Raw genomic sequence first — 57350 nt, 5'->3', positions numbered from 1 at the left:
GGAACGGCGGGCATCGGACGTTATGGGGGAGCATCGTGGCCGACAACGACAAGACGGAAGCCAGCAGCGGATCGACACCCGCAGGCTCTGCACCCGCCACCTCTCGATCCACCACCTCGACTCCCGAGCCGCCCGCCGGCTGGGTCCCGACTCCGGAAGCCAAGGCGAAGGCCACGCGGTTCCGTTGGATCGCCGGCATCCTCTGGGCGGTCGCGATCATCGGCGAAGGCGTCGGCATCTTCTGGCTCCTGCGTCAGCGGGTCTTCGTCGGCGAGGACGGCACTCTGGTGCGCGACCCCGACACCGGACTGCTGGAGGAGCAGGGCGTCACGGCGACCTTCCCGCAGTGGGCGTTCATCACACTCCTCGTGCTGCTCGTGATCATCGCTGCTCTGTCCATCACCGGTTCCGTGCTCTGGAAGAAGGCCAACCGCCTCGACCCGGCCCGCAGAGCGGACAAGACACGATTCTTCGTACAGAACCAGCTCGGGGCCATCATCGCCGTGGTCGCCTTCCTCCCGCTCGTCATCCTGATCTTCCTCAACAAGGACATGGACAAGGGCCAGAAGGCCACAGCCGGGATCGTCGGCGTCGTGCTCGCCGCCCTCGCGGTGTTCATCGGCGCCGACTTCAACCCGCCGTCCGTCGAGCAGTACACGGCCGACCAGTCGGCCGTGATCCAGCTCCTCGGAAAGGACGAGGTCGTCTGGGTCGACGGTGGCAAGGTCTACCACGTCTGCGACGAGGTGCCCGCGATCCAGACGGGGAGCGAGATCCGCACCGGTACGACCGCACAGGCCGTCGAGGCCGGGAAGATCCGCCTCACCCTGCAGTTCGGCTCCGAGCTGCGAGCCTGCAGTCTCCCGGTGCCGGAGAACGATGAGGAGATCACCGAGGCTCTGCGCGCGATCCAGGCGGGCCAGGTCGACACGGTCCTCCCCGCACCGGTGTGGGCCGACCCCGCAGAGGCACCCATCGTGGTCGAGGAGGCATCGGCGCCGTGACGCCCGCTCGACGCTAGTCCGCGTCGAGCGCTTCCACGAGCCGATCCTCCGCTGACGACAGATGGGCTTCGAGGAGGGCGGCCGCCCGCTCCCCGTCCCCTGACGCCACGGCATCGAGGATGTCGGCGTGCTGCGCGGCGATGTCCGCGGCATCGAGAAGACGGCGGCCCTGCACCTGCGCCATGCACAGCCGCACCTCGTCGAGGACGCTGCGGTACATGCGGCCCGTACGCTCGCTGTCGAGCGCGTCGATGAGGGCCGTGTGGAAGCGCAGGTCGGGAGCGACGGTCGCAGGGTCGGGGCCCCCGGGCATCGCCATGATCTCCGCGTTCGCCGCGAGGGCCGCGGCAGGAACGTTCTTCGACGCGGCGAGTTCGCGAAGCGCCGCACTCTCCAGGCGGGTTCTGGTGCGATACACGTCGCGCACGGTCACGGAGTCGATGTCGACGACGCGCGCGCTCCGGTGCGCGGTGCGCACGAGCAGGCCGCTGGCGACGAGCTGCTCGATCGCCGCCTTCGCGCTCGGACGTGCGACTCCGAAGCTCTGCGACACCGCGGCCTCGGTGATCGGGGAGCCGGAGCGGATCGCACCGCTCAGGATGCGACCGCGCAGCTGCGCTGTTACGGCATCGACGACGCCGACGACTCCGAGCGGCGCTTCCGAGGTGGTGCTCATCCGGTCAGCCTATCGAAGAGCCGCGCAGTCGGTACACTTGTCTGACAATCTCATGACGGAGCAGAGGAGCACCGTGAAGACCACCCTCGCCGAGCCGCTGGATCCTGCCCTGCTGGGGCCGACGACGCAGGTGCACGCACGCTCGATCGACCGTTTCGCCCGCGCGCACGACGCGTCCCACTACCTGCTGATCCCCGATGCCGTGCTCTCCCCCGCTGACGCGGAGGGTGTCGCTCGTGTCTTCGGAGCGGTCAGAGCTGCCGGGCGCACGATGACGTTCCGCTCCGGAGGCACCAGCCTGTCCGGTCAGAGCGTCAGCGGAGACATCCTGGTGGACACGCGCAGCGGCTTCCGCGACATCCGTGTCGAGGACGACGGCGCTGCGGTCCGGGTGGGTCCGGGTGCGACGGTGCGCCAGGTGAACACCAGGCTCGCGAGGTACCGCCGCAAGCTCGGCCCCGATCCGGCGAGTGAGATCGCGTGCACGATCGGCGGCGTCGTCGCCAACAACTCCAGCGGCATGGCGTGCGGTATCACCGAGAACTCGTACCGGACGATCGAGTCGATGACGATCGTGCTTCCCAGCGGCACGATCCTCGACACCGGCCACCCGGATGCGAACGAGATGCTCCGCGCGGCGGAACCCGCCATCGCCGAGGGCCTGCTCTCCCTGCGGGAGCGTCTGCTGGCATCCCCCGAGCACGTCGCCTTCCTCCGTCAGCAGTTCTCGATGAAGAACACGATGGGCTACGGGCTCAATGCACTGCTCGACTTCGATGATCCGGTGCGCATCCTGGAGCATCTCGTCATCGGATCCGAGGGCACGCTCGCCTTCGTGGCGGAAGCCCGCTTCCGCACGATCGAGGTGCTCCCCTCGATCGCGACCGGCCTCCTGGTCTTCGACACGCTGTCCGCCGCGATGACGGCTCTGCCTGATCTCACGCGACTCGGTCTCGCCACGATCGAGCTGATGGACGCCGCCTCGTTGCGTGTCGCGCAGGGGTTAAGCGACGTGCCGGACGCCATCGCCGAGATCGAGGTGCAGGGACACGCCGCTCTGCTGGTCGAAGTCCATGCTCAGGACGCAGACACCCTCGTCGCGTCGAGCTCCGCCGCCCAGACGCACTTCGAAGCCCTCCCGCTCGCCGTCGCCCCGCGCCTCACCACGGATGCGGCCGAACGCGCCGCGCTGTGGCACGTGCGCAAGGGGCTCTACACGGCGGTCGCGGGCGCCCGACCGTCCGGAACGACCGCCCTGCTGGAGGACATCGTGGTCCCGGTGCCGCGTCTCCTCCACACCTGCGAGCGCCTCATCGAGCTCTTCTCCGAGCACGGCTACGAGGGCTCGGTCATCTTCGGACACGCCAAGGACGGCAACATCCACTTCCTCCTCAACGAGCGGTTCGACGATGCGGAAAGCGTCGCGCGCTATCGGCGCTTCACCGACGACCTCGTCGAGCTCGTGCTCTCGCAGCAGGGGTCGCTGAAGGCGGAGCACGGCACCGGTCGGATCATGGCGCCGTTCGTCCGCCGACAGTACGGCGACCAGCTCACCGACATGATGTGGGAGATCAAGAACCTCCTCGACCCGCACGGCATCCTGAACCCGGGCGTTGTGCTCTCCGACGACCCCGACTCCTACCTGCACGACCTCAAACGGGTGCCGACGGTGGAGAAGGAAGTCGACCGCTGCGTCGAGTGCGGGTACTGCGAGCCGACCTGTCCCAGCAAGGGCATCACGCTCACGCCTCGACAGCGCATCGTGATCCGTCGCGATATGGCGTGGGCCGAGGAACAAGGCGACACCGAGCTGCTGCGCGATCTGCAGAAGGACTACGACTACGACGGCGTTCAGACCTGCGCGGTCGACGGCATGTGCGGTGTGGCCTGCCCGGTCGACATCAACACGGGCGACCTGGTGCGTCGACTTCGCGCGGAGCAGTCGAACGCGATCGAGGGGGCCGTGTGGGGCACGGCGGCCAAGCACTGGGGTACGGTCACCCGCGCCGGCGGCGTCGCGCTCACCGTCGCGGACGCCCTCCCCGCCCCTCTGGTGCGCGGGGTCACGCACCTCGGCCGCGCGGTGCTGGGGGCCGACACCGTACCGCTGTACGACGGAGGACTCCCCCACGGCGGCTCGAAGCCACCGCGTCCGGAGGCGCCGACCGATGCGCAGGCCGTCTTCTTCGGCGCGTGCATCGGCACCATGTTCGGCGCGGAGGGCGACGGCGAGGGGTCACGGAATGCGCTGCGAGCGCTCCTGGACCGCGCGGGTATCCCCGTCGTGATCCCGGAGGAGAACGGCGGCCTCTGCTGCGGGACACCCTGGAAGTCGAAGGGTCATCTCGACGGCTATGCCCTGATGTCGGACCGGGTGCTCGATTCGCTGTGGGAGGCCAGTCGCGCGGGCGAGCTTCCCGTGGTGTGCGACGCGGCCTCCTGCACCGAGGGTCTGGACGTCATGCTCGCACAGGCCGTCGCGAAGAGCCCTCGATATGCCGGGCTGCGGATCGAGGATGCGACCACCTTCGTGGCACGCGAAGTCCTGCCGAAGCTGACCGTGCCCGCGAAGCTGCCCACCGTCGCCGTGCATCCGACATGCTCCACGACGGCGCTCGGAGCGACGGGAGCGTTGACCGCGATCGCCGCCGCCGTCGCGGATGACGTGTTCGTTCCCGAGGGGTGGGGCTGCTGCGCATTCGCGGGCGACCGCGGCATGCTGCATCCGGAGCTCACCGCCAGCGCGACGGCACAGGAGTCCGCGGAGATCGCAGCGGCCGAGCGCGCCCAGGGCGGCTACGACGCCTTCGTCTCGGCGAACCGCACCTGCGAGATCGGAATGTCCCGCGCCACCGGCCGGCCGTACCGTCACGTGATCGAGGTGCTCGAGGAGCTCACGCGGGGCTGACTCCGCGCGAAGACACCGAGGGCCCTTCCGACACCATCGGAGGGGCCCTCGTCTCGTCGCGAACCGTCCGTCTCAGCCTGCGGACAGCACCGCGACGGCCTCTCCACGCAGACGCGCGGGGATCACCACGACCGCACGATCACCGTCGGACTTCTCGACCGCACTGCCGTCGGTCCACCGCAGGTCGGACTGCGCGAGCTCGTCCGGCAGGTCGAGCGTCCCGATGCTCGGGTCGAGAGCATGCACGTGCACGGTCGACCCGGTGGTGGTGTAGCGACGCGGGGCACCGCTGCGCTCCCCCATCCGGATCCACGGGCGCGTGCCGTAGACCGTGTCGCCGTTCGTCTGCAGCCATGCACCCAGCTCGCGCATCGCACGACGCTGGAGCTCGGGGATGGAGCCGTCCGCTGCGGGGCCGACGTTGATCAGCAGGTTGCCGTTCTTCGCCACGACGTCGACGAGCAGACGGATCAGCGCCGCGCCGGACAGCGAGTGGCGTTCGTCCTCTGCCTGATTGAAGCCGAAGGAGTAGCCGAGTCCACGCGTCGACTCCCACGGATCCGGGATGATCTCGGGGATGTCCGTGTATTCGCGTGTGAGGAAGCCGTGGTACGGGACGCCCCAACGGTCGTTGACGACACCGTCGGGCACCGCGTCGAAGTACCGCTGCAGGAGGGCGGCGACCGCATACTCGTCGTGCCCCTTGCCACCGTCGGGCCACTCGATGTCGTTCCACAGCACGTCCGGCGAGAAGCGGGACACGAGCTCTTCGAGCTGGGCAGCCGAGTAGCGGGCGAAGTGCGCATCGTTGCGACGGAAGCGGAACAGATCGGTGTCGGACTCGATCGGCGGGAAGTCGCTCACGTGCCAGTCGAGCGCACCGGAGTAGTACACCCCGAACTTCGCCCCCGCGCGACGGGTGGCGTCGTGGAACTCGGAGATCAGGTCGCGGCGCGGACCACGAGCGACCGAGTTGAAACCGGTGGACGCCGTGTCCCAGAGGCAGAAACCCTCGTGGTGCTTGGTCGTGGGGACGATGTACTTGGCCCCGGCACCGACCAACTCGCCCACGAAGGCATCCGCGTCGAACGCCGAGGCGTCCCACCGATCGGCCAGGTCCTCGTACGAGGTGCCGGGGCCGAACAACTGCTGGTGGCGCTCCCAGGTGGGGCTGCCCGCGATCCGCACCGTGTTGCCGTACCACTCGGCGTACTGATGCCAGGCGTACGCATCCTCGGTCGGGATGTTCACGCCGTCGCCGTGCTGCACCGCCCACGCCGGCACCGAGTACAGCCCCCAGTGGACGAAGAACCCGAGCTTCGCGTCCCGATACCAGTCGGGCACACCCTGAGTCGGGTACACCGGGGCGTCAACGCCGAAGTCGGGGCCTGTCCGCTTCTCGAAGTTCATCATGCGTTCTGCTCCTCTGCGGTTCCGCGGCGGACGACGGTGGCGGTCAGGTCCGGATCGCCGTCGGCGTCGAACGGGTAGACACCCGGCTGTAGATGGTGGTGGCCCAGCCGCAGCAGGTCCTGGTCGACGCCACCAGGGGTCAGCGCGAGAGTCCACCCCGCGGCGAGTTCGTAGAGCTCGGGTTCGAGATAGCCGATCTTCACGACGACGATGTCCGCGGTGGTGGGCTCGAGGCCCAGCATCCGGAAGTCAGAGAGGTGGTGGAAAGGCTTGCGGCGCTCGGTGATGATCGCGTGCAGACCGCCCACGGCGATGACGACCTGCGTACCCGCATCCGGGTCGCCATCGCTGATGGAGAACACGGTCCCGGTGATCGTGACAGGTCCGTGTGGACCGGGATCCACCCGGGCTCCGGCATCGAGCGACACCGTGGCTCCGACGCCGGCCGCGACAGCCCGTGCGACGGCTTCGCGGTCGAAGATCGAGGCCACGAGTGTGGTGCGGCTGGAGTCCGTGAGCTCGGCGCGTTCCAGCAGGTGCGCGAGCGTCCAGGTCACGTCGCCGGCGCCACCGGCCGTCGGGTTGTCCCCCGAGTCCGAGATCAGGTAGGGCCGCGGTGCTCCCGGAGCGAGGGCCTTGTCGAGGGCGTCGTCGAGCGAGCCGGTCTCGGCCACGAAGACGAAGTCCTCGCGCGCGTCCCAGAACATCCGCGCGACACGCTCGGCTTCCCGTGCGATCACCTGCTCGTCGTCCCCGGTGACGACCACGTAGGCCTGGCACCGCGGCTCGTCCGCCCAGGCGTAGCCGATCCAGACGGAGGCGTCGACCACCCCGGGGAGGGCTTCGATCTCGGGCAGCTGGGCGTAGATGCTGCGCGCCGGCTCCAGCCGCGTGCTGGTCTTCTCCCCCGGCAGCAGCACGGGCACGGGTACCCAGGCGGAGAAGGGGCGCCGCCGCAGTGGGTCGGAGCCGTGCGGTCCCCTCAGCCGGGCGAGCAGGTTCCACACCGCACGCTCCTTGGTGTTCATCCAATCCTCGTGCGGAGCCATGCGGTAACACGTCAGCAGGTCTACCGCGTCACGCAGCACCTCCGAGACGTTGCCGTGCAGATCCATCGAGGTCGAGACCAGCGTGTGGGGACCGAGGGCGGCGCGCACCGCGAGCGCGAGATCGCCCTCGGCGTCGTCCATGCCGACCACGCTCATGGCGCCGTGGATGTCGAAGAAGAACCCGTCGAAGGGACCGTGCTCCCGGATGCCGGCGACGATCGCATCCTTCATCCGGCGATAGGTCTCCGGCGCGACGGCTCCGCCAGGAAGAGAGCGTCCGTGGGTCAGCGGCACCCAGTCCGCGGCGGAGGCGAGTTCGCGTCCATCGTCCAGGAACGGGTAGTACCCCCGCAACGTCGGGCCGGTACGAACCGTGAACGCCTCGTCACCGGAGATGTGAGGCGAGAAGGTGCTCGACTCGATGGAGATCCCGGCGATGCCGATGCGTGGCAGGGCGAGACCGCCGTCGGCGACGGTGGGAAGCGGGCCCATCCAGATCTCGTGGGCTTCAGGACGTGCGGTCACGTGAGGTGCTCCTTGTGGTGCGAGGGTCGTGCGTGGGGTCGGTCGTCTCTCAGCGTGCGCCTGCCGGCACGAGCGCACGGCGGGCCGTCTCGATCGCGCCGAGAGCGACCGCGTCGGAACCGAGGACGGCCGGAATGATGCGCAGCGGGATACCCGACACCGGCGAGTCGGTGGCGAGCGTACGCGCGATGGCCGGCTCGAGGAGGTCCCATGCGGCCGTGACCCCGCCCCCGACGATCGCGCAGGGCAGGTCGAGGATCGTGGCCGCGGTCGCGCAAGCGAGGGCGAGCGCCCGACCCGCAGCGTCGAACGCCGCAATCGCCTCCGTGTCGCCGCGGCGCGCACGGTCGGCGACCTCGCGAGCGTCGCGCACCGGGGCGCCCGTGCTCTCCTGGTAGCGCAGCGCGATGGAAGTGCCGGAGGCCAGCGTCTCGAGATGCCCGATCTGGCCGCAGGTGCAGACGAGGTCGCTGTACCCGGGTGTGTGTCCGATCTCACCGGCGGCACCGTGCGGTCCGTGGTGAAGTTCGCCGTCGATGAGGACGGCGCCGCCCACCCCCGTGCCGAGCATGACGCCGAGCACGTCCCGATCCGTGCGCCCTTCCGCCGCGGCCTCACCGAGCAGGAAGGCGTTCACGTCGTTCTCTACCCGCACGGGGACGCCGAGGCGTGACGCCAGTTCATGCCCGAGGGCGAACCCCGTCCAGCCGACGAAGGTCGCCGACGCCGCACGGATCGTCCCCGTCTCGTGGTCGATGACTCCGGCCGCCCCCACTCCGGCTGCGGCCAGCGATACTCCCGCCTCCGCTGCCAGCGACATGGCGAGGGTCGCTGCCGCATCCGCCATCGCTGCACCGCCGAGCGCGGCCGGTGCGCCGACGCTGCCCCGGCCGAGCACGGCACCGTCACCGTCCACCAGAAGGGCGGCGATCTTGGTGCCGCCGATGTCGATCCCGACGAGAGCCGCACCGGGTCCGGCTGCGCCACCGATGAGCGTGCTGGTCCCCTGTTCCTGACCGATCATGCTCAGCGACCACCCAGCCCGGCCATCGCGATCCCCTTGACGAGGTGCTTCTGCAGCACGATCACAAGGATCGTGGTCGGCACCATCGAGATGATCGCGGCTGCCATCTGCAGGTCCCACCGCGTGCCGGTGAGCCCGGCGAAGCTCGCGAGGCCGACCGGAAGCGTGCCGTGCGCGTTGTAGTCGACCGTCACGATCAGCGGCCACAGGTAGCTGTTCCAGAACGAGAGGAACGTGAACACCGCGAGCACCGCCACCGCCGACTTCGACAGCGGAAGGATGATCTGCAGGAACGATCGCACGGGGCCTGCGCCGTCGACACGGGCCGCCTCCTCCAGCTCATAGGGGATGCCGCGGAAGAACTGCCGCATCAGGAAGGTGCCGAAGGCGCCGAACGCGAACGGAAGGATGAGCGCCTGGTATGTGTCGACCCAGTTGAACCACTGCATGACCTGGAACATGGGGATGACGAGCACCTCGGCGGGAACCATCAGGGTGGCCAGGAACAGCACGAACACCGCGTCCCGGCCCTTCCACCGCAGGCGCCCGAAGGCGTATCCGGCTGCGGTCGAGACGATCAGCACGACGAGCGTTCCGCCGATCGCGACGATGAAGGAGTTCATGATGTACGTCAGGAACGGCCCGTAGGCGAACACGTCGACGAAGTTGCTCCACCGCAGTTCGGAGCCCACCAGGGTCGGCGGCATCGAGAACATCTCCGCGTTCGGCTTGAGAGCCGAGAAGAACGCGTAGATCAACGGCGAGATGAAGATCAGCGCAGCCACGTAGATCGCGACGTGCGCGAGGATCAGACGGGCGCGGGCGCCGGGGGTCGTCGCCGCACCGCGTGCGCGCTCGCGTTCGCGATCGGCGCGGCCGGTGCGTCCGGCGGGCCGGACGAGGGTCTCAGTGCTCATAGTGCACCCACTTCTTCTGTGCGGCGAACTGGAGCCCGGTGATCGCGATGATGATCGCGAACAGGATCCACGCGGCTGCAGCGGCGAGGCCGAGATCGCCGAAGGTGAATCCCTGCTCCCAGATGTACATGACGAGCGGCTTCGTGGCATTGCCCGGACCGCCGCCGGTGAGCATCTGCGGCTGCACGAACACCTGCAGCGACGTGATCATCGTCATGATGGTGGCGAAGAAGATCGATGGCGAGATCATCGGGACGATGATGCTCCACACCCGCCGGATCCCCTGTGCGCCGTCGATGCTCGCCGCCTCCAGCACGCTCTCGGGGAGCTGCTCGAGGGCGGCCGAGAAGATCAGCATGTTGTAGCCGAGTCCCTGCCAGACGCTCATGACGACGACCATGATCATGGCCCACGACGGATCGGCGAGGAAGTTGGGCAGCTCGATGCCGAACCAGGTCTGCGAGAGGCCGTTGAAGAGTCCCTGCGGCTGGAGCATCATCTTCCAGACCAGCACGTTGGCGACCATCGGCGTGACGACGGGGATGAAGAACAGCACCCTCAGTGCGCCGCGACCGCGGATCCGGGAGTTCAGACCGAGAGCGAGCACGAGCGAGAGAGCGACGCTCAACGGCACGTACAGCAGGGTGTACACCGCCGAGTTGCGCAGCGCCGGCCAGAAGTCGGGGCTGCTGGTGAACAGCTTGACGTAGTTGTCCACGCCGTTGAAGGTCCGCTCGCCGAAGGTCGGCCAGTCGAAGACGCTCATCACGATCGACAGCCCGACGGGCACGATCGTGAACAGGGCGAGCCCGATCAGGGCTGGGCTTGCGAATCCCAGCGCCTGACCGGCCTCCACCTTGGCGAGCGATCGTCGACGTCTCGTGGTGATCGTCATCTCAGTTTCTTCCTCTGTTACTGCATTGCTGCTGTGGTGGCCGAGGCCCGATCACTCGCCGAACTGCGCCTGCGCGTTCGACAGCAGCTCTTCCATCGTCATCTGGCCGTTGTAGACGCTGACGAGGTTGGGCTGGATGTAGCTGTCGAGCTTCTGCCAGTTCTTCGTCATGTAGAGGGGGACGGTGTCACCGAACGCAGCCTCGAAGACGGACTTCACCTGGTCGCGGTACTTCTCGTCGATCGACTCGAAGTACAGCGGCTGCGACGACGTGCGTGCCGGGTAGGAGCGGCCGGACGACGCGATGTAGTCCTGCGCGTCCTCGCCGAGCAGCGAGCCCATGACCTTGAGCGCGGCCTCGGGATTCTTGCAGTTGGCCGAGATGCCGTAGCCCGAGCCGAGGATCGGACCGGGGTTGCCGTCGACTCCGGCGGGCAGCGGGACCATGCCTGCGGCGAAGCCCGACTCGTTGTCGAGGTAGCTCACCGCGTTCCAGGTGCCGTCGACGGCCATGGCCGCGTTGGCGCCGGTGTACTGGTTCTCTCCCCACCCCGTGTCGGAAGCGGAGGCCACGGGTGCGGCGACCTTCTTCTCGGTCACGAGCTCGGCGTACCAGGTCGACGCGTCGACGAAGGCCTTCTCATCGATGTGCAACGTGCCGTCCTCGGAGGCCGGCTGCGTGGCGGAGTAGGCGATCGGCATCGACATCCACTGGTAGCCGCCCATACCCATGCCGAAGCCGTACTTGCCGTCCTTGGTGGCGTCGGCGGCGATCTTGTCGAAGTCGTCGAACGTCCACCCGATCTCAGGGGTTGCGGCGCCGGCGGCGGTCAGCATGTCCTGGTTGTAGTAGACGAGCATGGTGGCGACGTCGAACGGCACGCCGTAGGTCTTGCCCTCGAAGCTGAGGATCCCGTCGGCGCTCGGATTGAAGTCGGCCCAGTCGATTCCCGCCGTCTTCAGGTCGGCATCGCTCAGCTCGCGGAAGCCGCCGGTGTAGCCTCCCAGCTGCGCGCCGCTCATGCCCGTGACGCACGCCATGTTGCCGCTGGCCATGTTGGTGGTCAGCTTCGTGAAGAAGTCGCTCCACGGCGACGTCTGCAGCTTGATCTTGATGTCGGGGTTCTGCTCCTGCGCGAACGCGACCTGCGCCTCGAGGGCGTCCACGTCCGACTCGCTCCCGGCCCACATGTCCACCACGATGGTGTCGCCGTCTGCCGAACCACCCGTGCCGCTGCCGCTCGCGCAGCCGGTCATCGCGACCGCGACGCCGGCGACGGCGACCACAGCCCCTACACGCAACTTCTTCATTGAATGCCTCCTGGAAAGGGAACCGGTTAATTCGCGGGTCGAAGTAACCTAGTAGGATTTCGTATGAAGTTACCGTTTCATACTTCGCAAGTGGCCGCAAGCCGAACATCCGATGTTTATCGGAGCTTGATAATTCGTAACTCCCGGGAAACACGACGAACCCCCGCTACGCTGACGATGCTCCGACAGGAAAGTGCTCTCATGACGAACTCCGCTGACACCGCCGTCGACGATCCGCACACGCGACGCATCCTCGACCTCGTCGCCCGCGGTGAGGCGCGATCGCGTTCCGAGCTCGCCGCCTCGCTCGGCGTGGCCGCATCGACGGTCGGTCTCCGCGTGCAGTCCCTGCTGGATGCCGGCGTGCTCAGAGAAGCCGGAGACGGCACGTCACGCGGAGGGCGGCGCCCACGTGTCCTTCAGATCGCGGCGGACGGCTTCGTCCTGTCCGCTGACCTCGGCGGCGGACACGCCCGCATCGGCAGGCACTCCCTCAGCGGTGCCCTCCTGGACAGTGAATCCATCGCCGTCGATGTCACCGAGGGACCGCAGGCCACCCTGGATCGCCTGGCGGTCGTGTTCGACCGTCTCCTGTCCTCGGGGAGGATCCATGCGATCGGGATCAGCCTCCCCGGTCCGGTCGACATCTCCACGGGATCCGTCGACCAACCCTCGCGGATGCCCGGATGGCCGGGGTTCCGCGTCGGCGAGCACCTCTCCGCGCGCTACGGGGTCCCTGTCGCCGTCGACAACGACGCGAACCTCGCCGCGCTCGGCGAGCACCGTGAGCGTTTCGGCCACACCGGTCACAGCATCACGGTGAAGGCGGGAACCGCCATCGGCAGCGGCATCATCGTGGACGGGCACGTGCACCGCGGCGCCACGTCGGCCGCGGGCGACATCACCCACACGCGCATCGACGGCAGCGGCGACATCCCCTGCTCCTGCGGAAACACCGGATGCCTGGAAACCGTGGCGAGCGGGGCGAGTCTGGTCCGACAGATGCGCGAGCGCGGGAACGACGCCGTGCGCACGACGACCGACGTGCTGAGCCTGGCGCGCGACGCCGATCCCCTCGCCACGACTCTGGTCCGAACCGCCGGCACCCACCTGGGTCAGGCACTCTCCGGGGTCGTGAACTTCTTCAATCCGCACGCCGTGTTCCTCACCGGCAGCATGAGCGCATCCGAACCGTTCATCGCGGCCGTCCGCAGCCGCGTCTACGAGGCCTGCCACCCGCTCGCCACCCAGCGACTGCGCATCGAGTCCGCGGCGACGGGCGCCGACGCCATCCTGCACGGCGCGGCCCGACTCGCGCTCGAGGGCATGGACATCCCCGTGGCGGCCGCCTGAGCCACCGCCACGGTGCAGATCAGTCCTCGATCAGGGTCAGCTCGATCACGGGGACCAGCACATCGGGTCGACGCACCGGGAGGTGGACGGTCAGAGTCCCCTCGGCCTCGCCTGCGGGTGTCATGAGATCCGCCTCGCGATCGGGGTCGGACACGCTCGTCTGGAGCCAGGATCCGTCGTTGAGCAGCCGGACGTACGACACCTTGCCCGCGAGCTCCGGGAGGTGGACGAAACCCATGGGCCAGCTGAAGAGGCTCAGGTAGAGCCGGTTTCCCCTGCGCGTGTAGACGCCCTCACGCGGTGGGGTGAAGGCCGCGTACCCCGCGCCGACCACCGCGTTCCGGTGCAGGCGCATCCACTCCCCGATCTCCGCCAACGTGCTCGCATCCCGCGGAGCGATCGCCCCACGCCCGTCCGGGCCGATGTTCAGCAGCATGTTGCCGTCCATCGAGACAGAGTCGACGAGCATCTGCACGAGCAACGTCGACGACTTCTGGTCCATGTTGTCGCGGTGGTAACCCCACGATCCGTTCAGCGTCTGGCACGCCTCCCATGTGAGGGGAACGCCGTCTCGCACGATCGGCGCGGTGGGCTGATACTGCTCTGGCGTGACGAAGTCCGCGGGGATACCCAGACGATCGTTGACCAGCATGTTCGGCTGCAGCTCCCGGCACAGAGCGAGCAGTGCCTCCGCATCCCAGTCCCCGGGGCCCTTGCCTGCCCACCCGTCCTTCTCCTCCGGGTAGGTGAAATCGAAGAAGAGGTAGTCGATGTCGCCGTACTCCGTGAGGAGCTCGCGCACCTGACCGTGGAGGTAGGCGCGATATCCGGCCATGTCGCGGCCGGCGTTCAGCTCATGAGCGTTCTCGTCGTCGCGACGCGGGTGGTTCCAGTCGATCGTGAAGTCGGGGTGATGCCAGTCGATGACCGAGTGGTACAGGCCGACTTTCAGGCCTTCCGCCCGCAGCGCGTCGACGTACTCGCGCACCAGGTCACGTCCGGTGTTCGCGACCGAGGTGAAGTCGGTCAGCTTCGAATCCCAGAGGCAGAAACCGTCGTGGTGCTTCGTGGTGAGCACGACATACCCCATGCCCGTCGCTTTCGCCGTGCGCGCGAGTGCTGCGGCATCGAAGAGATCGGGATCGAAGTGCTCGAAGTACTGACGGTAGTCCTCGTCCGTGAGCCGCTCGTAGTTCTGCACCCACTCGTGCCGTGCGGCGGTGCTGTAGAGGCCGAAGTGGACGAACATGCCGAACCGAGCCCGGTCAAACCATTCCTGTCGCATACCTCCCATCCTGGCACAGACATCCGATGTTTAGAGAGTGGATGGACCTGCTCGACGCAGAACGGGCGCCCCCGAAGGGACGCCCGTTCGTTCGAAGATCGAATCAGCGCGCGGCGCTGCCGTCGATGTAGTCCTCGTCCTGCTGCTTCCATGCGAAGAGCGAGCGCAGCTCCTTGCCGGTGACCTCGATGGGGTGCTGCTCCTCCTTGGCACGCAGCGCCAGGAACTCCTCGGCCCCGTTGTCCTGGTCGTCGATGAAGCGCTTGGCGAAGGCGCCGGACTGGATGTCGGCCAGCACGCCCTTCATGCTCTCCTTGACGCGCTCGTCGATGACGCGCGGGCCCGAGACGTAGTCGCCGAACTCGGCGGTGTCGGAGATCGACCAACGCTGCTTGGCGATGCCGCCCTCCCACATGAGGTCGACGATGAGCTTGAGCTCGTGCAGCACCTCGAAGTACGCGATCTGCGGCTGGTAGCCCGCTTCGGTGAGGGTCTCGAAGCCCGCCTGCACGAGGTGGCTCACACCACCGCAGAGCACGGCCTGCTCGCCGAACAGGTCGGTCTCGGTCTCTTCGGTGAACGTCGTCTTGATGACGCCGGCCCTGGTGCCGCCGATGGCTTTCGCGTAGGAGAGCGCCAGGTCCCAGGCCTTGCCCGATGCGTCGCGCTCGACGGCGATGATGTCGGGGATGCCGCGGCCCGCGACGAACTCACGACGCACGGTGTGGCCCGGAGCCTTCGGGGCGACCAGGATCACGTCGACGCCCTCGGGAGCGTCGATGTAGCCGAAGCGGATGTTGAAGCCGTGGGCGAACGCGAGCGTCTTGCCGGCCGTGAGGTTCGGCGCGATGGACTCGCTGTAGATCGTGCGCTGGTGCTGGTCCGGCGCGAGGATCATGATGACGTCGGCCCACTTGGTGGCCTCGGCGACGGTCTTGACCGGGAAGCCTGCCTCCTCGGCCTTGGCCGCCGACTTCGAGCCCTCCTTGAGGGCGATCGCGACCTCGACACCCGAGTCGCGAAGGTTCTGCGCATGGGCGTGGCCCTGCGAGCCGTAACCGACGATGGCGACCTTCTTGCCCTGGATCAGGGACAGGTCTGCATCGGCGTCGTAGAAGATCTCGGTGCTCACTTTGTGTTTCTCCTTGATTGTGGTTCGTGTAGGTAGAGGGGGCGCATCAACCGCGCAGCACGCGTTCCGTGATGCTCTTGCCACCGCGGCCGATGGCGAGAAGACCGGACTGCGCGATCTCCTTGATGCCGAAGGGCTCGAGCGCGCGGAGCATGGCATCGACCTTGCCCTTGTCGCCGGTGACCTCGATCACGAGCGCGTCGGAGGCGTAGTCGACCACGGAAGCGCGGAAGAGGTTGACGACCTCGATCACGTTCGAGCGGGTGGCGTTGTCGGTGCGGACCTTCACGAGCATGTGCTCGCGCTGCACCGACGTGGCGAAGTCGAGCTCGACGATCTTGATCACGTTGATCAGCTTGTTGAGCTGCTTGGTGACCTGCTCGAGCGGGAGCTCATCGACATCGACGACGACGGTGATCCGGGAGATACCAGGCACCTCCGTCACGCCGACGGCGAGGGAATCGATGTTGAAGCCGCGGCGGGCGAAGAGGCCGGCCACACGGGTCAGAAGGCCGGGGGTGTTCTCCACCAGCAGGCTCAGCACATGGGTCGACATGGATCAGTCCTCCTCGTCGAATGCGGGCGCGTGCTCGCGGGCGTACTGGACGTAGCTGTTGCTGACTCCCTGCGGCACCATCGGCCACACCATGGAATCGGCACTCACCACGAAGTCGATCACCACAGGCCGATCGTTCGTCTCGAGTGCGAGCTTGATGGCGGCGTCGACCTCTTCCTCCTTCTCCACGCGGATCGCGAGGCAGCCGTAGGCTTCGGCGAGCTTCACGAAGTCGGGGATGCGGATCGTTCCGTGACCGGTGTTGAGATCGGTGTTCGAGTGACGTCCGTCGTAGAACAGCGTCTGCCACTGGCGCACCATGCCCAGCGAGGAATTGTTGATGATCGCGACCTTGATCGGGATGTTGTTGATCGTGCAGGTCGCGAGCTCCTGATTGGTCATCTGGAAGCAGCCGTCGCCGTCGATCGCCCAGACCGGACGATCGGGCTCGGCGACCTTGGCACCCATGGCTGCCGGCACCGAGTAGCCCATCGTTCCGGCACCGCCGGAGTTCAGCCAGGCGTTCGGACGCTCGTACTTGATGAACTGCGCAGCCCACATCTGGTGCTGGCCGACTCCGGAGGCGAAGATGCCCTCCGGCCCGGTGAGCTCGCCGATGCGCTGGATCACGTGCTGAGGAGCGAGCAGACCGTCGGTCGTCGGCGCGAATCCCAGCGGGAACTCGGTACGCAGACCGTCGAGGTACGACCACCACTCCTCGATGTCGGGCTTCGTGTCGGCCGTCGCGCCACGGAACGCCGCGTCGAGGTCGGTGAGCACGTCGCGCACATCGCCGACGATCGGCACGTCGGCCGTGCGGATCTTGGAGATCTCCGCCGGGTCGATGTCGACGTGGACGACCTTCGCGTTGGGTGCGAACAGCGCCGCCTTACCCGTGACACGGTCGTCGAACCGCGCACCGAGCGAGACGAGGAGATCGGCCTCCTGCAGAGCGAGCACAGCGGGAACCGTGCCGTGCATGCCGGGCATGCCGAGGTGCTGCGGGTGCGAGTCCGGGAAAGCACCACGGGCCATCAGCGTCGTGACGACCGGGGCGCCGGTGGACTCGGCGAGTTCGAGGAGTTCTGCGGACGCCTTGCCGCGGATCACGCCGCCACCCACGTACAGCACCGGCTTCTTGGCTTCGGCGAGAAGGGCCGCCGCGGCCTGGATCTGCTTCCCGTGCGCCTTGGTCACAGGACGGTAGCCGGGCAGGTCGATCTTGGGCGGCCACACGAAGGGCGCGGTCGCCTGCTGCGCGTCCTTGGTGATGTCGACCAGCACCGGACCGGGGCGCCCGGTGCCGGCGATCTCGTACGCCGCAGCGATCGCGCCCGGGATGTCCGCCGCGTCCTTCACGAGGAAGGAGTGCTTGGTGATCGGCATCGTGATGCCCACGATGTCGGCCTCCTGGAACGCATCCGTCCCCATGAGGGTCGAGAACACCTGACCGGTGATCGCGAGCATCGGCACCGAATCCATGTAGGCGTCGGCAATCGCGGTCACGAGGTTGGTCGCGCCGGGACCGGAGGTCGCGATGCACACGCCCACCTTGCCGGATGCGGACGCGTACCCCTCGGCCGCGTGCCCGGCTCCCTGCTCGTGACGAACCAGGATGTGACGGAGCTCGGAAGCGTCCATCAGCGGGTCGTAGACGGGGAGGATGGCCCCGCCAGGAAGCCCGAACACGTCGGTGACGCCGAGCAGCTCGAGCGAGCGGACCACGGCCTCAGCGCCCGTGATCTCCGGTGCGGCAGGTTGACGGGCGGGCGGCCTCGGCACGGCCGGGGCGGAATCAGCAGTCATGACTTTCCTTCTGATGATCTGTGGAGGACGCCGGATGTCCGATCGGCCGGGTTCCTGAGCCTGTCGATGGATCAGCCGGTGGTCGCTCCCTCGGCGGCGGACCGCACGAGGCGCGAGTACTTGGCAAGAACGCCTCGGGTGTAGCGCGGGGGAAGCGGCTCCCAGCCAGAGCGGCGGGAGGCGAGCTCTGCCTCGTCGACGAGTAGATCGAGAGAGCGAGCTGCGATATCGACCCGTATCAGATCACCATCGCGCACGAAGGCGATAGGACCTGCGTCCACCGCTTCGGGTGCTATGTGGCCGATGCACAGGCCGGTTGTGCCGCCTGAGAATCGTCCGTCCGTCAAGAGTAGTACATCTTTTCCGAGTCCAGCGCCCTTGATGGCCGCGGTGATCGCGAGCATCTCCCGCATGCCCGGTCCACCCTTGGGTCCCTCGTAGCGGATCACGATCACCGTGCCGGGTTCGATCTCGCCCTCGGCCACGGCATCCATGGCCGCGCGCTCGCGCTCGAACACGCGGGCCGGTCCCTCGAACACCGCCGCGTCGAAACCCGCCGTCTTGACGACGGCACCCTCCGGGGCGAGCGAGCCGTGCAGGATCGTGAGCCCGCCCGTGGCGTGGATCGGGTTGTCGAACGTGTGGATGACCTCGCCGTCGATCGGCTGCGGGTCGAGGTCCGCGAGGTTCTCGGCGAGCGTCTTGCCGGTGACCGTGAGCGCGTCGCCGTGCAGGAGGCCCTCGTCGAGCATGGCCTTCATGATCACGGGGATGCCGCCGTGGCGGTCGACGTCGTTCATGACGTACTTGCCGAACGGCTTCATGTCGGCCACGTGCGGGACCTTGTCGCCGATGCGGTTGAAGTCGTGAAGACTCAGCTCGACCTCGGCCTCTCGCGCGATGGCGAGGAGGTGGAGGACGACGTTGGTCGAGCCGCCGAGGGCCATCGCGAGGGCGATCGCGTTCTCGAACGCCTCCTTGGTGAGGATGTCGCGCGTCGTGATGCCCTGACGGAGCAGGTTGACGACGGCCTCGCCCGACCGATGCGCGAAGTAGTCGCGACGGCGGTCGGCAGCGGGCGGCGCGGCGGAGCCCGGCAGGCTGAGCCCGAGTGCCTCGGCGACGGAGGCCATGGTGTTGGCGGTGTACATGCCGCCGCATGCTCCCTCACCGGGAGCGATGGCGCACTCGATGCGCTTGAGGTCTTCCTCGCTCATCAGGCCGGCACGGCAGGCGCCGACCGCCTCGAACGAGTCGATGATCGTGACGTCCTTCTCGGTGCCGTCGGAGAGCTTGACCCAGCCCGGCGCGATCGACCCGGCGTAGAGGAAGACACTCGACAGGTCGAGGCGGGCGCTGGCCATGAGCATGCCGGGGATCGACTTGTCGCAGCCGGCGAGCAGGACGGAGCCGTCCAGGCGCTCGGCCATCATCACGGTCTCGACCGAGTCGGCGATGACCTCGCGGGAGACGAGTGAGAAGTGCATCCCCTCGTGGCCCATCGAGATGCCGTCCGAGACGGAGATGGTTCCGAACTGCAGCGGGTACCCGCCGCCGGAGTGCACGCCCTCCTTCGCCCCCTGAGCAAGACGGTCGAGGCTCAGGTTGCAGGGAGTGATCTCGTTCCAGCTGGACGCGATGCCGATCTGCGGCTTGTCCCAGTCGGCGTCGCCCATGCCGACGGCACGGAGCATACCGCGGGAGGTCGTGGCCTCGATGCCGTCGGTGACGACGCGGCTGCGGGGCTTGATGTCGATGGGCGCGCTGCTGGAGGGATCATGCGAGGACATGACGGAAGTCTATTGCCGCCGAGAGGCACGTTCGTCCGCCAACGCCTCCAGAAGCTCGGCGATCTGTTGTGGAGAGTCCACACGAAGGGTCGCGGCGCTCTCCCCCGGCCCGACCCGGACGCCGAGGTCGCCGGGCTGCAGCACACGCATCGCATCCTCGTCCGTCACATCGTCGCCGGCGAAGAGGATCCCGGTGGCGTCGAACCTCTCGCGGAGAGCGGCCATCGCCGCGTCCTTGCCCTCCGTTCGCGACGAGAACTCGAGCACCCTGTGGCCCGAACGCCGTCTCCAGTGCGGGAACCGCTCCGCGACGAGGGCATCGATCTCGGCGAAGACGCGCTCCTCGGTCTCGCGGTCGGCACGACGGGTGTGCACGCCCATGCCGAAGGTCTTGGGCTCGAACTCGGCGCCTTCATATCGGTCGATGATCGGCTTCGCCGCCGCCCACAGCTCCTCACGAGCACCATCGTCCGTCGGCTCGCCGGGAGCATCAGCGTCGCCCTCCCCCGGGAACCAGTACTGGGCGCCGTGCGATCCGGCCAAGGCGATCGCGGAGTCGTCGGTGTGCTCCGTGATGACACGGAGGTCATGCATGCTGCGTCCGGAGACGTAGGCGACGACGGTGTCCGGAAGAGCGGCGAGGCGGTCGACCTGGACGGCGACTTCGGGAAGGGCTCTGGCTGCCATCGGATCCGGGACCAGCGGCGATGCCGTGCCGTCGAAGTCGAGCGCGACCACAAGCCGTGCAGTGCCGGCCAGAGCGCTCAGGTCGTCATCGGCTGTTCCAGGGGTCCAAGGGCGCGTCACGGATTCTCCAATCGAAGGGGGCTCTCCCAGTATCGCGGGCCGTGCGCGGGCTCAGCGACCGCGCACCTCCGCCAACGCGGCGAGGAACGACGACGACCACGCGGTCACGTCGTTGTCGAGCACCCGGCGCCGGAGCGAGCGCATGCGACGCGACTGCTCGCCCGCCGGCATGTCCACGGCGGTCATGATCGCGTCCTTGAGACCTTCGATGTCGTGCGGGTTGACGCGCACGGCCTGGCGCAGCTCGTCCGCCGCTCCCGTGAACTCGCTCAGCACGAGCACGCCGCGATTGTCGGCCCTGGTGGCGACGTACTCCTTGGCCACGAGGTTCATACCGTCGCGGAGCGCGGTCACGAGCATGACATCCGCCGCCAGGTAGAGCGCGACCATCTCCTCGCGCGGATACCCCTGGTGCAGGTACCGGATGGCGGAGTGCCCCATGGTGTCGTTGTCGCCGTTGATGCGGCTCACGGCGAGCTCGATCTCGTCCCGCAGGTGCACGTAGGCATCGACCCGCTCGCGGCTGGGACTCGCGACCTGCACCAGTGTCACGTCCTCGACGTTCAGTCGCCCGTCCTCGAGCAGTTCGCCATAGGCCTTGATGCGGTGCCGGATGCCCTTCGTGTAGTCGAGTCTGTCGACGCCGAGCAGGATGCGCTTGGGGTTGCCGAGGCTGGCTCTGATCTCGGCGGCTCTGGCCTGGATGTCCTCCCTGGCCGCGAGCTCGAGGTAGGGGTCGGTGTCGATGGAGATCGGGAAGGCTCTCGCCACCGCCGTCCTGGTCTGCTCGCCCTCCGGCACCGCGACGTGCGAGCCCTTGACCTCGTAGCGCAAGCGGCGGCGCACGGCGGTCAGGAAGTAGGTGGCGTCCTGCGCGCGCTGGAAGCCGATGACGTCGGCGCCGAGGAGTCCGCGCAGCACCTGGTCGCGCCAGGGCAGCTGCGCGTACAGACCGTGAGCGGGGAACGGGATGTGGTGGAAGTAGCCGATGGTGACGTCGGACCGCAGTTCCCGCACCATCTGCGGCACGAGCTGGAGCTGGTAGTCGTGCACCCACACGGTGCCGTCCTTCGCGACCGCGGCGGCAGCAGCCTCGGCGAAGCGGCGGTTCACCGTCACGTATGCCTCCCACCATTCCCGGTGGTACTGCGGCGGCGCGATCACATCGTGATAGAGCGGCCAGATGGTGTCGTTCGCGAAGCCTTCGTAGTACTCGGCGACCTCCTGAGCGCTGAGCGTCACCGGTATCAGGTCGATGCCGTCGGCCGCGAACGGCTCCAGCTCGACGTCGGCCTGGCCGGGCCAGCCCACCCAGGCCCCGTGCACACTGCGCATCATCGGCTCGAGCGCGGCGACGAGACCACCGGGAGACGTGCGCCAGGTCTCCTCACCTCCGGGACCCACCACCCGATCGACGGGCAGGCGGTTGGCGACGACGACGAAATCTGCTGCGGCCACGAGGGCTCCTCCCGGGGTTTCCTCCAGGCTACCGAGGAACGTCGATCTCCGCGGATCGCGCGTCAGGGGTTGACGCGGGCCTCGCGTCCCCTCTACCGCTGAGGAACCAGTTCGCCACACCCGCGATGAAGGCGATCAGTGCCGCGATCATCGGCAGCAACAGCGCAGCGGGCGTGCCGACGTTCTCGGCGATCTCACCCGCGAAGGCGGCTCCGATGGACTGCCCGACGACGACGCCGGAGCCGAGCATCGTCATGACGGTGGCGGAGCGTCCCCGGGGACTGCGGGCCGCACCGAAGCTGTACTGCGTGACGAGAGTGGGACCGATGCCGATGCCCATGATCGCGAGCGCCAGCATCATGGTGCCGGGGGTGTCGACCAATCCGAGCAGCAGCGTGCCCGCCAGCAGGATCCCGGAGAACACGAGCCACCGCGCGCGCATCGAGAATCGCGGGGGAAGCCATGCGACACCGAGTGCGAGGATGGCGGACCCCACGCCCATGACCCCGTAGAGGAGGCCGGCCTGCTCCGGCGCCCCGCGGTCGGCCATGAACGACGTCAGCGAGGTGAGCATCGTGCCGAAGAAGATGCCGACGCCGAGGATGCCGACCACCACGATCAGCAGCTGGGGCCGGAACAGCTCGGAGACGGCCGAAGGCGCCTTCCCGTCGGCGTCGCGATCCTGCGAGACGTGTCGACCGCTGGGATGCAGCGCGAAGGCACCCACGAAGACCACGGTGAGGACGGCCGCACCGACCAGCGGAGCCCACGGCGCGACCGCCGACGCCAGGATCCCGACCAGGAACGGCCCGAACACGAACACCGTCTCGTCCGCCGCCGACTCGTAGGCCATCGTGCCCGACACCGTCTTCGCACGGCGGGACTCCGCCATTCGTTCGCTGATGATCGTCACGAGCCGCGACCGTGAGAGCGGAGCGACCTGCGGGGCGCTCGCCCCGATGCCGACGGCGGCGAGCAGCACGAATCCGTCCGGCGCCGTTCCGTAGACGACCACGGTGAACAGCAGAAGCATGGCCGCGTTCGCGACAGCGAGCACCATCAGCACGACCCGCTGCCCGAAGCGATCGGCTGCTGCCCCGAGCAGAGGCCCGAAGCATGCGGTGCCGAGACCCACGGCCGCAGAGGTGAGACCTCCGAGCGAGAGGGAGCCCCGCGCGGAGACGACGACCGTCAGCACGCCGACGACCATCATCGCGAACGGCAGCCGGGCGATGAAGGCGATGAGGAAGTAGGGAAGGCCGGCGAGACGGAGAAGAGTCGGCTCGGCGATTTGCTGCGATGCTGTTGCGCGTGTCATGGCTCTCGCGCGTCGAAGACGCGATGTCGGGTGCCGCCGCTGTCCGCCGGAATGCCGACGGCCGGTAGATACACGGTTGTGCGGCCGCGGGCGAGCCGCGACCAGGCCATGATAGCGGGTGCGCCCGAGTGCCGTCCGTCAGCTCGTTCCCTGCCGGATCCACCGGGGGCTTGTCAAGGCTCCATGCGACCAAGGGTGCGGGAAGGTAGCGTGGGGGAATGCGCTACCTCTTCAGCACCGGACTTGTCGCTGCGATCTCCGCCGGAGTCTCCCTGCTGCGCGGCACCCGCGAGCAGCCCGTCACCTGGCGTGCCGTGCTGTCCTGGGTGAGCTGGGGCATCACGATGGCCCTCGCCGTCGGCGCCGTGATCGACATGAACCGCGAACGTCGCGGTGTGCTGGTGGACGCCGACTCCCCGCAGTCGGTCAAGAAGGCGAAGAAGGCCCAGCGACTGCAGTTCCGCTCGCAGAAGGCCCTCGCCGACACGCAGGACCACGCTAAAGACTCACGTCCCTGATCGGCCGCTGGCCGGGACCGTCGTCATCGGGTGAGGATGAGCGCCTCTCCCTGACCGCCGCCGCCGCACAGTCCGACCGCCGCGGTCCCCGCGCCCCGACGTGCCAGCTCGTGCGCGAGGTGCACGACGAGCCTGTTGCCTGAGGATCCGATGGGGTGACCGATCGCGATGCCGCCACCATGGATGTTCACGATGCTCTCGTCGATGCCCAGCTCGTCCTGAGAACGTGCGACGACGGCGCCGAAGGCCTCGTTGATCTCGACCAGATCGAGATCGGACGGCGAGATGCCCTGTTTGGCGCACGCACGCTCGATCGCCCGCGCCGGTTGCGCCTGCAGCGAGTTGTCCGGTCCTGCCGTCTGACCGCTCGCACCGACGGTCGCCAGCACGGGCCAGCCCTTCACCGTCGCGACGCCGCGGGTCGTCAGCACGACCGCGGAGGCACCGTCGGAGATCGGCGATGAGTTACCGGCGGTGATCGAGCCGCCTTCCGCGAACGCCGCTCTGAGTCCCGAAAGCGTCTGCACGGTCGTGTCGGGTCGTACGCCCTCGTCCTTCGTCACGCGCACGGGCTCACCCCGTCGTTGAGGAACGTCCACGGCGACGATCTCCGCGTCGAACACTCCCGACTCCTGCGCTGCCGTCGCGCGCTGGTGGGAGAGAGCCGCGACCTGGTCCTGCGCCGCCCTGGTGAGTCCGAAACGCGCGTTGTGCCGTTCCGTCGATGCTCCCATGCTCTCCTGGTCGTACGCGTCGGTGAGCCCGTCGTAGGCCATGTGGTCGAGCACCTCGACGCTTCCGTATGTCCAGCCGTCGCGGGAACCCATCAGCAGGTGCGGGGCGCGCGTCATGGACTCCATGCCCGCGGCGACGACCACTTCGGCATCACCCGTGCGGATCATGCGTGCGGCGTCGATGATCGCCGTCAGCCCCGACAGACAGACCTTGTTCACCGAGTGCGCCGGCACGTCCCATCCGATGCCCGCGCCGATCGCCGCCTGCCGCGCCGCGTTCTGTCCCGATCCGGCCGCGAGCACCTGACCGACGATGACGGCTTCGACATCGTCGGGGTCGATCGTGGCCTGTTCGAGCGCGCCGCGGATCGCCAGTGATCCGAGCTGAGGCGCTGTGAACGCGGAGAGCTGCCCCTTGAGGCGTCCCTGTGGGGTGCGAGCAGCGGCGACGATGACGACGTCGTTCTCAGTCATGGTGCGTGGTCCTTCCGTTGTGCAGTGCGCGGGAGACGATGAGGGGTGGCTCCGTCGCGGCGACGACGTCATCGACCGTGACGTCCGGCGCGGTCTCGACGAGCACGAGTCCCTCCGATGTCACGTCGATCACGGCGAGGTCGGTGATGATCCGGTCGACGACACCTCGACCCGTCAACGGCAGGGAGCACTCCTCGACGATCTTCGCGGAGCCGTCTTTCGCGACATGCTCCATGAGCACGATGACCCGGCCGGCGCCGTGGACCAGATCCATGGCACCGCCAGGGCCCTTGACCATCTTGCCGGGGATCATCCAGTTCGCGAGGTCTCCCGCTGACGAGACCTGCATCGCCCCGAGGATCGCGGCATCGATCTTGCCGCCTCGGATCATGCCGAAACTGGTCGCCGAGTCGAAGAAAGCCGCCCCGGGGAGAGCGGTCACCGTCTCCTTTCCCGCATTGATCAGGTCGGGATCGACCGCGTCCTCCCGCGGATAGGGGCCGACGCCGAGGATGCCGTTCTCCGACTGCAGGACCACGGTGACACCGGGCGGCACGTGATTGGGCACCAGAGTGGGGAGACCGATGCCGAGGTTCACGTAGGCGCCGTCCTGCAGCTCGGCCGCAGCGCGGGCGGCCATCTGCTCGCGGGTCAGTGCCATGTCAGGCTCCTTCCACGGCGACGGTGCGCCGTTCGATGCGCTTGGGGATGTCGGTGCCGACCTCGACGACGCGGTGCACGAAGACGCCGGGAAGGTGGATGCCATCGGGGTCGAGCTCCCCCGGTTCCACCAGCTGTTCGACTTGAGCGATGCAGACCCGTCCCGCCATGGCTGCGAGCGGGTTGAAGTTGCGCGCAGCCTTGTTGAACACGAGGTTGCCGTGTCGGTCGCCGCGGGCGGCGTGCACGAGAGCGAAGTCGGTGGTGATCGCCTCCTCGAGGACGAACTCACGCGGGGCCCCGTCGACCTCGAAGGTGCGCACGTCTTTGGGGGCCGAGGCGACGGCGATCGTGCCGTCGGGGTTGTACCTGCGCGGCAGTCCCCCCTCTGCCACCTGTGTGCCGACCCCGGTCTGGGTGTAGAAGGCGGCGATCCCCGACCCGCCGGCGCGGAGCTTCTCGGCGAGGGTTCCCTGCGGTGTGAGTTCGAGCTCCAGTTCCCCGCTCAAGAACTGACGCTCGAACTCCTTGTTCTCGCCCACATAAGACGAGGTCATCTTGCGGATCCGCCGCGCGCCCAACAGCACACCCAGACCCCAGTCGTCGACCCCGCAGTTGTTGCTCACGACGCTCAGGCCCGTGGTGCCCTGTGCGAGGAGCGCCTCGATGAGTGCGATCGGGTTACCGGAGAGACCGAAGCCGCCGACCGCCAGCGACGCCCCATCCCTGATGTCGGCGACAGCTGCCTCGGCAGACTCCCAGTGCTTGTCGATCACGTCGGCTCCTTCGATCCCGTGCTCTCCCCAGCATCCGTCCAGAGCACCCGCCCGGAGAAGCAGGATCTTGTGATGTGGCAGAACCTAGAGGTAGCGTCCACATCATGGAACCTCTTGCAGCCGTGCCCGGCGCTCAGGCCATCGCCAGAGCCGCACGCCTGCTGCGTCTGGTGACGGCCGCCGGCGCCGAGGGCGCCTCGCTGCAGGAGCTGGCGCGCGGCGCAGACCTCTCGCGCTCCACAGCGCACCGCCTGCTGAGTGCTCTCCGCGCCGAGGGCCTGGTCGACCGTGATGGCGAGAGCACCCGGTGGATGCCCGGTCCTGAGCTCTTCCTGATGGGATCCGTCGCGGCCGCTCGGTACGACGTGACTGCTCTCGCCCGCGACGTGGTCCGCTCACTCGCCGTCAAGACCGAGGAGAGCGCGTTCCTCTCCGTACGTCGAGCGGACGAGACGGTCTGCCTCCTCCGCGAGGAAGGCTCGTTCCCCATCCGTTCCTTCGTGCTGAGCGAGGGCGTCCGCTTCCCTTTGGGCGTCGCGAGCGCGGGCCTCGCCATTCTCGCCTTCCTTCCGGACCACGATGTGGATGGCTACCTCGAGCGTCACCCGGACCTCGAGAGCGCGTGGGGACGTGCCCACGGCATGCGCCCCCTTCGCGCGCGCCTCGCGGAGACCAAGGAACGGGGATACGCGGTGAACCCCGGATTGATCGTCGAAGGCAGCTGGGGACTCGGCGCCGCCGTGTTCGATCGCTCGGGGCGCCCCGAATGGGCATTGAGCCTCACCGGTGTGGAGTTCCGCTTCGGCCCTGACCGGATGGCCGAGCTCGGCCGTACCCTCCTGGCACACGCACATCAACTCTCCGCGCGCATCGCCACCGCCCGACGCTGACCGTTATTCATACCAGTGGGTATATACTTGCTGGTATGAATCGCACGGACGTCATCCCCTCCCTGGTGCTCTCGGCGTACGCGCTCGGCCGTATCGCCGCGCAGGACGCCGGAAACGACGCGCCAGCGGCGCAGTGGCGTGTGCTGAGCCTGCTCGAGCAGGCAGGCTCCCGGCGCGTCGGCGAACTGGCTGCCGCCGCACGGACGACCCAACCCGGAATGACGCGTCTCCTCGGCGGCCTGGAGCGAGAAGGACTCATCCTCCGCTCCCCCGACCCGGACGATTCCCGCGCGACCGTCGTCGACATCACCGCGCAGGGGACCTCGGCGCTCGCCGCCTGGCGAGCCGAGTTCCGCGACACTCTCGCTCCACGCTTCGCCGCTCTGGACGACGAGGAGTGGGCCGCCCTCACACGTGCGGCGGAGATCCTCGCCGCGCATACCGCCACTGATCGAACAGGAGAACCTCGGTGAACACCGCCGCCACCCCCTCGGTGTGGAAACAACCGGCCCAGGTCTGGGCCGTCGCATTCGCGTGCGTCGTCGCCTTCATGGGCATCGGACTCGTCGACCCGATCCTGCCCGCGATCGCCGAATCGCTGCAGGCCTCTCCCGTCGAGACCGAGCTGCTCTTCACCAGCTATCTCCTCGTGACCGGTCTCGCGATGCTCGTGACCAGCTGGATCTCCAGCCGCATCGGGGCCAAGGCGACGCTGCTCATCGGACTCGCGCTGATCGTGGTGTTCGCACTGCTCTGCGCACTGAGCGGCAGCGTCGACGCCGTCATCGGCTTCCGTGCTGGGTGGGGCCTGGGTAACGCGCTCTTCATCTCGACGGCCCTCGCCACGATCGTCGGTGCCGCGTCAGGCGGCAGCAGCGCGGCCATCGTCCTCTATGAGGCCGCCCTCGGCCTGGGCATCGCCGTCGGTCCGCTCCTCGGCGGCCTCCTCGGCGAGCAGAGCTGGCGTGGACCGTTCTTCGGAGTGGTCGCGCTGATGGCGATCGCCTTCGTCGCCGTGCTGGTCCTGCTGCGCGGCCCGGGCGAGAAGCGCCAGCCCGTCAAATTCTCCGCACCGTTCAGCGCCTTGCGCCGCCCGGCACTCGCGGTGCTCGCGGTCACGGCCCTGTTCTACAACATCGGCTTCTTCGTCCTCCTGGCCTTCTCCCCGTTCCCGCTGGGCTTCGGCGCGATGGGCATCGGCTTCACCTTCTTCGGCTGGGGAGTCGCACTCGCGGTCACCAGCGTCTGGGTCGCACCTCTCCTCATGCGCCGCATGCCCAGGACGCGCATCATCCTGGTCGTCCTCCCCCTGTTGGCGGTCGATCTGATCGCTGCCGGGCTCGTGGTGGAGAATGCCGCGGCGCTGGTCACCTGCATCGTGGTGGGCGGGCTTCTGCTCGGCGTGATGAACACCGTGCTCACCGAAGCGGTGATGGAGGCGACCGATCTGCCGCGCTCCGTCGCTTCGTCGGCGTACTCCGCCGTCCGGTTCCTCGGCGGCGCCATGGCTCCCCCGATCGCCGCCCTCCTGTGGCACGCGTTCAACGCAACGGTTCCCTATCTGTTCGCCGCGGCCTCTGTCCTGCTGGCCGCGCTCACCGTCTTCCTGGGTCGGCGGGTACTCGCCCACATCGACGACGAGCCCGACGACACGGTGACGGAGGATGCGGCGGCCATCCTGGTGGGAGACGCCGGCTGATCCGGACTCCTGGCGTCGGAGTGGTCGCCGAAGACTGCTCCGACGCCAGGGCACGAGCGTTGGATATCGTGGATCGATGACCGAGACCCCCGCACTCCCCGAACGCAGCAGGCAGGTGCACCGGCAGCTCCTGGAGGCAGGCGTCGATGTCCGGATCCGGGTGCTCCCCGAGTCTGCACGAACCGCAGCCGAAGCAGCCGCCGCGATCGGCTGTGAGATCGCGGCGATCGCCAACAGCCTGGTCTTCGTCGCGGACGATGTGCCTGTGCTGGTCATGACCAGCGGCGGGCACCGGGTAGACCTCGACGCGCTGAAGGCGAGCATCGACGCGGAGGAGGTGACGATGGCTCCGCCCGCCCTGGTCCGCTCGGCCACCGGCCAGGTCATCGGCGGCGTCGCACCCATCGGTCACCCGACACCGCTTCGCACCTACATCGATGAGGCGTTGCGGGCCCACGACGAGCTGTGGGCGGCGGCAGGCCATCCCCACACGGTCATGCCCTTGACCTTCGACCAGCTCGCCGCCCTGACCCGGGGAACAGCGATCTCCGTCGCGTGACCTCTATCGCGTGATCTCCGTCGCGTGAGTTCCGCCCCCTCACCTCACGCAGGGGCCGGGCCCGCATCCGGACACGCTGCGGTTCGCCCTGAGAGCCGGGTCGCGAAGCGCATGCTCCACGACCCGGCTCTCTCGACGATCAGCTGTGTGCTGCCCGCTTCCGAGCACGAACGGCTCCGAGCAGGGTGAGGGCGATTCCGAGCAGGAGCGCCGATCCTCCGGCCCACAGCAGCCCACCGGGGGCATCGGCGCCCGTGGTCGCCAGCGACGATCCGCCCGTGAGGGGTAGCTCCTTCGGCGGAGAGACCACGGGCGGCGGTGTCGTCGGCGGTGTCGTCGGCGGAATGACCGGCGGCGTCGCGGTCGCGGAGTTGGTGAGGGTCACCGAGAGAGTCGCACCGGCGCCGACCGTGATCTGCGCTCCACCGTCGGGACGTACCTGCACACCTGTGCCCGAGAACGCGGGTGTTCCCCAGTCGATGCCTTCGATCGCGGGCGGGGTGAGCTCGACGAGGGTGACCACGGTGCCGGCGGGCAGCGTGATCAGCGGCGAGGTGGCGCCGGCGGTGATGGCGACCGTACGCTCGACGACCGGATCGCCGTAGCTGTACCGCACCGTGTACACGGAGTCGGCGGGCACAGTCGGCGCGCCGGATCCGGACATCGCCTTGGTCACGGTGAATGCCCCGGTGGCGTCGCCGTCGCCGGTTCCCCCGCCCGTGACGTTCCACACTTCCTTGTCCTCGAGCTTGATCCCGTTCACGTCGGCGGTGTTGGCGAAGGTCGCCCCGTCCACATGCGTGCTCGGCACGGTGAAGTACTTGACGAAGTAGATCCGGGTCGGGTCGATCGGACCGGGGATCTCGAGGTGGAATGCCGTGCCCTCAGCGTTCCACGACCCCGTCCAGTCCGTGATCGTCTGCGAGTCCTGATCCTGCATGGTGGCGCTGCGCACAGCGAGCTGGCCGTCCTCGTTGTGGTGCTCGGCGAGCCCGTCACCGGCGCCGACGAGGGTGTCATCGATCACGATCGACTCCGCTCCGGCGAAGCTCGCTCCCGGGAGGGCCAGTTCCCACGCGATCCTGCCGTCGTCCGTCTGCCAGGACCACTTCTGCGGTTCGGTGGGCAGCGGTGCGGAGGGTCCGATCCCCCCGCCGGGGAGCTCGACCGGTGTGATCGTGCCGTCGACGGTGAACTCGACGGTCGACTGCGTCGTCTGCTCATCCGCAGAGGCGACGAACCACAGCGAACCCGTGACGCCGGTTCGGCCGTTCACGTAGTCGGTGAGGGTGCACGTCACGACGGGAGCCGCATCCGTGCTCACCGTGCACTGGGCGATCGCCACGCTCGGGTCCTCAGCCGATGGCACGGAGAAGGAGGTGCCCGCGCGGGCGAACTCCTTCGGGAGTGTGAACCCGAACGTCTGGCCTCCTGTCGCTCCGTCCGGCACCGCCCAGTCGGCATCGACACGCACCTGATCCCACTGCGAGACGCCTCCACCGCCGTTGACGGTCGTCACGGTGATCGACGCAGGATCGATGGCCGCGGGATAGTCGTACTCCGCTGCCGAAGCGCTCCCGGCGCCGGCGAGAGTGATCACGGCGGTGAGCGCCGCGGCGGCCGCAGCGATCATCGCGGTTGTCTTTCGGCGCACGACGGCGCCGCCATTTCTTTCGTACAAGATCTTCCCCAGTTCTTGATGAAGCCCGCGGCTCGGTGCTGACGCTGTGGAACGGCAGTACGGAGGCGCAAGGCATGTGTCCCCATATGAGAGACGACGGGGTGCGCGATCTATTACGCGATTCTCGAACTCTTCTGAGCAGGAGGCGATCAGAGTCGTGCTCGACGAGGCGTGGGAAGGTGCTCAGGAAGCAGAAAAGCCTCGGTAGATGGCGAGATCTACTGAGGCTGTTCCGTGCACCCCCTGGGACTTGAACCCAGAACCCACTGATTAAGAGTCAGTTGCTCTGCCGATTGAGCTAGAGGTGCGTGGACCGGGATAACCCCGACCGAGGAATTACATTACCAGCCGACCGGGTCCATGTGAAATCGGCGTCGGCACCCGGGCGCGCCGCGACGATGAGAGACCACAGACATGGTCTTTCGGCCCTCGGGCGCCGCGGAGTCGACGACTATTCTTAGACCGTGAACACCTCTCCCCACGCCGATGCCCTGCGTCACGACCTCGAACTCGCGCTCCGCCTGGCTGACGCCGCGGACGCCCAGTCCCTCCCGCGTTTCGACGCATCGGATCTCGAGATCTCGACCAAGGCCGACAACTCGCATGTGACGGATGCCGACCTCGCCACGGAGCGCGCGATCCGCAGCATCCTCGAGCAGGAGCGGCCCGAGGACGGCATCTTCGGCGAGGAGTTCGGCGCCCAGGGCAGCACTCAGCGCCAGTGGATCATCGACCCGATCGACGGAACCGCCAACTTCCTCCGCGGGGTCCCGCTGTGGGGAACGATGATCGCCCTCGCGGTGGACGGCGTGCCCCAGGTCGGTGTGGTCAGCATGCCGGCGCTCGGTCGACGCTGGTGGGCGTCGACCGGTGGTGGCGCCTGGACGGACGGCGAGAACGGACCGCGCCGGATCCAGGCGTCCTCGGTCTCCTCCCTCGACGACGCGAGCGTGAGCTTCCAGAGCATCGCGCAGTGGTCGGATGCCGGGCGCCTCGACACGCTCCTCGCGGTCGCCGCACGGGTCTGGAGGGACAGAGCGTACGGTGACGTGTACTCGTACATGCTCCTTGCGGAGGGCCGCATCGACATGGTGGCCGAGTTCGGCGTCAAAGAGTACGACATTGCTGCTGCCGTCCCCATCGTCCGAGAGGCCGGCGGCCGGATGACGGCGATCGACGGCGCGGAGACGATCAGCGCGCGCTCGACACTCGCAACCAACGGGACTCTGCACGAGGAGTTCCTGAGCTTGACGCAGAGCTGATCGGCCTGCTGCAGCCCCGACCGGAACGACGAGGCCTCGCGATGAATCCCCGCATCATGTCCGCCGCCGCGGGCGTCCTGCTGCTCGTCGCAGCGCTCTCCGCGTGCGCGGCCCCCGAGCCAGGCCCCTCCTCGACGCCCGACGCCGGCGACACGCGCCCGTCACAGTCCCCAGCCCCGCCCTCCTCGCCGACAACGCCGGCCGCCGAGGAAGAACTCACGTGCGAGTCGATGATCTCCGATGGCACCGTCACCGCGCTCGCTGATGCCGGTTGGACCGCCGAGACGAAGGAGTTCGTCGCCGGCGGCGTCGAGCTGACCGAAGGACTGCTCTGCTTCTGGGCCGACTACTCCGTCGGTTCGGATCACGGACAGCTCTACGGCTGGTCCGCGATCGACGGTGCGGACGCCGCGACGGCGCAGGCCGCTCTGCTCGCCGAGGGGTGGAAGCGAGAAGACGGCCCTGACGGCGTCTACTTCACAGAGGATGCGCAATACGCGATGGGCACCGACGAAGACGGCTACGGGATGACGTACCTGTTCGGGGACGGCTGGGTTCGGCTCGCCGACACTCGGCAGGGACTCATCCTCATCGAATGGCCGCGCTGAAGACGCTTCAGCGACCCGGCGACCCCATCGAGCTCTCGAGAACACGGCCGAACGTCCGCGAGACGGGCGGCGTCCACAGGAGCACGATGATGCCGGTAGCGACCACTGCAGTGAGCGCGGCGCCCCAGTCCCAGCGGTCTCCCCACACGAGCACCACGGTGCTGAGTGCGACGGCGAGGCCGAGGAAGATCGTGAGCATGAGGCGGGAGAGTCCGCTTCCTCGGCGGACGCCGGCGGCGACGGCCAGGATGAGCAAGCCGAACAGCGCAATCGCGGCTCCGGTGAGCGAGAAGGCGGAGGTGCTCGCATCCGGGTCGTAGCGCCCCAGGAACACGAGGATGCCGAGGGCCGTCGCCAGTAACCCGGAGCCGTAGGCGAGGACGGCGACCACCGTCGTGATCACGGTCGCGACGCCGGAAGGAACGGGATCGGACGGCGTGGGTGCATGCGTCGCCGCACCGTGGGTGGGGTTCGACGCCGGGGACAGCACGAGACGACGATGCAGCAACCGGACCACCTCGATCGCCAACACCATCGCGATCGTGATCCCGGTGAGCGCGACCGCGAGCTCCGCGCCGGGATCGACGAGCACGAAGAACTGGCGGGCGAGCGGGATCGTGAAGACCGCGACGAGCAGGACGAACATCGCACCCACGACAGCCACCTTGAAGCGGTTGAGCGGACGGGAGAGAACGGCCAGCACCCAGATGCCGACGACGGCCAGGATCACAGTGGCTCCGGTGCGCAACTGCTCCTCGTGCGCCCCGAGCCCGCGGGCGACGAACGTGTACCAGGTCAGTCCCAGCGCGACGACGACGCCTGAGGGTATCGCGAAGCTCAGAGAACGGCGGAGGAAGCCCGGCTGGTAGCGGGCAGCGTTCGGCATGAGCGCGAGGAAGAACGCGGGAATGCCGATCGTGAGGCCATCGGTGATGGAGAGCTGGCGCGGCAGGAATGGGAACTCGAGGACGAACACTCCGAAGATGATCGCGAGCAGCGTCGCGTAGACGGTCTTGTTCAGGAAAAGCATCGACACGCGCTCGATGTTCGCGATGACCTGACGTCCTTCGGCGACGACATCCGGCAGGTGCGAGAACTGCCCGTCGAGCAGCACCAGTCTCGCCACGGCCTTCGTGGCAGCTGAGCCCGAGTTCATCGCGATTCCGATGTCGGCGGCTTTGATCGCGAGAGCGTCGTTGACGCCGTCGCCGGTCATCGCAACGGTGTGTCCATGGCTCTGCAGCGCGACGACCATCCGCTTCTTCTGTTCCGGTGTGACGCGGCCGAAGACCGTATGCCGGTCGAGCACATCGGCGAGCTCTGCGTCGTCGTCGGGCAGCTCCCTGGCGTCGAACCCGTCGGCCACGTCGAGACCGACTTCGCGGGCGATGGCGGCGACGGTGCGGGGATTGTCGCCCGAGATGATGCGGATGCCGACCTGTTGGCGTCCGAAGTACTCGAGGGTCTGTGCGGCGTCGGGGCGAACCTGTTCCCGGAAGGTGAGCACCATGGCGGGCCGGAGTCCGCCGGGGAGCTGCTCGGAGTCGATGTCGGCCGACGAGAGCCCAGAGTCCGCATGCCCGAGCACCAGCGTGCGCCGCCCTGTCTCCGCGAGGCCGGTCACCGTGCGCCCGAGCTCCGTGCGCGGTGACGTGGCCTCGTCGCCGAACACCATCTCCGGCGCACCCATCACCCATGTGCCGGAGACGCCGTCGAACGACACGGCGCTCCACTTCCGCGCGGACGAGAACGGAATGTATCCCGAGACCGAGAGCGGTGACGCGACCGGATAGGCCGCTCGCATCGACCGCGCTGTCGCGTTGGCGTCGGGAGACGCCGCGTACCAGGCCAAGGCAGCCGCCGCGTCGTCGGTCAGCTCCGTCGCGGCATCGTCGAGAGAATGCACCGCATCGAAGCCGATCTCCCCCACGGTGAGCGTGCCCGTCTTGTCGAGGCAGACGACATCCACGCGCGCGAGACCCTCCACCGCCGGCAGCTCGTTCACGAGCACCTGCCTGCGAGCCAGTCTCGACGCGCCGACAGCGAAGGCGATGCTCGTCATGAGCACGAGGCCGAGCGGGATCATCGCCGTCAGGGAGGCGATCGTGTTGACGACGGCCTGCACCCAGGCATCGGTCGAGAACACCCTTGAATACCCACCGAGGACGAGGATCTGGGCGTTCAGTACCAGCAGGCCGACAGGGCCGATGATCCAACTCACCCATTTCAAGACCCGGTTGACCGACGTGCGAAGCTCGCTGGAGACCAGGGAGAATCTCTTGGCCTCTCCAGCGAAGTGATTCGCATACGAGTCAGCGCCCACCCGCGTGGCGATGGCCGTCCCCTCCCCGGCGACGACCACGGCGCCGGACAGCGCATCGTCGCCGGGCTGCTTCTCCACGGGGTCCGATTCGCCGGTGAGCATCGACTCGTCGATCTGCAGGCCGCGCGAGGTGAGGACCCGCGCGTCAGCCGGGACCTGCTCGCCCGCTCTGAGCACGAGCACGTCGTCGAGCACCACCTCTCCCGGTGCGATCTCCCGCTCGTCGCCGTCGCGCAGCACCAGTGCGCGCGGAGCGTTCATCAGGGCGAGCCGATCCAGAGCCGACTTCGCGCGGAACTCCTGGATGCATCCGATGATCGCGTTCGCGAAGGCCGCGAGACCGAAGAGAGCGTCCTGCCACCTTCCGACCAGGAACAGCACGAAGAAGCAGGCGAACACGATGCCGTTGAAGAGGGTGAAGACGTTCGCGCGCACGATGCTCCACGCGCTGCGACTGGTGTCCGCGACGAACGCGTTCGTCTTGCCCGCAGCCACCCGCTCCGCGACCTCGGTTTCGGAAAGGCAGGCCGGGCGCGCAGAAGCAGTGGTGTCCACAGACCTCAATATAGACGCGAAGAGGCCCGCCTCCCCTTGTTTCCAAGGGGAGGCGGGCCTCATTCCTGTGACAGCGACTTTGTGGAGCTGGGGGGAATCGAACCCCCGTCCAACGCTGAGTCTCCACGCCTTCTCCGGGCGCAGTCTGTGAAGACGTTCTGCTCGGCTCCGACCTTTGTCACAGACACCTAAGTCGACGAGCCCAGCCTGGGAAGAGTCCCACGTGACGTCCAGACGCCATCACGCAGCAAGATTCCTAGATGACGCCAGGATCCGTATCGGAATCACATACGGCCTGACGGACTATCGGGCTCGCTTATGCAGCGAGGGCGAAGTCGTTGCGCTTGGTTTCGGCAACTATTTTTTTGCAGAGAGCGTTTACGAGATAACTCTGCATCCTCGGCCCGCTTCTCGTGGATTCACAGGCGCTGTCGAAACCGATCAGCCCCGTGGTCCTTCTCTCGAAGGAGCCGCTGTCACACTGTGGAATTACCATCTCGGGCGGCGACCGCCCGAGCATCTCAGACTACAACGTTCTCCGCCGCTGCACCATTCCCCTGTCGCACCGAGGGCTGGCGTAGAGTCGCCCCATGAGCAGCGAAGTCACCGTCACCGTCCGCGGCGAGCACGAGGCGCGAGTGGCGCCCGAGCGCGCCACCGTCAACGTGAGCGTTCGCACCGACGGCTCCGAACGAACCGACGTCGTCGAGAGCGCACTGCGGCTCGCAGACCCGGTGCGCCGCAGCATCAGCGATCGGTCGGATGCCGGCACCGTGGTCGACTGGTCGAGCAAGCGCATCTCCGTTCGGGCCGAACGCCCCTGGAGCAGCGAGGGCACAAGACTCGATCCCGTGTACTACGCGAGCATCGACTTCACGGCGACGTTCTCCGAGGCCTCGGAGCTCTCCCTCTGGGTCTCCGACGTGTCAGCCTGGGACGGCGTCGAGATCGGCTGGGTGGACTGGCACCTGACCCCGGAGACGCGCACGCAGGTGGAACGTGACGTCGCCGCATCGGCCGTCGGCGTGGCTGTCACACGCGCCGAGGCCTACGCCGGGGCGCTCGGCCTGGATGAGGTCACCCCGCTGGAGATCGCTGACGTCGGTCTCATCTCCAGCGGGCAGCCCGCGCCCGGCGCCCCGATGCTCAAGGCCCGAGGAGCCGCGGCATTCGCCGCCGACTCTGCACCCGCCATGGAGTATGAGCCGGAGGAGATCGTGATCTCCGCCACCGTCGAGGCCAGATTCCTCGCCCGCTGACCGATCAGATCGGCGCGACGAAGGGCGCGAGCTCCGCAGCCAAGCGCTCCGAGACGCGCGCATGCACAGCCGTGCCGTCCTCGCGGTGATCCACAGAGAGCAGCATGCCCGACTCGTGGATCGATGCGACGAGGTCGCCACGATCGTACGGAATCACCGCTTCCACCTCGACCGCGGGCTTCGGCAACGCCGCTTCGACCGCTGCCCGCAACTCTGCGATCCCCTCGCCCGACCTCGACGACACGAAGTGAGCGTGAGGTTGCAGGCCACGGAGGACGAGACGTTCATCCTCCGTGATCAGGTCGGCCTTGTTGAAGACGACGATCTCCGGCAGGTCTCTGACGCCCACGTCGCCGAGGACGTCACGCACCGTCTGCAGCTGCCCCGCAGGCTCGGGGTGCGACCCGTCGACCACGTGGAGCACGACGTCGGCCTCACCCACCTCTTCCAGAGTCGAGCGGAACGCTTCGACGAGCTGATGGGGGAGATTGCGGACGAACCCGACCGTATCGGTCAGCGTGTAGACGCGGCCGTCTTCCGTCTCCGTCCGGCGGACGGTGGCGTCCAGCGTCGCGAACAGCGCGTTCTCGACCAGGACACCCGCGCTCGTGAGGGCGTTGAGCAGACTGGACTTGCCGGCGTTCGTGTATCCGGCGATGGCGACGGAAGGAATGGTATTGCGCTTGCGCTCGGCGCGCTTGGCATCCCTGGCGGGACCGAAGTCGCGGATCTGTCGTCTGAGCAGCGCCATCTTGGTGCGGATGCGTCGACGATCCAGCTCGATCTTCGTCTCACCAGGACCGCGCGAGCCCATACCTGCACCACCCGCGCCCACCTGGCCACCGGCCTGACGGCTCATCGAGTCGCCCCACCCACGCAGGCGTGGGAGCAGGTACTCGAGCTGAGCGAGCTCGACCTGAGCCTTGCCCTCACGGCTCTTCGCGTGCTGACTGAAGATGTCGAGGATCACCGTCGTGCGGTCGATCACCTTGACCTTCACGACGTCTTCGAGCGCACGCCGCTGACTGGGCGCGAGTTCGGTATCGGCGATGACCGTGTCGGCTCCGACCGCGGCGACGATGTCCTTGAGCTCCTGCGCCTTGCCCCGACCGAGATAGGTTGCGGCATCAGGGTGCGGGCGACGCTGCAGCACACCGTCGAGCACCACGGCGCCGGCCGTCTCGGCGAGGGCGGCGAGTTCTCGGAGCGAGTTCTCCGCGTCTTCCTGGGCTCCCTGGGGGTAGACGCCCACGAGGACGACGTTCTCCAGCCGCAGCTGCCGGTACTCGACCTCGGTGACGTCCTCGAGCTCCGTCGACAGACCTCCGACGCGTCGAAGCGCATGACGGTCCTCCAGATCCCACTGCGCGCCGTCTGCGCTCCCGTGTGATGCGGTCGATTCGTCCTGCAGCGCCTGAGCGGCGCCGAACACTCGGACGTCCGAGCGCTTCTCCGCGTTCGCGAGCACACGATCGAGCGTCTGATCGTCGGTGGAGGGGGTTGTGGTCTCCGTCATCCGTTCCTTGTCTCTGGGTTTCGTTGCGAGCCTTAACCTTAGCCCGCGGTGTCCGGTACGCTCACCGTATGGGGTCAGATCACTACTTCACTGCGGCCCCGGCAAGCCCCGAGAATCTGCGCAAGATCCGTGTGACTCTCGCGGGTCGAGAGCTGGAAGTCACCACCGCCGGTGGCGTCTTTAGCCCAGACCGTCTCGACGCCGGCACTGCAGTGCTCCTCGCCAACATGCCCCCGGTTCCGCCGGGCGGCGATCTTCTCGACCTCGGCAGCGGCTGGGGGCCGGTGACGCTGTCGATGGCTCTGGCTGCTCCCCACGCGACGGTCTGGGCCGTCGACGTCAATGAGCGTGCCCTCGATCTTGTGCGTCGCAACGCGGCAGCTCTTGGGCTCACCAATGTCAACGCTTCGCTGCCCGACGATGTTCCCGAACACGTGTCATTCCGCACGATCCGCTCCAATCCGCCGATCCGCGTCGGCAAGAACGAGCTCCACGGGCTTCTCGAACGGTGGATCCCGCGCCTCGATGAGCGCAGCGACGCCTGGCTGGTCGTGCAGCGCAACCTCGGAGCCGATTCTCTCCAGCGCTGGATCGGATCGACGTTCCACCCCGGCTACAGCGTGTTCCGAACCGCCACGGGCAAGGGATACCGCATCCTCAAGGTGCGAAAGCACGGAAACCCGCCGACGGAGCCGATTCTCCTCAGCTGAGCAGACCGAGGCCGAGTCGATCCGCGCGATGGCCGGACGGAGCCGTCAGACGAGGTCGACCTCGCCCTGGAAGACGAGTTGCGCCGGCCCCGACAGGGCGACGTGCTCGCCGTCTTCTGCGGGGAACATGCGAACGCCGAGCGTACCTCCAGGCACCTCGACCTGCCAGTTGCTCGGAGCGTTCGCTCCCGCCCAGTGCCTGACCGCGAGTGCCGTCGCGGCGACACCCGTGCCACAGCTGAGGGTCTCCCCCACACCACGCTCGAACACCCGCATGCTCACGTGACCGATTCCATCGCGCACGAGCGGCTCACCCGGAACCACGAACTCGATGTTCGCGCCCTCGGGGAGCGGAGGTTCGAGATCGGGCGCCCTGTGCAACTCGAGTGACGCGAGCTCGGCCTCCGAGGCGAGGGCGACCACGACGTGCGGGTTGCCGACGTCGATACCGAGTCCCGGTCGCGTCACGGACAGGCCGTCGACACGAACCAGCGGGTCATCGCCGGAGAGCTTCCAGCGCCCGAGATCGACCTGGTATCCGGTAGCGCTTCGCGTGACGTCGCGCACGCCCGCCCTCGTCCCGATCGGCAGTGTGGAGCCGGGTTCGATCGTCGCCAGACCTGAGCGCACGAGGTAGTGGGCGAACACGCGGACACCGTTCCCGCACATCTCGGCGATCGATCCGTCCGCATTGCGGTAGTCCATGAACCACTCCGCCTGTGGCTCCTCCTCCAGAGTCGCCACGCCCTCGGGGATGGCTGAGGACCTCACGACACGGAGAATCCCGTCGGCACCGATGCCGAAATGACGATCGCACAGCACCGCGACCTGCTCGACGGTGAGGTCGAGCTCGGCGTCGGGGTCGGCGATGATGATGAAATCGTTGCCCGTGCCGTGACCCTTGGTGAATGCGACCATGGTTCCAGTCTAGGGATCGTGAGGAGCAGCTCCCGTCACGAACGCCCGTCGCGAGCAACCCGATAGCGCCCGCAGAGGAAGTTGCGATTGCGTGCCACCTCCAGCAGTTCGAGGTCGAGCCTGCGCGGAAGCAGCGGGGCGCCAGAACCGAGCGTCACGGGGGCGTACTGCACCCAGACCTCGTCGAGCAGTCCGGCATCGGCGAACTGGCCTGCCAGGTCTCCCCCACCGACGACCCAGAGATCTTTTCCTCCGGCGGCCTCCTCCATCTGAGAATGCACCGTCCGGACGTCGGCCTGGGTCAGCCGCACGTCTGCGCCCGTGGGCAGATCGAGCTCGCGGTGAGTGAACACCCACGTGGGTTGCGAGTATCCCCAACGCCCCTCTTCGTGGCGCATCACCCATTCATACGTCGAGGCCCCCATCGCCAGGGCGCCGATGTTCCGCTCGAACCCCGTGTAGGCCATCGGTCCGTCCTGGTCGATGTCCTGCGTGAGCAACCAGTCCAGCGAATGCTCGTCGGTGGCGATGAATCCGTCGAGGCTGGATGCGGTGTAGAAGTGAGTCGTCATCCATCGAGACTGTCAGGGACTACCGACATCGCAGGCCACCGACATCGCAGATCAGGACGAGAGGAGCGCAGCAACCTCCGCGGGGGCGTCCCACCACTCGAGGTCGGGATACCGCTTGAACCACGACACCTGTCGACGGGCGTATCGCCGCGTGAGGGCCTGGGTCTGCGCGATGGCCTCGTCCTGCGTGAGACGACCGTCGAGCTGGTCCAACGCCTGCGCGTAGCCGATGGCGCGCGGCGCTGTTCCTCCGCGCTCGAGCCCGCGGGAGCGCAGCCCGGCGACCTCGTCCGGCAGACCTTCGGCCCACATGCGCTCGACCCTGGCGTCGAGGCGCTCCACCAGTGCGGGGCGATCGACGCGGAGTCCGATCAGTCTTGTGTGCGGGTGCCACAGCACTGGCGTGTCGGGCAGCGCCGCACCATGGGTCGCGCTCCCCTGTTCCAGCACCTCGAGAGCGCGGATGACGCGGCGGGGGTTGCGCGGATCGACACGGTCGGCCGCTTCGGGATCCAGCCCGCGCAGCCGCTCGATCATGACCGCGGCTCCGAGCATCTCGAACTCCTGCTCGAGGCGCTCGCGCAGCGCCGTGTCCCGCGGCGGGAAACGGAAGTCGTAGACGACGCTCGACACGTACAGGCCCGAGCCACCGACGAGGATCGCATCACCCCCGCGGCGGTGGATGTCCTCCACGGCGGCGCGCGCTCGGGGCTGATACCACGCGACAGCCGCGTCCTCATCGACATCGAGCTCGTCGAAGAGATGATGCGGGATCCCCCGCCTCTCCGCCGACGACACCTTCGCTGTGCCGATGTCCATGCCGCGGTAGAGCTGCATGGCATCGGCGTTCACGATCTCAGCCGGGTTCCCTCGGGCTCGCAGCGCCTCGGCCAGCTCTATCGCGAGGTCGCTCTTCCCGGTACCGGTCGCCCCGACGATCGCCCAGAGGCGAGGTTCGGTCACACCCCGACGCGCAGTGTCGGAAGCCCGAGCGACACAGCCTTCTTCTCGCCGCTGCCGCTCGGAGCGGGTACGGCGCACGACTCCGACTGCGAACGGTCCCAGGCGTCTCCGCCTCGAGTGCGACGGATCTTGAGAGGCGCTCCCGTCGGGTCGTCTGCGAGCAGGTGGAACGGAGCTCCATGGGTCACCGTCACGGTGACGACGTCTCCTGGACGAGGAAGGTCCGACCCCGGTGTCACCTCGAAGTGCACGAGTCTGTTGTCCTCCGCGCGACCGGTGAGCCGGTGGGTCTCGGTGTCCTTCTTGCCCTCACCCGTGGAGACGAGAACCTCGATCTGCCGACCCACCTGCTTCTGGTTCTCTTCCAGCGAGATGCGCTCCTGAAGGGCGATCAGGCGGTTGTAGCGCGCCTGGACTATGTCCTTCGGAACCTGGTCCTCCATGGTCGCCGCAGGCGTGCCTTCGCGGATCGAGTACTGGAAGGTGAAGGCGCTGGAGAAACGAGCCTGCTCGACGACACGCATGGTGTCTTCGAAGTCCTCCTCGGTCTCCCCCGGGAACCCGACGATGATGTCGGTCGTGATGGCGGCGTTCGGGATGCGCGCGCGGACGCGGTCGAGGATCCCGAGGAAGCGCTCACTGCGGTAGGAACGTCGCATCGCCTTGAGGATGCGATCGCTCCCCGACTGCAATGGCATGTGAAGCTGCGGCATGACGTTCGGAGTCTCCGCCATGGCATCGATCACGTCATCCGTGAAGGCTGCGGGGTGCGGGCTGGTGAATCGGACGCGCTCGAGGCCTTCGATCTCACCGGCCGCGCGCAGGAGCTTGCCGAACGCCTGTCGATCGCCGAATTCGACGCCGTAGGAATTCACGTTCTGCCCGAGAAGCGTGACCTCGATCGCACCGTCTTCGACCAGAAGCCGGATCTCGTTCAGGATGTCGCCGGGACGACGGTCCTTCTCCTTGCCGCGCAGGCTGGGCACGATGCAGAACGTGCAGGTGTTGTTGCACCCGACCGAGATCGACACCCAGCCGCTGTGCGCCGAGTCTCGCTTCGTAGGCAAGGTTGAGGGGAACACTTCGAGCGACTCGAGGATCTCGAGTTCGGCATCTCCGTTGTGGCGGGCGCGCTCGAGCAGCCCCGGAAGGGAACCCATGTTGTGGGTGCCGAAGACGACATCGACCCACGGCGCCTTGTCGAGCACAGCCTGCTTGTCCATCTGTGCGAGGCAGCCGCCGACGGCGATCTGCATCCCGTCTTTGCGGCGCTTGACCGACGCGAGATGGCCGAGTGTGCCGTAGAGCTTGCCTGCGGCGTTGTCGCGGACCGCGCAGGTGTTGATGATCACCACATCGGCTTCCGCACCGTCGACTGCCCTGACGTAACCTGCGCTCTCCAACGAGCCCGAGAGGCGCTCCGAGTCGTGCACGTTCATCTGGCACCCGAAGGTGCGTACTTCATACGATCGCTGTCGTCCGTCGACGTCGACGGCTGCCGACGACGCGCCGATGATCGTCGGTTCGCTGCGCGGGATAGTCATGATCACCCCATTGTACGAGCCGTTTCCGTGCGGAAGCGGCGCTCACTGCTCAGTCGGAATCGACGAACCGCACCCCTGAGGTCGCTCCGCCGAACGAAGCCTCGCGCAGCGCGACCTTCGCCGCCTTCATGGCGACCGCTCCGTTGTAGCCACGACGAGAAAGCTGTCCCACCAGACGACGGAGCGCCGCGTCGGGGTCGAGTCGAGTCATCGACCGCGCCTTGGTGCGGGCGAACTCCAGCGCGCGTTCGTCGTCGTCGTCCGGAAGCTCTTCGAGCGCGCTATCGATGACCTCACGCGGAATCCCCCGCTGAGCGAGCGCGCGAGACAGAGCGACTCTCCCCTGCCCCTTTCGATCCACTCCCGACCTCACGAGGACGCCGGCCAGGGCCGCATCATCGAGGTAACCACGACGGCAGAAGTCCTCGATCACATCGCTGATCGCACTGCCATCGAGGCCCGCACCACGCAGCACCTGCCGGGCTTCAGAGATCGACAACGACCGGGCTCGCAGCTTTCGCACGAGCGACTCCTCGGCCGCGACCCGGATCTCATCGTGTGACGCCTCTTGCTGAGTCGCGCCGTCTCCTTCCGTCGCGTCGAGCGCGCGGAGCCTGGGAGCCGACCGCGAGGGATGAGAGCTCCTGGCGCCGGAGGGATCCCTGCGCCCGCGCGCCGGATGGCGCTCACTCGGGGTTCCCGTGTGAGCTGCATCGTCGGCTGTGTCGATGGAAGCAGGGTCGCCTGGAGGAGAGTCCCAGGTCGTACGCCAGACCGCATCCCCGTCGCCTCGCGATGATGGCAGTGTCGCTGATTCGCCGTACTGCGTGACCGGCGTGGAAGGCGTCGCTCCTGGTTTCTTCGCTGTTCCGCCGAAGAGGGGGATGATGGGGGCGATCCGGTCTGGATCGCCCCCACGCGAGTCGTTCATCAGGCCGGACGACGCTCTGCGAGCTCATCGGCAGCGGCCGGGGCAGCGGACGGCCCGCCGATACCGAGCTTCTGCTTGATCTGCGTCTCGATAGCCAGAGCGATGTCGGGGTTATTGAGCAGGAACGTGCGTGCGTTCTCCTTGCCCTGACCCAGCTGATCACCGTCATAGGTGTACCAGGAACCCGACTTCTTCACGATGGCGTGTTCGACGCCGAAGTCGATCAGGCTGCCTTCGCGGGAGATGCCGACGCCGTAGAGGATGTCGAACTCCGCCTGCTTGAACGGCGGCGCCATCTTGTTCTTCACGACCTTGACCCTGGTGCGGTTTCCGACGGCATCGGTTCCGTCCTTCAGCGTCTCGATACGACGGATGTCCATGCGGACCGAGGCGTAGAACTTCAGCGCCTTACCGCCGGCGGTGGTCTCGGGGGAACCGAAGAAGACGCCGATCTTCTCACGCAGCTGGTTGATGAAGATCATGGTGGTGTTGGTCTGGTTCAGACCACCGGTGAGCTTACGAAGGGCCTGCGACATGAGTCGCGCCTGCAGACCCACGTGCGAGTCGCCCATCTCGCCCTCGATCTCGGCACGAGGCACGAGCGCCGCGACGGAGTCGATGACGATGAGGTCGATGGCTCCGGAGCGCACCAGCATGTCGGCGATCTCGAGCGCCTGCTCACCGGTGTCGGGCTGCGACACCAGGAGAGCATCGATGTCGACGCCCAGCTTCGCGGCATAGTCGGGGTCGAGCGCGTGCTCGGCATCGATGAACGCCGCGATTCCCCCGGCGCGCTGAGCGTTGGCGATCGCGTGCAGCGTGAGAGTCGTCTTACCCGAGGACTCCGGTCCGTAGATCTCTACGATTCGGCCACGCGGCAGTCCTCCCACGCCGAGGGCGACGTCGAGGGCGATGGAGCCGGTCGGGATGACGGCCACAGGGGCACGCTCATCGCTGCCCAGCCGCATGACCGAGCCCTTTCCGAACTGGCGGTCGATCTGAGCGAGGGCGGTCTCGAGGGACTTCTCGCGGTCGGCGGGTGATGGCATGATGTGCTCCTTCTGCGCGCGTGATGCCGCCTGTAGGCTGTCGCGGCTCTTCCGGTTGGGAGAAACTCTCCGACAAGGCGTAATGGCTCTTCGGCTTGTTTCCACCGTAGGAGGGACCACCGACATCGGTGCGACGATCTCACATACAGTGCAGAACAAACGGTCTGGACCACTTGTGCAGAAGACTACGCCCGCTTCGAACGGATCTTCGACGACACGCCGCAAATGGTGGGTCGTGTTCCGTAGAGGGCGGACGAGGAACGTCGGTCAGCGCCGCCGCGGCTCCTGCCGTCCGACTCCGTGACGCCTGTCCTCGGGAACGTCCATCTCCGCGCACAGCGCCAGCCAGATGTCTCGCGGCGGCGTGCCGTCGGCGAGAGCTTCGAGAGCGGTACGCCCACCTACGGCACTCAGGCCGAGGTCGTTGACCAGAGAGGAAGCCCTCAGCCCGAACTCGGTATCGACGGCGCGAAGGAACTCGCTACGACGCATCACCACCCCATTCGGGGGTCAGTGCAGCGAGAGCTGAGGCTCGACCGACGCCACGAGGTCGTCGGGAACGACGTCAGGGAAGACCTGAATGCCCTCGAGCACCGAAATGCGGTCACCGACTTCGCGCATGATCGTCGAGATGGGGACGTCGAGAGCGTCTGCGACCGAGGCGAGAATCTCGCTCGAAGCCTCTTTCTGACCGCGCTCCACCTCGCTGAGGTAGCCGAGTGCGACTGATGCCTTGCTGGCGACCTGCCGAAGCGTACGCCCCTTCTGCAGGCGGAAGTCCCTCAGCACATCGCCGATTTCCTGTCGTACAAGAATCATCGGAACCTCCTCCCCATGTGTTCGCTCGAGGTCTCCCCCGATGAGACAGCCAGTCTAGTACCCCTGGCGTGCACAGAATCTACTCCTGCACTCTGTGGTTTACGTGTGAGCACATCAGAGACAACCAGCCGCAGGGCTCTGCTATTCCGAGAGCAGGGCGAGCATCTCCTGGAGTGCCGCGTCCACCGTCTGCGCCCGGATCGATCCCCGGTCGCCGACGAAGAGAAAGGCCCTGGTCCGCGATGCCGCGGGGGTGACGACGCCGATGTGCACCGTGCCGACGGGCTGCCCGTCCGGAGACACCGGTCCGGCGATCCCGGTCGTGGACACCCCCACATCGGCAGCCTCGCCGTCGACGCCGACGACGCGTCTGACGCCGTCTGCCATCTCCAGTGCGACCTGCGGATGCACCGGCCCGTATCTCGACAGCAGGCCCTCATCCACGCCCAGCACGGACGACTTGACCGGCGTGGCATATGCCACGACGCCTCCGAGCAGCACGGCTGACGCTCCGGGAACCGCGACGAGATCGGCGCACAGGGCGCCCCCGGTCAGGGATTCGGCCACGCCGAGCTTCCATCCTCGTCGGCCCAGCGCAGCGAGGACCTCGGCTGCCGCCTGACTCATGACTTCCGGCGCGACCCGCGTACCTGCGCCACGACGTAGTCGATGCCGCTCGCCACCGTGAGGACCAGGACGATGAGCATGAGGATGAACGTGATCAATGTCCAGGCGTCGAGACCGATGACGTAGTGCAGCGGGAGGAGTGCCCACCCGAGCGCCACCCCTTGGAACGCGGTCTTGATCTTGCCCATCCAGGCCGCGGCCACGACGTGTTCGCTGGCCACCATGAGCCGATGGATCGTGATGCCCCATTCGCGCACGAGGATGATCGCAACGATCCACCAGTTGACCTCGCCCAGAATCGCGAGCCCGATGAAGCCGGCACCGGTGAGCATCTTGTCGGCGATCGGATCCCAGAGCTTGCCGAAATCACTGACGATGTCGTACTTGCGGGCGAGGTACCCGTCGACCCAGTCCGTCGAGATCCCGACGATGAAGATGACTCCGGCCGCCCAGCGGAGACCCGGGTCCGAGAACCCATAGGTGCCACCCAGCAGGAGCAGGACGAAGAAGACGACGGCCAGCGGGATGCGCGCGACCGTGATGGCGTTGGGGAGCTGCCGTGGGATCGCCATCAGTCGCGTCCCGTCAAGCCCCAGGCATCTTCGTCGCCCTCAGCTTCCACCTCGGGAAGACCCTCGTACTGAGCCGCGATCGGGTCATGCGTCTGCGGGAGCGGCGGGACGGGCGGAACCGCAGGCGCAGCCGATGCCGATGTCGGTGCCGGAACGTCCTCTCCGCGCAGCTTGGCCATCACCTGCGGGAGCTGCTCGGCGGTCGCCAGCACGTCTCGCGCCTTCGACCCCTCGGAGGGGCCGACGATCTCGCGCGACTCGAGCAGATCCATGAGACGACCTGCCTTCGCGAACCCGACGCGGAGCTTGCGCTGGAGCATCGACGTCGATCCGAACTGCGAGGAGACGATGAGCTCGGCGGCTGCGAGCAGCAGCTCCAGGTCATCCCCGATGTCCTCGTCGACTTCCTTCTTCTTCGTCGGCTCCATCGCCTCCTGCACATCCGGACGGTAGTCCGGACGTGCCTGACGGGTGACGTGCTTGACGACCGCGTCGATCTCCTTCTCGTCGACCCACGCGCCCTGCAGGCGGAACGGCTTCGATGAACCCATCGGCGAGAACAGGGCGTCACCTTGACCGATGAGCTTGTCGGCACCGGGGCTGTCGAGGATGACCCGGCTGTCCGTGACGCTCGTCACGGCGAAGGCGAGTCGTGACGGGACGTTGGCCTTGATCAGACCCGTCACGACGTCGACGCTCGGGCGCTGAGTCGCTAGCACGAGATGGATGCCGGAGGCACGTGCGAGCTGCGTGATGCGGACGATCGAGTCCTCGACGTCGCGAGGGGCGACCATCATGAGGTCGGCGAGCTCATCGACGACCACCAGAAGGTACGGGTACGGCTTCAGGACACGCTCGCTGCCCACCGGGAGCTCGACCTCGCCCGCGCGGACAGCCCGGTTGAAGTCGTCGATGTGCCGGAAGCCGAACGACGCGAGATCGTCGTACCGCATGTCCATCTCCTTCACGACCCACTGCAGCGCCTCCGCCGCCTTCTTCGGGTTCGTGATGATGGGCGTGATCAGATGCGGGACACCGGCGTAGCTGGTCAGCTCGACACGCTTCGGGTCGATCAGCACCATGCGCACGTCGGACGGGCGGGCACGCATCAGCAGACTCGTGATCATGGAGTTCACGAAGCTCGACTTACCCGAACCGGTGGAGCCGGCCACGAGGAGGTGCGGCATCTTCGCGAGGTTCGCGATGACGATGTTGCCGCCGACGTCTTTGCCGACGCCGATGGTCATCGGGTGCGTGCTCTTCTGCGCAGCGGGCGAGCGCAGCACATCGCCGAGAGCCACCATCTCCTTGTCGGCGTTCGGGATCTCGATGCCGATCGCGCTCTTGCCCGGGATCGGCGAGAGGATGCGCACGTCGTTCGAGGCCACGGCGTAGGCGAAGTTGTTGCTCAGCTGCAGGATCTTCTCGACCTTGACGCCGTGGCCCACCTCGACCTCGTACTGCGTGACCGTCGGTCCACGGGAGAAGCCGGTCACCTTGGCATCGACCTTGAACTGCGACAGCACGCTGGTGATCTGCTCGATCACCTTGTCGGTCGCCTCTGAGCGCATGACGGGCGGCGGGCCTTCGACCAGGAGTCCGGGAGACGGGAGGATGTATGGCGTGACGGGGGCCTGCGGGCCGCGGTCGCCCGGACCATCGGTGCCGAACCCGTCGAGACCGGGTAGTTCCGGCACCTCTCCTGTCTCGGAGGAGTCATCGAGCAGGGCCGTGGTCTGCTGCTCGGCGAGCGAGTCGGCGACCGACCTGACTTCGGACAGCACCTCGGTGGCCGCGTCGTAAGGATTCTCGACGACCACTGCCTGGTCGTACGCAGGCGTGGGATCGGAGGTGGTCAGGAGCGCGGTGATGTCGTCGGAATCGAGTGTGCCCTCATCCGGGTCCTCTTCGCGGCCGGTCTTGTTCCGGCGCCACCACGGCAGTACGTCGGGGTCATCGGTCTTGTCCGCGTCGTCGATCGCTGCGGCGTCCTTCGCCGGCTTCTCCGGTCGCTCCGCGTCGAACATCCAGGCGTAGAGATTCCCGAGGCGCGAACCGATGCGATTCGGCGGTGTCTTGGTGAGGATCAGGATGCTGAGTGCCACGAGCAGCGACAGCACGATGTACGCCGGGATGTCGGTGAGGTACGTCAGCGGCTGCCCCACCAGCCAGCCCAGCAGACCGCCCGACTCGCTGAGCGCAGGCATCCCCTGGTTCGGATGCGGGCGAGGCCCTGCGACATGGAAGATCCCCGCGAGGGCGAGGACGAACATGCCGAAGCCGATGCCGATACGACCGTTGTCGTGGACAGAGGACGGGTGCCGGAACAGCCATCCGGCGAGCAGGAGGAGCAGCACGGGCATGATGAAGGCCACGCGTCCGACGAAGAGACCCACCGAGTAGGCACTGATGTTCGCTGCGACCTCGTTGCCGATGAAGAACCACTCGTTGACCGCACCGAGCACGGCGAGGAGCACGAGGAAGAACGGGAAGCCGTCGCGACGGTCGTCCTTCTCGAGGGTCTCAGGGCCGAACGCGCGGAAGAGTCCTCCGACCCCGTGCGCCAGCCCGGCCCAGGCACGGACGGCGACGGGAGGCTTGTCGGCCTCGTCGATGTACTTCTTGGGAGCGGGTTGGGCCTTGCGAGCGGGCGTGGCCTTGGGAGCCGTCTGCCGCTTGGGGCGCGACGGTGCGCTCGTCGACGCGCGCTCTGTCTTCGTGGTACTCCTGGCCATGCTCTCACGTTACGTCCAACAGGCGACATCGCCGCGTAATGACGCGGCTTTCCACGGATCGGAGAGAGCGTACGCTACCCCGTACCGCGAGCCATCGTGTCGCGCGTCGACCCCTGACCCACCACGGCGAACCCTTCCGCACGATACAGATTGCGCGCGAAGTTGTCCCGCTCCACGCTCAAGCTGATCCTGGCATGGCCTTGGGACCCGGCGAGCTGCACGATGCCGCGCAGCAGGGACCGACCAACACCCCGAGCGCGCCAGAGCGGGTGCACGCCGATGATCAGCTCGGGGACCGCGATGCCGATGAAACCGAATCCCGGCTCGTTCTGCGGAAGCACCCGATACCAGGCGGCACCGACCGCGACGTCATCGTCACCCAGCGCGACGAGGCCGTCGTCTGACATGCGTTTCCACCCCGCGAGGTAGCGCCGATGCTCCGTCGAGGTCAGCACCTCGTGCCGTGGCCGCACTCCTCCGGCTCGCCAGTTCGCCGCCTCGACGAGCATGTCGCCGAGGAACATCGCATCCGTCTGCGACGCCCTGCGAAGCGAGAAGCCCCTGTGCATGACGCGAGCATAGGCCGACGGTGTTACGTCGGCATGACGACTACCCGTGAGTGCGAGAGGACCGCGCCGGCGTCACGCCTCGATGACGAGCGGCACGATCATGGGGCGACGACGAAGCCGCTGATTCACCCAGCGACCGATCGTGCGTCGCACGACCTGCGACAGCGCATGGGTGTCACGGACACCATTGCCGGACGCCTCCTTGAGCGCGGCGACGATCTTGGGCGTGACGTCGTCGAACACGGAGTCGTCCTCGGCGACGCCGCGCGCATGGATCTCCGGGCCCGAGATGATGCGCCCGGTCGTGGCGTCCACCACGACGATGACCGAGATGAAGCCCTCCTCGCCGAGGATCCGGCGGTCCTTGAGGTCGGCGTCCGTGATCTCGCCGACGGTTGAGCCGTCGACGTACACGAACCCGAGATCGAGCTGACCTGCGACCTTCGCGACCCCGCCCTTGAGGTCGATCACGGTGCCGTTCGAGGCGATGATCGTGTTGTCCTCCGGCACGCCGGTGTCCTGCGCCAGCTTGGCGTTCGCGATGAGATGGCGGTACTCGCCATGGACCGGGAGGACGTTCTTCGGCTTCAGGATGTTGTAGCAGTAGATGAGCTCACCCGCGGCGGCGTGCCCGGAGACGTGCACCTTCGCGTTCGCCTTGTGCACGACGTTGGCGCCCAGCTTGGTCAAGCCGTCGATCACGCGGTACACCGCGTTCTCGTTGCCCGGGATGAGGCTGGAGGCGAGGATGACGGTGTCGCCCTCGCTAATCTCGATCGCGTGATCCATGTTCGCCATCCGGCTGAGCACGGCCATCGGCTCTCCCTGCGAGCCCGTCGACATGTAGACGATCTGCTCGTCGGGCAGATCACGTGCCTTCTTGAAGTCGATCAGGACGCCGTCCGGCACCTTCAGGTAGCCGAGCTGCTCGGCGATCGTCATGTTCCGGACCATGCTGCGGCCGAGGAACGCGACGCGGCGCCCGTTGGCGTGTGCGGCATCGATGACCTGCTGCACACGGTGGACGTGGCTGGAGAAGCTGGCGACGATGACGCGACGCGGCGCCTTCGCGATCACCTGATCGAGCACGGGGCCGATGGAGCGTTCCGTCGGGGTGAAGCCGGGCACGTCGGCGTTGGTCGAGTCGACGAGGAACAGATCCACGCCCTCTTCCCCGAGGCGGGCGAACGCGCGCAGGTCGGTGATCCGGCCGTCGAGGGGAAGCTGGTCCATCTTGAAGTCGCCGGTCGCGAGGACCATGCCGGCGGGGGTGCGGATGGCCACGGCCAGCGCGTCGGGGATGGAGTGGTTGACCGCGACGAACTCCAGGTCGAACGGACCGACCCGCTCCTCCTGCCCCTCCTTCACGGTGAGAGTGAAGGCCTTGATGCGGTGCTCCTTGAGCTTCGCCTCGACCAGCGCGAGGGTGAGCCCGGAGCCGATCAGAGGGATGTCGCTCTTCAGGCGCAGGAGGTAGGGCACGGCGCCGATGTGATCTTCGTGGCCGTGCGTGAGCACGACACCGACGATGTCGTCGAGGCGATCACGGATCGGCTCGAAGTCCGGGAGGATCAGGTCGACTCCCGGCTGGTGCTCCTCCGGGAAGAGCACACCGCAGTCGACGATCAGGATCTTCCCGTCGTACTCGAACATGGTCATGTTGCGACCGATCTCTCCGAGCCCGCCGATCGGGATGACCCGCAGCGTCCCTTCATCGAGAGCGGTCGGTTCTACCAGGGGAATGGACATGCTGTCTCCTCAGTCGGACACTCCGCGCGTCCGTTCGTTCATGGCGACGCGACTCAGCGCGTCGTGCCGTGCACCTTCGGCAGGGCACCGCCCGCGGCCGCATTGCGGTCGGGACGGAAGTTCGAGAAGTCGGCACCGGGAACGTCCTGGACGAGGTCGAGCTCATCCTCGATGAGCGCCGCCTCCCATTCCTCGGGACCGACCAGGGGAAGTCGGACGCGCGGACTCGAGATGCGACCGAGTCCGTGCAGGATGTACTTGGCCGCGACGGTCCCAGGCACATGCGTCATCACGGCGCGGACGAGCGGCTCGAGCCGCTTGTGCTCCGCCGTGGCCGTGGCGAGGTCTCCCGCGTTCACCGCGTCGATGATCGTGCGGTACGGCGCCGCGGCGACGTTGGCCGTCACGCCGATCAAACCGGTCGCCCCGATCGCGAGGTGCGGCAGCACGTTCGCGTCGTCGCCCGAGAAGTACATGAGGTCGGTCTGGTTCAGCACCCGACTCACCTCGGAGAAGTCGCCCTTGGCGTCCTTCACAGCGAGGATGTTCGGGTGCTTCGCCAGACGCAGGATCGTCTCGTACTTGATCGGCACACCGGTCCGGCCCGGGATGTCGTAGAGGATCACCGGGAGGTCGGTGGCGTCGGCCACCAGACGGAAGTGTGTGAGGATGCCCGCCTGCGTGGGCTTGTTATAGTACGGCGTGACGATCATGATGCCGTCGGCGCCTGCCTTCTCGCTGGCCTTGTAGAGCTCGATCGCGTGCGCGGTCTCGTTCGACCCGCCACCCGTGATGATCTTCGCCCGACCTGCGGAGACGGACTTGCCGACCTCCACGAGCTTGAGCTTCTCGGGGTCCGTCAGAGTCGAGGTCTCACCGGTCGTTCCCGTCACGACGATGCCGTCCGCTCCCGCGGTGATCACGTCATCGATGTGCTTCTCGACGGCGGGCCAGTCGACTTCGCCGTCGGCCGTCATCGGAGTGACGAGCGCGACGAGAACCTGTCCGAAGGGGTTGCCCGAGTGCGTCATAGACCCAGCGTATCGGTTCGACCACCGGTCATGCGGACGCGAAGACGCGGATGACGTCCCCGCGGGCGACGTCGTTCTTCCCTGCCAGGAGCACCCCGACCATGTCACCGGCCCTCGCCTCGTTCGCGCGCTTACGGAACATCTCGATTCCGGTGATCTCGGTCGTCGACAGCGCGGCACCGTCACGGATGACCGAGACGGCGTCTCCGACACGGACGACACCGCGGCTCACTTTGCCCGTGGCCACGAGACCGCGGCCGGTGATCCTGAACACGTCCTCGACGGCGACCTCTCCGGCTCCGGCCTCACTGCCGACAGTCATGGGCGCGGCCGTATCGGCGGAGATCCCCGCGGTGAGGTCCGCGAGGCGAGCGGCCTCCGCAGCGTTGTACGCCCGAAGCATCTCATCGGCACCCTGAGGATCGCGCTTTCTCCTGAACAAACCCATGCACCGATCGTACGGACCGGGGGTGCACCGCCGTACGCTCGTGGGATGGGCTGGCTCACACGAAGCACCGACACGAAGTACGAGAACGCATGGATCCGCGTGCGAGAGGACCGGATCACGGGGCCCTCAGGCGACGAGGGTATCTACGGTGTCGTCTCCATGCAGCATCCGGCCGTGTTCGTCGTCGCGATGGACGAGGACGAGCGCGTGTGCCTCGTCACGATCGACAGATACACCGTCGGCACGAGCGTCGAGATCCCGGCCGGTGGCAGCGACGGGGAGGACCCACTCGTCGCGGCTCAGCGCGAACTCCGCGAGGAGACGGGGTACGAGGCGGCCGACTGGACCCCTCTCGGCGGCATGCTGGCTCTGAACGGCATCGCCGAGGCCCCGGAGCACGTCTTCCTCGCCCGCGACCTCCATCCGATCACGGGCGAAGACGCATCACGCGGCGTCTCTGCCGAGACGCAGGCGGAAGAAGGCATCCGTGCCGTCTCCTGGGTACCGTTCGAGGACGTCCTCACGATGATCGCCGAGGACACGATCACGGACGGCGAGACGATCGCCGCCATCGCGAAAGCCGGGATCCGGCTCGGAAGGTTCCGCTGAACCTCGCGGATCGACCCCGGAAAGGTCTGTGATCAGACCCGGCCGCGACGCGCCACACCGGAGGTGAGTGAACTCGGCAACACGCGCGCCAGAGCGACGATCGCCTTGTATCGCAGCGACGGCACCGACACCGACTTGCCGAGCGCCGCATCGCGAAGGCCGATCCTGACGACGTCGCGCGCATTCAGCCACATGATGGCGGGAACACCCTCCTGACCTACCGGCAGCCCCATCCGCTCGTGGAACGACGTGTGGGTGAACCCCGGGCACAGCGCCGTCACGGAGACTCCGTCCCTCGCGTACTCGGCGTTGGCCCAGCGGCTGAAGCCGATGAGCCATGCCTTGCATGCGGAGTAGGTCGAGCGCGAGATGAATCCCGCGACCGAGGCGACGTTGATGATGCGCCCGCCGCGACCGCGCATGGACTGGAGCGCCGCATGCATGAGGCGCATCGACGCCTCCACATGCAGCCGTAGGTGACGGACCTCGTCGTCGATGTCGTTGTCGGCGAACTGCAGAGGCAGTCCGAACCCCGCGTTGTTCACGAGAAGGTCGACGGGGTCCGAGGTGTCGCGCAGCCTTTCCGCGACCTTCTCGACTCCTGCCTCTTCCGCCAGATCGGCGGACACGATCTCGACCGCGACCCCGTACTCGCTCCGCAGTTCCGCCGCCAGCTTCTCGAGGGCGCCCACCGAGCGCGCCACCAGGATGAGGTCGGCCCGCCGCCGCGCCAGCTGACGGGCGAACTCGGCGCCCAGCCCTGCGCTTGCTCCGGTGATCAGCGCGGTGGGCATCAGCGCTCGTATCCCAGGAAGCGGTACCGGACGCCGGTGCGGGAGGTCTGCCACTCCCCCTCGTCGACCAGGCGCCAGCCCTTCTTGTCCGGGGCGTACGCGTCGCCGGCGACGTCCAGGTCGAGCTCGGTGACCTCCAGACGGTCCGCGTCGCCGATCACCTGTCGGAAGATCTCCGCACCGCCGATGATCCATGCCCGGTCGAGTCCGCGGACCGCCTCGGCGACCGTCGCCGCGCGACGCGCGCCCTCTTCGGACCAGTCCTGCTGCCGGGTCACCACGATGTTCTCGCGGCCGGCGAGCGGACGGAAGCGCTCAGGGAGAGAGTCCCAGGTCTTGCGCCCCATCACGACCGGAGCGCCGAGGGTGACTTCCTTGAAGTGAGCCAGGTCCTCTGGCACATGCCACGGCATGCCGCCCTCCGCGCCGATCACGCCACCGTGCGCTTCGGCCCAGATCAAGCCCACCCAGGTCATACCGCGACCGCCGCCCTGATCGGCGCGTGGTGCTGGTAGTCGTCCACGATGAAATCCTCGTAGCGGTAGTCGAAAATCGACTCGGGCTTCCGCGCGAAACGCAGCGTCGGGTATGCGTAGGGCTCACGGCTCAGCTGCTCGCGCACCTGCTCCACGTGGTTGTCGTACACGTGGCAGTCGCCGCCGGTCCAGACGAAGTCGCCGGGCTCGAGCCCCACCTGCTGAGCGATCATCAGCGTGAGGAGCGCGTAGGAAGCGATGTTGAACGGCACTCCGAGGAACATGTCCGCGCTGCGCTGGTACAGCTGGCAGGAGAGCTTGCCGTCGGCGACGTAGAACTGGAACAGCGCGTGGCACGGTGCGAGCGCCATGTCGGGGATGTCGGCGGGGTTCCATGCCGAGACGATCAGCCGCCGCGAGTCGGGCGAGCGGCGGATCTGCTCGATCACCTCGGAGAGCTGGTCGATGCTGCCGCCGTCGGGCGTCGGCCAGGAACGCCATTGCACCCCGTAGACAGGACCGAGGTCGCCGGATTCGTCCGCCCACTCATCCCAGATCGTGACGCCGTTCTCCCGAAGCCACCCCACGTTCGAATCGCCCTGCAGGAACCAGAGGAGCTCGTAGGCGATGGACTTGAAGTGCACGCGCTTGGTCGTGATGAGCGGGAACCCCTTCGACAGATCGAAGCGGATCTGTCGACCGAAGACGCTCGTCGTGCCGGTGCCGGTGCGATCGGACTTGTGCGTGCCGCTCTCCAGGACGTCTCGGAGCAGATCTTCATAAGGAGTCGGGACGGCTGCGCTCATGACAGCCACGATACCGCCACCCTCACCCTGTCGGGCGGATGAGCGCGCCCCCGGGACGTCGCCGTCATCGTCGGAAACATCGGCCCCGAGCGCCCTGGAGCCGCATATCCTCGACCCATGTCTCCCGCCCTGGCCCTCGGCTTCGCTGCTGCACTGCTCGTGCTCGCGACGCTCATCGGTGTCGCGCTGCGACGCCGTGACGGTCGGCGACGCGACGGCGGCACGCTTCACTTCGTCCCCACGGATGCGGACTCCGCCGAACTCGGGTCCCGGGCGACCCTGGTGCAGTTCAGCACCGAGATGTGCGCGCGGTGCCCGCAGGTGCGCAGGCTGCTCGGCGCATACGCCGCCGAACACGAGGGTCTCCGCCATGTGGAGGTGGATCTGACTCACCGTCCCGACCTCTCGACCCGCTACAAGGTGCTCCAGACACCGACCACCTTCGTCGTGGACGGGTCGGGTGCCGTGCGCGCGCGATTCCACGGTGTCCCTCACCGGCATGCCCTCACCGACGCCCTCGCAACCCTCTGAGCCGAAGAAACGGAGCATCCATGAGCAATCCCGCCGGCATCGACCCCAGAGGCCCCCGATTCGCCGCAGCGATCACCGCGGTGCTGCTGCTGGTGGCGACGTTCCTCGCACTGACGGGGATATCCACAGCGCAGGCGGGTGCCGCGACGTTCGGCT

53 protein-coding genes, 1 tRNA gene, 1 other RNA gene and 1 pseudogene are annotated in these 57350 nt (G+C 67.5%); 15 read left to right on the top strand and 41 right to left on the bottom strand.

What is annotated here, in order from left to right:
* The first annotated feature begins 35 nt into the window (after positions 1-35).
* The gene (locus tag AX744_RS14355) at positions 36-1004 is read left to right on the top strand and encodes a hypothetical protein (RefSeq protein ID WP_231728826.1); all 969 of its coding nucleotides are present in this window, start codon (positions 36-38) and stop codon (positions 1002-1004) included.
* 13 nt (positions 1005-1017) lie between these two features.
* Here the strand turns inward: AX744_RS14355 and AX744_RS14350 are convergent, their stop codons facing one another.
* Positions 1018-1680, bottom strand: a complete 663-nt coding sequence (locus AX744_RS14350) for a GntR family transcriptional regulator (protein WP_058630561.1) — start codon at positions 1678-1680, stop codon at positions 1018-1020.
* Between the two features lie 52 nt (positions 1681-1732).
* Here AX744_RS14350 and AX744_RS14345 point away from each other — a divergent pair, with 52 nt between their 5' ends.
* Entirely contained in the window at positions 1733-4588 is a 2856-nt protein-coding gene (locus tag AX744_RS14345; protein WP_061017593.1) for an FAD-binding and (Fe-S)-binding domain-containing protein, read from the top strand.
* A gap of 72 nt (positions 4589-4660) precedes the next feature.
* Here AX744_RS14345 and AX744_RS14340 read toward each other — a convergent pair whose 3' ends face one another.
* From AX744_RS14340 to AX744_RS14315, 6 genes are all read right to left on the bottom strand, one after another.
* Positions 4661-6001 carry an alpha-L-fucosidase gene (locus AX744_RS14340; RefSeq protein WP_061017592.1) on the bottom strand — a complete coding sequence of 447 codons (1341 nt, stop codon included), beginning with the start codon at positions 5999-6001 and terminating at the stop codon, positions 4661-4663.
* Entirely contained in the window at positions 5998-7542 is a 1545-nt protein-coding gene (locus AX744_RS14335) for a M81 family metallopeptidase (RefSeq protein WP_331709308.1), read from the bottom strand. The genes AX744_RS14340 and AX744_RS14335 overlap by 4 nt, the downstream gene beginning before the upstream one ends.
* Before the next feature lie 82 nt (positions 7543-7624).
* A complete protein-coding gene (locus AX744_RS14330) occupies positions 7625-8599 on the bottom strand; it encodes an ROK family protein (RefSeq protein ID WP_082738537.1) in 975 nt (324 codons plus the stop codon).
* 2 nt (positions 8600-8601) lie between these two features.
* On the bottom strand, positions 8602-9516 hold the full coding sequence (locus AX744_RS14325) for a carbohydrate ABC transporter permease (protein ID WP_061017587.1): 915 nt from the start codon (positions 9514-9516) through the stop codon (positions 8602-8604).
* On the bottom strand, positions 9506-10411 hold the full coding sequence (locus tag AX744_RS14320) for a carbohydrate ABC transporter permease (protein ID WP_045265140.1): 906 nt from the start codon (positions 10409-10411) through the stop codon (positions 9506-9508). Before AX744_RS14320 ends, AX744_RS14325 begins: the two co-directional genes overlap by 11 nt.
* A gap of 51 nt (positions 10412-10462) precedes the next feature.
* The gene (locus tag AX744_RS14315; RefSeq protein ID WP_218867345.1) at positions 10463-11722 is read right to left on the bottom strand and encodes an ABC transporter substrate-binding protein; all 1260 of its coding nucleotides are present in this window, start codon (positions 11720-11722) and stop codon (positions 10463-10465) included.
* A gap of 201 nt (positions 11723-11923) precedes the next feature.
* Here AX744_RS14315 and AX744_RS14310 point away from each other — a divergent pair, with 201 nt between their 5' ends.
* Positions 11924-13075 carry an ROK family transcriptional regulator gene (locus AX744_RS14310; RefSeq protein ID WP_058630557.1) on the top strand — a complete coding sequence of 384 codons (1152 nt, stop codon included), beginning with the start codon at positions 11924-11926 and terminating at the stop codon, positions 13073-13075.
* A 19-nt stretch (positions 13076-13094) separates the two neighbouring features.
* Here AX744_RS14310 and AX744_RS14305 read toward each other — a convergent pair whose 3' ends face one another.
* From AX744_RS14305 to AX744_RS14270, 8 genes are all read right to left on the bottom strand, one after another.
* The gene (locus tag AX744_RS14305; protein WP_442922835.1) at positions 13095-14369 is read right to left on the bottom strand and encodes an alpha-L-fucosidase; all 1275 of its coding nucleotides are present in this window, start codon (positions 14367-14369) and stop codon (positions 13095-13097) included.
* 94 nt (positions 14370-14463) lie between these two features.
* Positions 14464-15492, bottom strand: a complete 1029-nt coding sequence (ilvC, locus tag AX744_RS14300; protein ID WP_061017583.1) for a ketol-acid reductoisomerase — start codon at positions 15490-15492, stop codon at positions 14464-14466.
* 46 nt (positions 15493-15538) lie between these two features.
* Positions 15539-16048 (bottom strand): acetolactate synthase small subunit, encoded by a 510-nt coding sequence (gene ilvN / locus AX744_RS14295; protein ID WP_017830816.1) that lies wholly within the window; start codon positions 16046-16048, stop codon positions 15539-15541.
* A 3-nt stretch (positions 16049-16051) separates the two neighbouring features.
* Positions 16052-17854 (bottom strand): acetolactate synthase large subunit, encoded by a 1803-nt coding sequence (locus tag AX744_RS14290; protein ID WP_058630554.1) that lies wholly within the window; start codon positions 17852-17854, stop codon positions 16052-16054.
* A gap of 71 nt (positions 17855-17925) precedes the next feature.
* Complete coding sequence (gene ilvD / locus AX744_RS14285) at positions 17926-19644, bottom strand: dihydroxy-acid dehydratase (protein WP_046748398.1); 1719 nt, start codon at positions 19642-19644, stop codon at positions 17926-17928.
* A gap of 9 nt (positions 19645-19653) precedes the next feature.
* Entirely contained in the window at positions 19654-20451 is a 798-nt protein-coding gene (gene otsB / locus AX744_RS14280; protein WP_046748397.1) for a trehalose-phosphatase, read from the bottom strand.
* 51 nt (positions 20452-20502) lie between these two features.
* Complete coding sequence (locus AX744_RS14275; RefSeq protein ID WP_061017581.1) at positions 20503-21909, bottom strand: alpha,alpha-trehalose-phosphate synthase (UDP-forming); 1407 nt, start codon at positions 21907-21909, stop codon at positions 20503-20505.
* A 28-nt stretch (positions 21910-21937) separates the two neighbouring features.
* Positions 21938-23227, bottom strand: coding sequence for an MFS transporter (locus tag AX744_RS14270; RefSeq protein WP_061017579.1), 1290 nt, complete (start codon positions 23225-23227; stop codon positions 21938-21940).
* A gap of 218 nt (positions 23228-23445) precedes the next feature.
* On the opposite strand from AX744_RS14270, the gene AX744_RS14265 reads away from it, so the two are divergent.
* On the top strand, positions 23446-23745 hold the full coding sequence (locus AX744_RS14265) for a hypothetical protein (protein ID WP_046748394.1): 300 nt from the start codon (positions 23446-23448) through the stop codon (positions 23743-23745).
* A 23-nt stretch (positions 23746-23768) separates the two neighbouring features.
* Here AX744_RS14265 and AX744_RS14260 read toward each other — a convergent pair whose 3' ends face one another.
* Genes AX744_RS14260 through AX744_RS14250 form a run of 3 tightly spaced genes read right to left on the bottom strand, consistent with a single transcriptional unit; the run spans position 23769 to position 26389 of the window.
* Positions 23769-24953 (bottom strand): acetyl-CoA C-acetyltransferase, encoded by a 1185-nt coding sequence (locus AX744_RS14260; RefSeq protein ID WP_061017577.1) that lies wholly within the window; start codon positions 24951-24953, stop codon positions 23769-23771.
* On the bottom strand, positions 24946-25614 hold the full coding sequence (locus AX744_RS14255; protein WP_174799781.1) for a CoA transferase subunit B: 669 nt from the start codon (positions 25612-25614) through the stop codon (positions 24946-24948). Before AX744_RS14255 ends, AX744_RS14260 begins: the two co-directional genes overlap by 8 nt.
* Before the next feature lies 1 nt (position 25615).
* On the bottom strand, positions 25616-26389 hold the full coding sequence (locus tag AX744_RS14250; protein ID WP_046748392.1) for a CoA transferase subunit A: 774 nt from the start codon (positions 26387-26389) through the stop codon (positions 25616-25618).
* A gap of 104 nt (positions 26390-26493) precedes the next feature.
* Between AX744_RS14250 and AX744_RS14245 the strand changes: the two genes are divergently transcribed.
* The 4 genes from AX744_RS14245 to AX744_RS14230 all read left to right on the top strand — a co-directional run bounded on the left by AX744_RS14245 (position 26494) and on the right by AX744_RS14230 (position 29537).
* Positions 26494-27279, top strand: coding sequence for an IclR family transcriptional regulator (locus tag AX744_RS14245; protein ID WP_061017575.1), 786 nt, complete (start codon positions 26494-26496; stop codon positions 27277-27279).
* 35 nt (positions 27280-27314) lie between these two features.
* Positions 27315-27752 (top strand): MarR family winged helix-turn-helix transcriptional regulator, encoded by a 438-nt coding sequence (locus AX744_RS14240; RefSeq protein ID WP_046748390.1) that lies wholly within the window; start codon positions 27315-27317, stop codon positions 27750-27752.
* Entirely contained in the window at positions 27749-28978 is a 1230-nt protein-coding gene (locus AX744_RS14235) for an MFS transporter (RefSeq protein ID WP_058630548.1), read from the top strand. Before AX744_RS14240 ends, AX744_RS14235 begins: the two co-directional genes overlap by 4 nt.
* A gap of 76 nt (positions 28979-29054) precedes the next feature.
* Positions 29055-29537, top strand: coding sequence for a YbaK/EbsC family protein (locus tag AX744_RS14230; RefSeq protein ID WP_061017573.1), 483 nt, complete (start codon positions 29055-29057; stop codon positions 29535-29537).
* A gap of 139 nt (positions 29538-29676) precedes the next feature.
* Here the strand turns inward: AX744_RS14230 and AX744_RS14225 are convergent, their stop codons facing one another.
* Both AX744_RS14225 and AX744_RS14220 read right to left on the bottom strand, forming a co-directional pair.
* Positions 29677-31191 (bottom strand): Ig-like domain-containing protein, encoded by a 1515-nt coding sequence (locus AX744_RS14225; RefSeq protein ID WP_157543618.1) that lies wholly within the window; start codon positions 31189-31191, stop codon positions 29677-29679.
* A gap of 262 nt (positions 31192-31453) precedes the next feature.
* Positions 31454-31526: transfer RNA gene (locus AX744_RS14220), tRNA-Lys, on the bottom strand.
* A gap of 156 nt (positions 31527-31682) precedes the next feature.
* Here AX744_RS14220 and hisN point away from each other — a divergent pair.
* Both hisN and AX744_RS14210 read left to right on the top strand, forming a co-directional pair.
* A complete protein-coding gene (gene hisN, locus AX744_RS14215) occupies positions 31683-32480 on the top strand; it encodes a histidinol-phosphatase (RefSeq protein WP_046748386.1) in 798 nt (265 codons plus the stop codon).
* A 41-nt stretch (positions 32481-32521) separates the two neighbouring features.
* Positions 32522-33088, top strand: a complete 567-nt coding sequence (locus tag AX744_RS14210; protein ID WP_061017568.1) for a hypothetical protein — start codon at positions 32522-32524, stop codon at positions 33086-33088.
* 7 nt (positions 33089-33095) lie between these two features.
* On the opposite strand, the gene AX744_RS14205 is transcribed toward AX744_RS14210, so the two are convergent.
* A complete protein-coding gene (locus AX744_RS14205; RefSeq protein WP_061017567.1) occupies positions 33096-35966 on the bottom strand; it encodes an HAD-IC family P-type ATPase in 2871 nt (956 codons plus the stop codon).
* A 79-nt stretch (positions 35967-36045) separates the two neighbouring features.
* Positions 36046-36415: a transfer-messenger RNA gene (ssrA, locus tag AX744_RS14200) on the bottom strand.
* 141 nt (positions 36416-36556) lie between these two features.
* Here ssrA and AX744_RS14195 point away from each other — a divergent pair.
* Positions 36557-37225: an SIMPL domain-containing protein gene (locus AX744_RS14195; RefSeq protein WP_061017565.1), complete on the top strand. Its 669-nt coding sequence runs from the start codon at positions 36557-36559 to the stop codon at positions 37223-37225.
* Positions 37226-37229: 4 nt separating this feature from the next.
* On the opposite strand, the gene hflX is transcribed toward AX744_RS14195, so the two are convergent.
* Positions 37230-38741: a GTPase HflX gene (gene hflX / locus AX744_RS14190; RefSeq protein ID WP_061017563.1), complete on the bottom strand. Its 1512-nt coding sequence runs from the start codon at positions 38739-38741 to the stop codon at positions 37230-37232.
* Between the two features lie 68 nt (positions 38742-38809).
* Here hflX and AX744_RS14185 point away from each other — a divergent pair, with 68 nt between their 5' ends.
* A complete protein-coding gene (locus tag AX744_RS14185) occupies positions 38810-39451 on the top strand; it encodes a class I SAM-dependent methyltransferase (RefSeq protein WP_058630542.1) in 642 nt (213 codons plus the stop codon).
* 45 nt (positions 39452-39496) lie between these two features.
* Here AX744_RS14185 and dapF read toward each other — a convergent pair whose 3' ends face one another.
* From dapF to AX744_RS14110, 15 genes are all read right to left on the bottom strand, one after another.
* Positions 39497-40369 (bottom strand): diaminopimelate epimerase, encoded by an 873-nt coding sequence (gene dapF / locus AX744_RS14180; protein WP_061017561.1) that lies wholly within the window; start codon positions 40367-40369, stop codon positions 39497-39499.
* 35 nt (positions 40370-40404) lie between these two features.
* Positions 40405-40941: a dihydrofolate reductase family protein gene (locus tag AX744_RS14175; protein WP_058630540.1), complete on the bottom strand. Its 537-nt coding sequence runs from the start codon at positions 40939-40941 to the stop codon at positions 40405-40407.
* 51 nt (positions 40942-40992) lie between these two features.
* Positions 40993-41904, bottom strand: a complete 912-nt coding sequence (gene miaA, locus AX744_RS14170; protein WP_061017558.1) for a tRNA (adenosine(37)-N6)-dimethylallyltransferase MiaA — start codon at positions 41902-41904, stop codon at positions 40993-40995.
* Entirely contained in the window at positions 41901-43448 is a 1548-nt protein-coding gene (gene miaB, locus AX744_RS14165) for a tRNA (N6-isopentenyl adenosine(37)-C2)-methylthiotransferase MiaB (RefSeq protein ID WP_058630665.1), read from the bottom strand. The genes miaA and miaB overlap by 4 nt, the downstream gene beginning before the upstream one ends.
* A 49-nt stretch (positions 43449-43497) precedes the next feature.
* Positions 43498-43971, bottom strand: a complete 474-nt coding sequence (locus AX744_RS21060) for a regulatory protein RecX (RefSeq protein ID WP_231728825.1) — start codon at positions 43969-43971, stop codon at positions 43498-43500.
* A gap of 407 nt (positions 43972-44378) precedes the next feature.
* Positions 44379-45428 (bottom strand): recombinase RecA, encoded by a 1050-nt coding sequence (gene recA / locus AX744_RS14155; RefSeq protein ID WP_061017554.1) that lies wholly within the window; start codon positions 45426-45428, stop codon positions 44379-44381.
* A 267-nt stretch (positions 45429-45695) separates the two neighbouring features.
* A complete protein-coding gene (locus tag AX744_RS14150) occupies positions 45696-45920 on the bottom strand; it encodes a DUF3046 domain-containing protein (protein WP_046748327.1) in 225 nt (74 codons plus the stop codon).
* Between the two features lie 18 nt (positions 45921-45938).
* On the bottom strand, positions 45939-46247 hold the full coding sequence (locus AX744_RS14145; protein ID WP_026049981.1) for a helix-turn-helix domain-containing protein: 309 nt from the start codon (positions 46245-46247) through the stop codon (positions 45939-45941).
* 141 nt (positions 46248-46388) lie between these two features.
* A complete protein-coding gene (locus AX744_RS14140; protein WP_058630536.1) occupies positions 46389-46874 on the bottom strand; it encodes a CinA family protein in 486 nt (161 codons plus the stop codon).
* Positions 46871-47446: a CDP-diacylglycerol--glycerol-3-phosphate 3-phosphatidyltransferase gene (gene pgsA / locus AX744_RS14135; RefSeq protein ID WP_058630535.1), complete on the bottom strand. Its 576-nt coding sequence runs from the start codon at positions 47444-47446 to the stop codon at positions 46871-46873. Before pgsA ends, AX744_RS14140 begins: the two co-directional genes overlap by 4 nt.
* Entirely contained in the window at positions 47446-50181 is a 2736-nt protein-coding gene (locus AX744_RS14130; RefSeq protein WP_061017552.1) for an FtsK/SpoIIIE family DNA translocase, read from the bottom strand. The genes pgsA and AX744_RS14130 overlap by 1 nt, the downstream gene beginning before the upstream one ends.
* A 74-nt stretch (positions 50182-50255) precedes the next feature.
* Positions 50256-50750, bottom strand: a complete 495-nt coding sequence (locus AX744_RS14125; protein WP_058630533.1) for a GNAT family N-acetyltransferase — start codon at positions 50748-50750, stop codon at positions 50256-50258.
* Positions 50751-50822: 72 nt separating this feature from the next.
* Positions 50823-52499, bottom strand: coding sequence for a ribonuclease J (locus AX744_RS14120; protein ID WP_058630532.1), 1677 nt, complete (start codon positions 52497-52499; stop codon positions 50823-50825).
* Positions 52500-52552: 53 nt separating this feature from the next.
* Positions 52553-53530, bottom strand: coding sequence for a 4-hydroxy-tetrahydrodipicolinate synthase (gene dapA / locus AX744_RS14115; RefSeq protein ID WP_046748321.1), 978 nt, complete (start codon positions 53528-53530; stop codon positions 52553-52555).
* Positions 53531-53558: 28 nt separating this feature from the next.
* Positions 53559-53978, bottom strand: coding sequence for an EF-Tu/IF-2/RF-3 family GTPase (locus AX744_RS14110; protein ID WP_082738535.1), 420 nt, complete (start codon positions 53976-53978; stop codon positions 53559-53561).
* A gap of 45 nt (positions 53979-54023) precedes the next feature.
* Between AX744_RS14110 and AX744_RS14105 the strand changes: the two genes are divergently transcribed.
* Entirely contained in the window at positions 54024-54587 is a 564-nt protein-coding gene (locus tag AX744_RS14105) for an NUDIX domain-containing protein (protein WP_061017547.1), read from the top strand.
* A 32-nt stretch (positions 54588-54619) separates the two neighbouring features.
* On the opposite strand, the gene AX744_RS14100 is transcribed toward AX744_RS14105, so the two are convergent.
* The 3 genes from AX744_RS14100 to AX744_RS14090 are packed head-to-tail and all read right to left on the bottom strand — an operon-like array spanning position 54620 to position 56663.
* Positions 54620-55381, bottom strand: a complete 762-nt coding sequence (locus AX744_RS14100) for an SDR family NAD(P)-dependent oxidoreductase (protein WP_058630528.1) — start codon at positions 55379-55381, stop codon at positions 54620-54622.
* The gene (locus AX744_RS14095) at positions 55381-55857 is read right to left on the bottom strand and encodes a dihydrofolate reductase (RefSeq protein ID WP_058630527.1); all 477 of its coding nucleotides are present in this window, start codon (positions 55855-55857) and stop codon (positions 55381-55383) included. The genes AX744_RS14100 and AX744_RS14095 overlap by 1 nt, the downstream gene beginning before the upstream one ends.
* A complete protein-coding gene (locus tag AX744_RS14090) occupies positions 55854-56663 on the bottom strand; it encodes a thymidylate synthase (protein ID WP_058630526.1) in 810 nt (269 codons plus the stop codon). Before AX744_RS14090 ends, AX744_RS14095 begins: the two co-directional genes overlap by 4 nt.
* A gap of 117 nt (positions 56664-56780) precedes the next feature.
* Here AX744_RS14090 and AX744_RS14085 point away from each other — a divergent pair, with 117 nt between their 5' ends.
* Together AX744_RS14085 and AX744_RS20335 are read left to right on the top strand one after the other, a co-directional pair.
* Positions 56781-57194, top strand: a complete 414-nt coding sequence (locus tag AX744_RS14085) for a TlpA family protein disulfide reductase (RefSeq protein ID WP_046748471.1) — start codon at positions 56781-56783, stop codon at positions 57192-57194.
* Positions 57195-57214: 20 nt separating this feature from the next.
* Positions 57215-57350: pseudogene (locus AX744_RS20335) on the top strand (DUF4395 domain-containing protein); the annotation flags it as partial.

Source organism: Microbacterium sp. CCH5-D1, assembly GCF_001557335.1.
Classification (GTDB): domain Bacteria; phylum Actinomycetota; class Actinomycetes; order Actinomycetales; family Microbacteriaceae; genus Microbacterium; species Microbacterium oxydans.
This window is presented reverse-complemented; position numbering and strand designations above follow the sequence as displayed.

Bases quoted from the DNA above. Each gene is read 5' to 3' on its own strand.
- AX744_RS14310 (WP_058630557.1), top strand. From the start codon at position 11,924: ATGACGAACTCCGCTGACACCGCCGTCGACGATCCGCACACGCGACGC.
- AX744_RS14320 (WP_045265140.1), bottom strand. From the start codon at position 10,411: ATGACGATCACCACGAGACGTCGACGATCGCTCGCCAAGGTGGAGGCC.
- AX744_RS14140 (WP_058630536.1), bottom strand. From the start codon at position 46,874: ATGAGTCAGGCGGCAGCCGAGGTCCTCGCTGCGCTGGGCCGACGAGGA.
- AX744_RS14265 (WP_046748394.1), top strand. From the start codon at position 23,446: ATGCGCTACCTCTTCAGCACCGGACTTGTCGCTGCGATCTCCGCCGGA.
- AX744_RS14245 (WP_061017575.1), top strand. From the start codon at position 26,494: ATGGAACCTCTTGCAGCCGTGCCCGGCGCTCAGGCCATCGCCAGAGCC.
- AX744_RS14350 (WP_058630561.1), bottom strand. From the start codon at position 1,680: ATGAGCACCACCTCGGAAGCGCCGCTCGGAGTCGTCGGCGTCGTCGAT.
- AX744_RS14150 (WP_046748327.1), bottom strand. From the start codon at position 45,920: ATGCGTCGTAGCGAGTTCCTTCGCGCCGTCGATACCGAGTTCGGGCTG.
- AX744_RS14210 (WP_061017568.1), top strand. From the start codon at position 32,522: ATGAATCCCCGCATCATGTCCGCCGCCGCGGGCGTCCTGCTGCTCGTC.
- AX744_RS14120 (WP_058630532.1), bottom strand. From the start codon at position 52,499: ATGTCCATTCCCCTGGTAGAACCGACCGCTCTCGATGAAGGGACGCTG.
- dapF (WP_061017561.1), bottom strand. From the start codon at position 40,369: ATGGTCGCATTCACCAAGGGTCACGGCACGGGCAACGATTTCATCATC.
- AX744_RS14255 (WP_174799781.1), bottom strand. From the start codon at position 25,614: ATGGCACTGACCCGCGAGCAGATGGCCGCCCGCGCTGCGGCCGAGCTG.
- AX744_RS14095 (WP_058630527.1), bottom strand. From the start codon at position 55,857: ATGACCTGGGTGGGCTTGATCTGGGCCGAAGCGCACGGTGGCGTGATC.
- miaB (WP_058630665.1), bottom strand. From the start codon at position 43,448: ATGACTATCCCGCGCAGCGAACCGACGATCATCGGCGCGTCGTCGGCA.
- AX744_RS14175 (WP_058630540.1), bottom strand. From the start codon at position 40,941: ATGACGACTCACTTCTACACCGCATCCAGCCTCGACGGATTCATCGCC.
- AX744_RS14345 (WP_061017593.1), top strand. From the start codon at position 1,733: ATGACGGAGCAGAGGAGCACCGTGAAGACCACCCTCGCCGAGCCGCTG.
- AX744_RS14125 (WP_058630533.1), bottom strand. From the start codon at position 50,750: ATGCACAGGGGCTTCTCGCTTCGCAGGGCGTCGCAGACGGATGCGATG.
- AX744_RS14260 (WP_061017577.1), bottom strand. From the start codon at position 24,953: ATGACTGAGAACGACGTCGTCATCGTCGCCGCTGCTCGCACCCCACAG.
- AX744_RS14185 (WP_058630542.1), top strand. From the start codon at position 38,810: ATGGGGTCAGATCACTACTTCACTGCGGCCCCGGCAAGCCCCGAGAAT.
- AX744_RS14085 (WP_046748471.1), top strand. From the start codon at position 56,781: ATGTCTCCCGCCCTGGCCCTCGGCTTCGCTGCTGCACTGCTCGTGCTC.
- AX744_RS14290 (WP_058630554.1), bottom strand. From the start codon at position 17,854: ATGACTGCTGATTCCGCCCCGGCCGTGCCGAGGCCGCCCGCCCGTCAA.
- AX744_RS14145 (WP_026049981.1), bottom strand. From the start codon at position 46,247: ATGATTCTTGTACGACAGGAAATCGGCGATGTGCTGAGGGACTTCCGC.
- ilvN (WP_017830816.1), bottom strand. From the start codon at position 16,048: ATGTCGACCCATGTGCTGAGCCTGCTGGTGGAGAACACCCCCGGCCTT.
- recA (WP_061017554.1), bottom strand. From the start codon at position 45,428: ATGCCATCACCCGCCGACCGCGAGAAGTCCCTCGAGACCGCCCTCGCT.
- AX744_RS14110 (WP_082738535.1), bottom strand. From the start codon at position 53,978: ATGGGTTTGTTCAGGAGAAAGCGCGATCCTCAGGGTGCCGATGAGATG.
- AX744_RS14335 (WP_331709308.1), bottom strand. From the start codon at position 7,542: ATGGGCCCGCTTCCCACCGTCGCCGACGGCGGTCTCGCCCTGCCACGC.
- pgsA (WP_058630535.1), bottom strand. From the start codon at position 47,446: ATGGCGATCCCACGGCAGCTCCCCAACGCCATCACGGTCGCGCGCATC.
- ilvD (WP_046748398.1), bottom strand. From the start codon at position 19,644: ATGTCCTCGCATGATCCCTCCAGCAGCGCGCCCATCGACATCAAGCCC.
- hflX (WP_061017563.1), bottom strand. From the start codon at position 38,741: ATGACGGAGACCACAACCCCCTCCACCGACGATCAGACGCTCGATCGT.
- AX744_RS14230 (WP_061017573.1), top strand. From the start codon at position 29,055: ATGACCGAGACCCCCGCACTCCCCGAACGCAGCAGGCAGGTGCACCGG.
- dapA (WP_046748321.1), bottom strand. From the start codon at position 53,530: ATGACGCACTCGGGCAACCCCTTCGGACAGGTTCTCGTCGCGCTCGTC.
- AX744_RS14100 (WP_058630528.1), bottom strand. From the start codon at position 55,381: ATGCCCACCGCGCTGATCACCGGAGCAAGCGCAGGGCTGGGCGCCGAG.
- AX744_RS14325 (WP_061017587.1), bottom strand. From the start codon at position 9,516: ATGAGCACTGAGACCCTCGTCCGGCCCGCCGGACGCACCGGCCGCGCC.
- AX744_RS14340 (WP_061017592.1), bottom strand. From the start codon at position 6,001: ATGATGAACTTCGAGAAGCGGACAGGCCCCGACTTCGGCGTTGACGCC.
- AX744_RS14305 (WP_442922835.1), bottom strand. From the start codon at position 14,369: ATGGGAGGTATGCGACAGGAATGGTTTGACCGGGCTCGGTTCGGCATG.
- AX744_RS14330 (WP_082738537.1), bottom strand. From the start codon at position 8,599: ATGATCGGTCAGGAACAGGGGACCAGCACGCTCATCGGTGGCGCAGCC.
- AX744_RS14195 (WP_061017565.1), top strand. From the start codon at position 36,557: ATGAGCAGCGAAGTCACCGTCACCGTCCGCGGCGAGCACGAGGCGCGA.
- AX744_RS14105 (WP_061017547.1), top strand. From the start codon at position 54,024: ATGGGCTGGCTCACACGAAGCACCGACACGAAGTACGAGAACGCATGG.
- AX744_RS14090 (WP_058630526.1), bottom strand. From the start codon at position 56,663: ATGAGCGCAGCCGTCCCGACTCCTTATGAAGATCTGCTCCGAGACGTC.
- AX744_RS14315 (WP_218867345.1), bottom strand. From the start codon at position 11,722: ATGAAGAAGTTGCGTGTAGGGGCTGTGGTCGCCGTCGCCGGCGTCGCG.
- AX744_RS14130 (WP_061017552.1), bottom strand. From the start codon at position 50,181: ATGGCCAGGAGTACCACGAAGACAGAGCGCGCGTCGACGAGCGCACCG.
- AX744_RS14240 (WP_046748390.1), top strand. From the start codon at position 27,315: ATGAATCGCACGGACGTCATCCCCTCCCTGGTGCTCTCGGCGTACGCG.
- AX744_RS14270 (WP_061017579.1), bottom strand. From the start codon at position 23,227: ATGACACGCGCAACAGCATCGCAGCAAATCGCCGAGCCGACTCTTCTC.